Source organism: Sphingobium sp. RC1 (assembly GCF_059738765.1).
Window position 1 is genome coordinate 471299 of sequence record NZ_AP027306.1, and the last position, 55793, is coordinate 527091.

General features: G+C 62.3%; 56 protein-coding genes and 1 tRNA gene (2 of these 57 running past the window's edge). 30 read left to right on the plus strand and 27 right to left on the minus strand.

Going from position 1 to position 55793, the window contains the following annotated elements:
• The 4 genes from AC6JBC_RS02340 to AC6JBC_RS02355 form a co-directional block, all read left to right on the plus strand.
• A protein-coding gene (locus tag AC6JBC_RS02340) for an ATP phosphoribosyltransferase regulatory subunit (protein ID WP_498025198.1) crosses the window boundary here: on the plus strand, positions 1–644 show its 3' portion. The gene continues 484 nt to the left of window position 1, outside the view; 644 of the gene's 1128 nt are visible here — the last part of the coding sequence; its start codon lies off the left edge, out of view; it ends in the stop codon at positions 642–644.
• Between the two features lie 131 nt (positions 645–775).
• A complete protein-coding gene (locus AC6JBC_RS02345) occupies positions 776–2065 on the plus strand; it encodes an adenylosuccinate synthase (protein WP_498025199.1) in 1290 nt (429 codons plus the stop codon).
• A gap of 3 nt (positions 2066–2068) precedes the next feature.
• A complete protein-coding gene (locus AC6JBC_RS02350) occupies positions 2069–2251 on the plus strand; it encodes a hypothetical protein (RefSeq protein WP_062113188.1) in 183 nt (60 codons plus the stop codon).
• Between the two features lie 125 nt (positions 2252–2376).
• Positions 2377–2946, plus strand: a complete 570-nt coding sequence (locus AC6JBC_RS02355) for an NADPH-dependent FMN reductase (protein WP_498025200.1) — start codon at positions 2377–2379, stop codon at positions 2944–2946.
• Here the strand turns inward: AC6JBC_RS02355 and AC6JBC_RS02360 are convergent.
• From AC6JBC_RS02360 to pdxH, 3 genes are all read right to left on the minus strand, one after another.
• Entirely contained in the window at positions 2909–4225 is a 1317-nt protein-coding gene (locus AC6JBC_RS02360) for a dicarboxylate/amino acid:cation symporter (protein ID WP_498025202.1), read from the minus strand. The two genes, AC6JBC_RS02355 and AC6JBC_RS02360, sit on opposite strands and share 38 nt — an antisense overlap.
• A gap of 80 nt (positions 4226–4305) precedes the next feature.
• A complete protein-coding gene (locus AC6JBC_RS02365; RefSeq protein ID WP_498025203.1) occupies positions 4306–5637 on the minus strand; it encodes a dicarboxylate/amino acid:cation symporter in 1332 nt (443 codons plus the stop codon).
• A 208-nt stretch (positions 5638–5845) separates the two neighbouring features.
• On the minus strand, positions 5846–6421 hold the full coding sequence (gene pdxH, locus AC6JBC_RS02370; protein WP_498025204.1) for a pyridoxamine 5'-phosphate oxidase: 576 nt from the start codon (positions 6419–6421) through the stop codon (positions 5846–5848).
• Between the two features lie 118 nt (positions 6422–6539).
• Between pdxH and AC6JBC_RS02375 the strand changes: the two genes are divergently transcribed.
• The 5 genes from AC6JBC_RS02375 (at position 6540) to AC6JBC_RS02395 (ending at position 11641) form a co-directional block, all read left to right on the plus strand.
• Positions 6540–7469: a DnaJ C-terminal domain-containing protein gene (locus AC6JBC_RS02375; RefSeq protein WP_498025206.1), complete on the plus strand. Its 930-nt coding sequence runs from the start codon at positions 6540–6542 to the stop codon at positions 7467–7469.
• 14 nt (positions 7470–7483) lie between these two features.
• Complete coding sequence (locus AC6JBC_RS02380; RefSeq protein WP_498025207.1) at positions 7484–8455, plus strand: YihY/virulence factor BrkB family protein; 972 nt, start codon at positions 7484–7486, stop codon at positions 8453–8455.
• Entirely contained in the window at positions 8452–9261 is an 810-nt protein-coding gene (gene fabI, locus AC6JBC_RS02385; protein ID WP_464787545.1) for an enoyl-ACP reductase FabI, read from the plus strand. Before AC6JBC_RS02380 ends, fabI begins: the two co-directional genes overlap by 4 nt.
• A 19-nt stretch (positions 9262–9280) precedes the next feature.
• Positions 9281–10354, plus strand: coding sequence for a chorismate synthase (gene aroC / locus AC6JBC_RS02390; protein ID WP_498025209.1), 1074 nt, complete (start codon positions 9281–9283; stop codon positions 10352–10354).
• Between the two features lie 498 nt (positions 10355–10852).
• Positions 10853–11641, plus strand: a complete 789-nt coding sequence (locus AC6JBC_RS02395; protein ID WP_498025210.1) for a PhzF family phenazine biosynthesis protein — start codon at positions 10853–10855, stop codon at positions 11639–11641.
• A 146-nt stretch (positions 11642–11787) separates the two neighbouring features.
• Here AC6JBC_RS02395 and AC6JBC_RS02400 read toward each other — a convergent pair whose 3' ends face one another.
• Positions 11788–12522, minus strand: coding sequence for a hypothetical protein (locus AC6JBC_RS02400; protein ID WP_498025211.1), 735 nt, complete (start codon positions 12520–12522; stop codon positions 11788–11790).
• Between the two features lie 509 nt (positions 12523–13031).
• Here AC6JBC_RS02400 and AC6JBC_RS02405 point away from each other — a divergent pair.
• The 3 genes from AC6JBC_RS02405 to AC6JBC_RS02415 all read left to right on the plus strand — a co-directional run bounded on the left by AC6JBC_RS02405 (position 13032) and on the right by AC6JBC_RS02415 (position 18536).
• On the plus strand, positions 13032–17867 hold the full coding sequence (locus AC6JBC_RS02405) for a beta strand repeat-containing protein (protein ID WP_498025213.1): 4836 nt from the start codon (positions 13032–13034) through the stop codon (positions 17865–17867).
• Positions 17868–17972: 105 nt separating this feature from the next.
• Positions 17973–18266 carry a hypothetical protein gene (locus tag AC6JBC_RS02410; protein ID WP_498025214.1) on the plus strand — a complete coding sequence of 98 codons (294 nt, stop codon included), beginning with the start codon at positions 17973–17975 and terminating at the stop codon, positions 18264–18266.
• Positions 18267–18272: 6 nt separating this feature from the next.
• On the plus strand, positions 18273–18536 hold the full coding sequence (locus AC6JBC_RS02415) for a DUF5818 domain-containing protein (protein ID WP_498025215.1): 264 nt from the start codon (positions 18273–18275) through the stop codon (positions 18534–18536).
• A 268-nt stretch (positions 18537–18804) separates the two neighbouring features.
• Here AC6JBC_RS02415 and AC6JBC_RS02420 read toward each other — a convergent pair whose 3' ends face one another.
• The gene (locus AC6JBC_RS02420; protein WP_498025216.1) at positions 18805–19932 is read right to left on the minus strand and encodes a serine hydrolase domain-containing protein; all 1128 of its coding nucleotides are present in this window, start codon (positions 19930–19932) and stop codon (positions 18805–18807) included.
• A 38-nt stretch (positions 19933–19970) separates the two neighbouring features.
• Here AC6JBC_RS02420 and AC6JBC_RS02425 point away from each other — a divergent pair, with 38 nt between their 5' ends.
• From AC6JBC_RS02425 to AC6JBC_RS02440, 4 genes are all read left to right on the plus strand, one after another.
• The gene (locus tag AC6JBC_RS02425) at positions 19971–20291 is read left to right on the plus strand and encodes a hypothetical protein (RefSeq protein ID WP_498025218.1); all 321 of its coding nucleotides are present in this window, start codon (positions 19971–19973) and stop codon (positions 20289–20291) included.
• Between the two features lie 138 nt (positions 20292–20429).
• The gene (recQ, locus tag AC6JBC_RS02430; RefSeq protein WP_498025219.1) at positions 20430–22202 is read left to right on the plus strand and encodes a DNA helicase RecQ; all 1773 of its coding nucleotides are present in this window, start codon (positions 20430–20432) and stop codon (positions 22200–22202) included.
• A gap of 117 nt (positions 22203–22319) precedes the next feature.
• Positions 22320–22748, plus strand: a complete 429-nt coding sequence (locus tag AC6JBC_RS02435; RefSeq protein ID WP_464787535.1) for a protein tyrosine phosphatase family protein — start codon at positions 22320–22322, stop codon at positions 22746–22748.
• Between the two features lie 62 nt (positions 22749–22810).
• The gene (locus tag AC6JBC_RS02440; protein WP_498025979.1) at positions 22811–23944 is read left to right on the plus strand and encodes a BaiN/RdsA family NAD(P)/FAD-dependent oxidoreductase; all 1134 of its coding nucleotides are present in this window, start codon (positions 22811–22813) and stop codon (positions 23942–23944) included.
• A gap of 14 nt (positions 23945–23958) precedes the next feature.
• Here the strand turns inward: AC6JBC_RS02440 and AC6JBC_RS02445 are convergent, their stop codons facing one another.
• The 4 genes from AC6JBC_RS02445 to AC6JBC_RS02460 form a co-directional block, all read right to left on the minus strand.
• On the minus strand, positions 23959–25395 hold the full coding sequence (locus tag AC6JBC_RS02445) for a porin (RefSeq protein WP_498025980.1): 1437 nt from the start codon (positions 25393–25395) through the stop codon (positions 23959–23961).
• Between the two features lie 246 nt (positions 25396–25641).
• On the minus strand, positions 25642–26097 hold the full coding sequence (locus AC6JBC_RS02450) for a hypothetical protein (RefSeq protein WP_498025221.1): 456 nt from the start codon (positions 26095–26097) through the stop codon (positions 25642–25644).
• Positions 26098–26242: 145 nt separating this feature from the next.
• Positions 26243–27226, minus strand: a complete 984-nt coding sequence (dmeF, locus tag AC6JBC_RS02455; RefSeq protein WP_498025223.1) for a CDF family Co(II)/Ni(II) efflux transporter DmeF — start codon at positions 27224–27226, stop codon at positions 26243–26245.
• On the minus strand, positions 27223–27495 hold the full coding sequence (locus AC6JBC_RS02460) for a metal/formaldehyde-sensitive transcriptional repressor (RefSeq protein ID WP_196224718.1): 273 nt from the start codon (positions 27493–27495) through the stop codon (positions 27223–27225). Before AC6JBC_RS02460 ends, dmeF begins: the two co-directional genes overlap by 4 nt.
• 90 nt (positions 27496–27585) lie before the next feature.
• Here AC6JBC_RS02460 and crtY point away from each other — a divergent pair, with 90 nt between their 5' ends.
• The 4 genes from crtY (at position 27586) to AC6JBC_RS02480 (ending at position 31791) form a co-directional block, all read left to right on the plus strand.
• Positions 27586–28737: a lycopene beta-cyclase CrtY gene (crtY, locus tag AC6JBC_RS02465; protein WP_498025225.1), complete on the plus strand. Its 1152-nt coding sequence runs from the start codon at positions 27586–27588 to the stop codon at positions 28735–28737.
• Entirely contained in the window at positions 28737–30218 is a 1482-nt protein-coding gene (locus AC6JBC_RS02470; RefSeq protein ID WP_498025226.1) for a phytoene desaturase, read from the plus strand. Before crtY ends, AC6JBC_RS02470 begins: the two co-directional genes overlap by 1 nt.
• On the plus strand, positions 30215–30796 hold the full coding sequence (locus AC6JBC_RS02475; RefSeq protein ID WP_498025228.1) for an LOG family protein: 582 nt from the start codon (positions 30215–30217) through the stop codon (positions 30794–30796). The genes AC6JBC_RS02470 and AC6JBC_RS02475 overlap by 4 nt, the downstream gene beginning before the upstream one ends.
• 122 nt (positions 30797–30918) lie before the next feature.
• Complete coding sequence (locus AC6JBC_RS02480; protein ID WP_498025981.1) at positions 30919–31791, plus strand: phytoene/squalene synthase family protein; 873 nt, start codon at positions 30919–30921, stop codon at positions 31789–31791.
• 106 nt (positions 31792–31897) lie between these two features.
• Here AC6JBC_RS02480 and AC6JBC_RS02485 read toward each other — a convergent pair whose 3' ends face one another.
• From AC6JBC_RS02485 to AC6JBC_RS02545, 13 genes are all read right to left on the minus strand, one after another.
• Positions 31898–33322 (minus strand): ammonium transporter, encoded by a 1425-nt coding sequence (locus AC6JBC_RS02485; RefSeq protein WP_498025229.1) that lies wholly within the window; start codon positions 33320–33322, stop codon positions 31898–31900.
• A gap of 13 nt (positions 33323–33335) precedes the next feature.
• Positions 33336–33674 (minus strand): P-II family nitrogen regulator, encoded by a 339-nt coding sequence (locus tag AC6JBC_RS02490; protein WP_196224712.1) that lies wholly within the window; start codon positions 33672–33674, stop codon positions 33336–33338.
• Between the two features lie 157 nt (positions 33675–33831).
• On the minus strand, positions 33832–34407 hold the full coding sequence (locus AC6JBC_RS02495) for a DUF924 family protein (protein ID WP_498025230.1): 576 nt from the start codon (positions 34405–34407) through the stop codon (positions 33832–33834).
• A gap of 54 nt (positions 34408–34461) precedes the next feature.
• Positions 34462–35904: a metalloprotease TldD gene (gene tldD / locus AC6JBC_RS02500; RefSeq protein ID WP_498025231.1), complete on the minus strand. Its 1443-nt coding sequence runs from the start codon at positions 35902–35904 to the stop codon at positions 34462–34464.
• Between the two features lie 57 nt (positions 35905–35961).
• Positions 35962–36189: a zinc-finger domain-containing protein gene (locus AC6JBC_RS02505; protein ID WP_498025233.1), complete on the minus strand. Its 228-nt coding sequence runs from the start codon at positions 36187–36189 to the stop codon at positions 35962–35964.
• Positions 36190–36260: 71 nt separating this feature from the next.
• A tRNA-Val gene (locus AC6JBC_RS02510) sits at positions 36261–36336 on the minus strand.
• A gap of 82 nt (positions 36337–36418) precedes the next feature.
• Entirely contained in the window at positions 36419–37366 is a 948-nt protein-coding gene (locus tag AC6JBC_RS02515; protein WP_498025234.1) for a MarR family transcriptional regulator, read from the minus strand.
• A 300-nt stretch (positions 37367–37666) separates the two neighbouring features.
• Entirely contained in the window at positions 37667–38518 is an 852-nt protein-coding gene (locus AC6JBC_RS02520) for a D-amino-acid transaminase (protein ID WP_498025235.1), read from the minus strand.
• 69 nt (positions 38519–38587) lie between these two features.
• A complete protein-coding gene (locus AC6JBC_RS02525; RefSeq protein ID WP_498025236.1) occupies positions 38588–39988 on the minus strand; it encodes a UdgX family uracil-DNA binding protein in 1401 nt (466 codons plus the stop codon).
• Between the two features lie 6 nt (positions 39989–39994).
• Positions 39995–40459, minus strand: coding sequence for a hemerythrin domain-containing protein (locus AC6JBC_RS02530; protein ID WP_498025238.1), 465 nt, complete (start codon positions 40457–40459; stop codon positions 39995–39997).
• Between the two features lie 60 nt (positions 40460–40519).
• Positions 40520–40876 (minus strand): hypothetical protein, encoded by a 357-nt coding sequence (locus AC6JBC_RS02535; RefSeq protein WP_443020046.1) that lies wholly within the window; start codon positions 40874–40876, stop codon positions 40520–40522.
• 77 nt (positions 40877–40953) lie between these two features.
• Positions 40954–42204, minus strand: coding sequence for a putative DNA modification/repair radical SAM protein (locus AC6JBC_RS02540; RefSeq protein ID WP_498025239.1), 1251 nt, complete (start codon positions 42202–42204; stop codon positions 40954–40956).
• A 68-nt stretch (positions 42205–42272) separates the two neighbouring features.
• Entirely contained in the window at positions 42273–43031 is a 759-nt protein-coding gene (locus AC6JBC_RS02545) for a class II aldolase/adducin family protein (RefSeq protein ID WP_498025240.1), read from the minus strand.
• A 222-nt stretch (positions 43032–43253) separates the two neighbouring features.
• On the opposite strand from AC6JBC_RS02545, the gene rpsU reads away from it, so the two are divergent.
• Together rpsU and AC6JBC_RS02555 are read left to right on the plus strand one after the other, a co-directional pair.
• Positions 43254–43460, plus strand: coding sequence for a 30S ribosomal protein S21 (gene rpsU / locus AC6JBC_RS02550; protein WP_004208618.1), 207 nt, complete (start codon positions 43254–43256; stop codon positions 43458–43460).
• Between the two features lie 75 nt (positions 43461–43535).
• On the plus strand, positions 43536–44096 hold the full coding sequence (locus tag AC6JBC_RS02555) for an FKBP-type peptidyl-prolyl cis-trans isomerase (RefSeq protein WP_498025243.1): 561 nt from the start codon (positions 43536–43538) through the stop codon (positions 44094–44096).
• Between the two features lie 51 nt (positions 44097–44147).
• On the opposite strand, the gene AC6JBC_RS02560 is transcribed toward AC6JBC_RS02555, so the two are convergent.
• From AC6JBC_RS02560 to pyrE, 5 genes are read right to left on the minus strand one after another with little or no spacing between them, the layout of a single operon-like run.
• Entirely contained in the window at positions 44148–45227 is a 1080-nt protein-coding gene (locus AC6JBC_RS02560) for an AI-2E family transporter (RefSeq protein WP_464787517.1), read from the minus strand.
• Positions 45228–45249: 22 nt separating this feature from the next.
• Positions 45250–46146 (minus strand): signal peptidase I, encoded by an 897-nt coding sequence (lepB, locus tag AC6JBC_RS02565; protein ID WP_498025244.1) that lies wholly within the window; start codon positions 46144–46146, stop codon positions 45250–45252.
• 32 nt (positions 46147–46178) lie between these two features.
• Positions 46179–46580: a holo-ACP synthase gene (gene acpS / locus AC6JBC_RS02570; RefSeq protein ID WP_498025246.1), complete on the minus strand. Its 402-nt coding sequence runs from the start codon at positions 46578–46580 to the stop codon at positions 46179–46181.
• Positions 46577–47314 carry a pyridoxine 5'-phosphate synthase gene (locus AC6JBC_RS02575; RefSeq protein WP_498025247.1) on the minus strand — a complete coding sequence of 246 codons (738 nt, stop codon included), beginning with the start codon at positions 47312–47314 and terminating at the stop codon, positions 46577–46579. The genes acpS and AC6JBC_RS02575 overlap by 4 nt, the downstream gene beginning before the upstream one ends.
• A 5-nt stretch (positions 47315–47319) precedes the next feature.
• On the minus strand, positions 47320–47901 hold the full coding sequence (gene pyrE / locus AC6JBC_RS02580; protein WP_449474318.1) for an orotate phosphoribosyltransferase: 582 nt from the start codon (positions 47899–47901) through the stop codon (positions 47320–47322).
• A gap of 282 nt (positions 47902–48183) precedes the next feature.
• Here pyrE and coxB point away from each other — a divergent pair, with 282 nt between their 5' ends.
• The 8 genes from coxB to thrC all read left to right on the plus strand — a co-directional run.
• Positions 48184–49200, plus strand: a complete 1017-nt coding sequence (coxB, locus tag AC6JBC_RS02585) for a cytochrome c oxidase subunit II (protein ID WP_498025249.1) — start codon at positions 48184–48186, stop codon at positions 49198–49200.
• Between the two features lie 17 nt (positions 49201–49217).
• Entirely contained in the window at positions 49218–50885 is a 1668-nt protein-coding gene (gene ctaD, locus AC6JBC_RS02590; RefSeq protein ID WP_196224696.1) for a cytochrome c oxidase subunit I, read from the plus strand.
• 113 nt (positions 50886–50998) lie between these two features.
• A complete protein-coding gene (locus AC6JBC_RS02595; RefSeq protein WP_498025982.1) occupies positions 50999–51919 on the plus strand; it encodes a heme o synthase in 921 nt (306 codons plus the stop codon).
• Positions 51916–52047, plus strand: a complete 132-nt coding sequence (locus AC6JBC_RS02600) for a cytochrome c oxidase system small membrane protein (RefSeq protein WP_268934763.1) — start codon at positions 51916–51918, stop codon at positions 52045–52047. The genes AC6JBC_RS02595 and AC6JBC_RS02600 overlap by 4 nt, the downstream gene beginning before the upstream one ends.
• Positions 52047–52622 carry a cytochrome c oxidase assembly protein gene (locus AC6JBC_RS02605; protein WP_498025250.1) on the plus strand — a complete coding sequence of 192 codons (576 nt, stop codon included), beginning with the start codon at positions 52047–52049 and terminating at the stop codon, positions 52620–52622. The genes AC6JBC_RS02600 and AC6JBC_RS02605 overlap by 1 nt, the downstream gene beginning before the upstream one ends.
• Before the next feature lie 43 nt (positions 52623–52665).
• Positions 52666–53496 (plus strand): cytochrome c oxidase subunit 3, encoded by an 831-nt coding sequence (locus AC6JBC_RS02610; protein WP_449474314.1) that lies wholly within the window; start codon positions 52666–52668, stop codon positions 53494–53496.
• Positions 53497–53724: 228 nt separating this feature from the next.
• Positions 53725–54366 (plus strand): SURF1 family protein, encoded by a 642-nt coding sequence (locus AC6JBC_RS02615; RefSeq protein WP_498025251.1) that lies wholly within the window; start codon positions 53725–53727, stop codon positions 54364–54366.
• Positions 54367–54410: 44 nt separating this feature from the next.
• Positions 54411–55793, plus strand: the 5' portion of a protein-coding gene (gene thrC / locus AC6JBC_RS02620) for a threonine synthase (RefSeq protein WP_464787508.1). It continues 18 nt past the right edge of the window; 1383 of the gene's 1401 nt are visible here — the first part of the coding sequence; it begins with the start codon at positions 54411–54413; the stop codon falls past the right edge of the window.

The window sequence follows — 55793 nt, forward strand, 5'->3', positions numbered from 1 at the left end:
ATTTCACGCTGCCCGACCTGATCGACAGCCTCGCCGCTGGACCGCTCCCGCTCGCTCCCGAAGACATCGAAGCCGTTCGCGCCGAACTCGACGCCAAGGATGCTGGCGCGCTCGCCGCGATCAGCCCGGCCGCCGCCGCCTATCTGCCCCTGATGGAGGCGACCGGCCCCTTCCATCCCGCGATGGAGAAGCTCGAAGCGCTAAATGCCCAGCTCGGCGGCGCAATCGACAGCCGAATCGCGGGCCTGCGCGCCGTCGCCAAGCCGATCGGCTGGGACATCACGCTGACCCTCGATCCCACCGAACGCCACGGCTTTGAATATCAGAACTGGTTCGGCTTCTCGATCTTCGCGGAAGGCTTCATCGGAGAGATTGGCCGGGGCGGCAGCTATGCCATCACTCGGGCAGACGGGTCGGAAGAACCGGCGATCGGCTTCTCGCTCTATCCCGATCCACTCATCGACGCGGGCTTCGGCGCGGAAATGCCTCAGCGGCTCTTCCTGCCCTTGCACCATGACGAAAGTCGCGCCGCGCAACTTCGGGGTGAGGGCTGGCAAACGGTCGCCGCTCTCACGGGTCAGGAAAATGGTGAAGCGTTGCGCTGCACCCATTGGCTGGATGGCGACGCGACACGAGCTTACTGACTTGACGCGTAGGGGGCCGCGCGGCTAACGCGCCTCCCGCAGGGCGTATGCGCCCAACTTGATCCCACCGGCATGCCGAGTCCCGTCGAAGGGCATGGCCGGTCACCGCGGCGGGCGGAAGGACTTTATCTGTGGCAAATGTGACCGTGATCGGCGCTCAGTGGGGCGACGAAGGCAAGGGCAAGATCGTCGACTGGCTGTCGGAGCGCGCCGACGTCGTCGCCCGCTTTCAGGGCGGCCACAATGCAGGCCACACGCTGGTCGTGGGCGAGAAGGTCTATAAGCTCTCGCTGCTCCCCTCGGGCATCGTGCGCGGCACGCTGTCAGTCATCGGCAATGGCGTCGTCCTCGACCCCTGGCATTTCCGCGATGAAGTCGCCAAGCTGAAGGGGCAGGGCGTGGAGATCACGCCCGAAAACCTCCAGATCGCCGAAACCTGCCCGCTGATTCTGCCCTTCCACCGCGACCTCGATGGCCTGCGGGAAGACGCGTCGGGCGCAGGCAAGATCGGCACCACTCGCCGTGGCATTGGCCCCGCCTATGAAGACAAGGTCGGCCGCCGCGCCATCCGCGTCTGCGACCTTGCCCATCTCGACGATCTCGGCCCGCAGCTCGACCGCCTGACCGCCCATCACGACGCCCTGCGCGCAGGCTTCAACGAAGTGCCGATCGACCGCGAAGCCCTGATGGCGGAACTGCGCGACATCGCCAGCTTCATTCTGCCTTTCGTCAAGCCCGTCTGGCTGACGCTCAACAAGGCAAAAGCGGCGGGCCAGCGCATCCTGTTCGAAGGCGCGCAGGGCACCCTGCTCGACATCGACCACGGCACCTATCCCTTCGTCACCTCGTCCAACACGGTCGCGGGCACGGCGGCGAGCGGCACTGGCCTTGGCCCCAACGGCGCGGGCTTCGTGCTGGGCATTGTCAAGGCTTACACCACCCGCGTCGGCTCCGGCCCCTTCCCGACCGAACTGGAGGACGAAACCGGCCAGCGCCTCGGCGAACGCGGCCATGAATTCGGCACCGTCACCGGCCGCAAGCGCCGCTGTGGCTGGTTCGACGCCGTGTTGGTGCGTCAGTCGGTCGCAGTATCGGGCGTCACCGGCATCGCGCTGACCAAGCTCGACGTGCTGGACGGCTTCGATACGCTCAAGATCTGCGTCGGCTACAAGATCGGCGACCAGACCTACGACTATCTCCCCGCCCATGCGCAGGATCAGGCGAAGGCGGAGCCGATCTACGAGGATATCGAAGGCTGGCAGGACACCACGGCCGGCGCCCGCAGCTGGGCCGACCTCCCGGCGCAGGCGATCAAATATATCCGCCGGATCGAGGAACTGATCGGCTGCCCGGTCACGCTCGTCTCCACCAGCCCCGAGCGCGAGGACACCATCCTCGTGCGCGATCCCTTCGCGGACTAAGTAATGGCAGGCGATCGCTTCGAACGGCACAAGCAGCCATGGACGGCGGACGAGCTGCAAAAGCTTCATTCGCTGGCGAAGAAGGGCATGGCGCTCAAGGCGATCGCCAAGGCCCTGACCCGCAGCGAGGAATCAGTGAAAGCCCGCGCCAAGCAGGACGGGCTTTCGATAGCGAAGTTGCGGTAAAGCCTGATTCCTAACCCGTCATGCCAGCTTCCGCTGGCATGACGAATGAAGGGGTGAGCCGATATGCTGGACGCGCGCTCATGCCGATGCGACAAACCTCCCCTTAACAGCAAGGGAGCGCCGCGATGCCACTCAACCTCCTCATCCTCTACGGCTCCTACCGGCGTGGCCGCGTGGGCATCCGCCTCGCCGACTATCTCATCAACGGCTTCCAGCAACTCGGTCACAAACCCGAACTCATAGACGCGATGCAGGTCGGCCTTCCCATGCTCGACCAGCGCTACAGTGACTACCCGCCGGGCCAGGCCCCCGCAGCCATGGCCGCGCTGGCCGATCGCCTCACCGCTGCCGATGCCTTCGTCTTCGTGACCGGCGAATATAATCGGGGGGTTCAACCCGGCCTTAAGAATCTCGTCGACCATTATCTCAAGGAATTCGACCGCCGTCCTGCCGCGATCGCCAGCTATTCGGCGGGCCGCTATGCCGGGGTCAACAGCCACGCCGTCTGGACGGTGACGCTGTCCGCCATGGGCATGGCCGTCATCCCGGAACGTTTGAGCGTCGGTCAGATCGCCCAGACGCTTGATGAGCAAGGCCAGCCACAGGGGGACGGCGGCGCGGCGCTGGAACGCGGTTTTGCGAGTTTCGCGAGCAGCCTCATCTGGTGGGCGGGAGCGGCGAAGGGGGCGCGCTGACTTGCTCGGGAGGCTCGCTTGACGCGATAACCGTCGCCGCCACCAGATCGCCCGTGACGTTCAACGTCGTGCGGCACATGTCGAGGAAGCGATCGACGCCCAGCACCAGCCCGATCCCCTCGGGCGGTACGCCGACCATGCCCAGGATCAACGCGACCACCGGAAGCGAACCGGCCGGAACGCCCGCCGTCCCGACGCCACCAAGGATACACATCAGCATCACCATCAGTTGCTGCGTCCAATCCAGTTCGATGCCGAAAAACTGCGCCAGAAACAGCACAGTGATGCCTTCGAACATCGCGGTGCCGTTCTGGTTCGCGGTCGCCCCGATCGTCAGCACGAAACGGGCGATGCGTCCCGGCAGATGCAATCGTTCCTCCGCCACCCGAATGGCCGTGGGTAATGTCGCGTTGGACGATGCTGTTGCAAACGCCATCACCATCGCTTCCTGTGCGCCCGCGAAAAATGTGATCGGAGAACGCCGCGCGATGAACGCCAGCAGCAGCGAATAGACGACGACCATCTGCACCAACAGCGCCAGCACCACCACCGCCACATAGGCTGACAAGCGTTCCAGTAATTCCCATCCGAACTGCGCAGCCAGGTTGAACATGAAACAGGCGATGGCGATCGGCGCGAGCCGAATGACCAGCCCCATCAGCCGCATCGTGACCTGGAACAGCCCCTCCATCGCCGACAGCAGCAGCCGGGTCTGCTCCGTCTGCACCAGCATCAGGCCGATGCCTAAAAACAGGGCAAAGACCATGACGGCCAATATGTCGTTATTGGTCATCGCCTTGATGATGTTGTCCGGCACCATCGCGATCAGGGCGTCCATGCCCTGCGGCGCGTCACCGCCCCGCGCCAATATCGCCCGCGCTCCCGCTCCCGCTTGGTCCAGCATCGCCTGCGCCTGCGCCGGATCGACTCCGTCTCCGGGGCGCAGCAGGTTGACGGCGACCAAGCTGATCGCGACAGCGATGCTCGACACGAGCAGCGTATAGACAAGCGTCTTCAGCCCCACTCGCCGGAGCGCGCGCATCTCCCCAATTTCCGCGATGCCCACGATCAGCGCCGACACCAGCAGGGGAATCACCAGCATGAACAATAGTCGCAGGAAAACCTGCCCGATGGGGCCGGTGAGATAGGTCGTGACCTGATCGACCCAAGTTGCATCCCGGGCGCCCGCATGAACTATCAGGCCCAGGATCAAGCCAACGAGGAAGCCCGCCAGCATCTGCCATTGCAGCGACAAGGCCGTCTTGCCGAGCCGGGTCATGATGTGCTTGCTGGAGTGCGCATCTCCCTCAAACCGTTAAGCGTGCGTAATGTTGCAGCGCGAGCGGACTATGGCAGCGGTCAGCGTCCGCGATCCTCCTCCACCATGTCGGACGCCAGCTCCAGCCCCGCGCGGCCATGCGCGGGCGTATGGGCTGGCGCCTTGGGATGCGGCACATAATCGGGCTCCTCAACCTCAAGCATGCCTTCCCATTTCGTAATGACCGACGTGGCGATGGCGTTGCCCAGTACGTTGGTGGCGGTGCGGCCCATGTCCATGAAATGGTCTACGGCCAGGATGAAGGCGATGCCTTCCACAGGCAGGTCGAACTGTCCCAGCGTCGCCGCCACGACGACGAGCGAGGCGCGCGGGACGGCGGCGATGCCCTTGCTCGTCACCATCAGGACAAGCAGGATAGTGATCTGCGTCGCGATCGGCAGGTCTATGCCATAGGCCTGCGCGATGAAGATCGTCGCGAAGGTCGAATACATCATCGACCCGTCGAGGTTGAACGAATAGCCCAGCGGCAGCACGAAGCTGTAGATGCGCCGGGGCACGCCGAACCGGTCCAGCTGCTCCAGCATCTTGGGATAAGCCGCCTCTGATGATGCGGTGGAAAAGGCGATCAGCAACGGCTCGCGCACATATTTGATCAGCTTGACCATGCGCCGCCCCAGGAAGATCGCACCCGCACCACAGAGCAGCAGCCACAGCGCGAAGAGCGACAGATAGAATTCGCCGACCAACTCGCCAAAGGTCTTGAGCACGCCCAGCCCCTCGGTCGTGATCGCCGACGCCAGCGCCCCAAACACGGCAAGGGGGGCGACTCGCATCACATAGCCCGTCACTTGCAGCATCAATTCGACCATCGCCTCGATCACGATGACGATTGGCTTGCCCTTTTCGCCGATGGCGGTCAGCGCGACGCCTACGAACAGCGAAAAGACGACGATCTGGAGGATCGAATTTTCCGCCATCGCACCCACCATGGACGTGGGGAAGACATGCAGGACGAAATCCCTGAAATTGAGCGCTTCGGTGCTCACCCCGGATTGCGCGCCTGACCGGACGAGGTTCAATCCTTCACCCGGCGCAAAGAAATTGACGAAGAAGAGGCCAAGCGTCAGCGAAATCAGGCTGGCGATGATGAACCAGGCCAGCGCCCGCCCGCCGATCCGTCCCAACGCCGCGCTGTCCCCCATATGCGCGATCCCCGCGACCAGCGTCGAAAACACCAGCGGCGCGATGATCATCTTGATGAGGTGGAGGAAGATGTCGGCCAGCAGGTGGAAATATCCTGCCACATCCTTGGCAAGGGCCTTGTCGGCTCCAACCCACAAATTGGCCGCAAAGCCCGTGAGAACGCCCAGGATCATGCCAGCAAGGATGAAGGCCGTCAGTCGATTCCGCATGCAACCCCTCTTAGCCGTTCACCCGCACATCTAACAGGCGTCCGAGCGGCCGCCTATCCTCTTGAAAGAACAACTACAGGCTTTCCTCGCCCTGAAAAAACCTGCTCTATCCTCCGTTCGCCCTGAGCCTGTCGAAGGGCTTTTCTTCTCTTCAAGTGAAGGGCTTCGACAAGCTCAGCCCGAACGGGGAGTGGAGTTGAGTAGAGGCTCAAGGATAAAGCAGCCCCTCGCGCCACCCGTCACCCGCGCGCTCGAACAGCCGCCGTTCGTGCAGCCGATGCTCGCGGTCCTGCCAGAATTCGATCCGCTGCGGCACCACGCGAAATCCTGACCAGTGCGGCGGGCGGGGCACCGGCCCACCCTCGAACCGCGCGACTGCATCATCATAGCGGGCCATGAAAACATCCCGAGACGGCAGCGGCCGCGACTGGTCCGAAGCCCATGCGCCCAGCTGGCTGTCGCGGCTGCGCGTCGCGAAATAGGCGTCGGCGGTCGCCTCATCGACCGCCTCGACCGGCCCCTCGACGCGAATCTGGCGCCGCAGCGATTTCCAGTGAAACAACAGCGCCGCATGCGGATTGGCGAGCAAATCCTCGGCCTTGCGCCCTTCGAAGTTCGTATAGAAGACAAAGCCTTCCGGCCCATGCCCTTTCAGCAGCACCATCCGCACCGACGGCCGCCCGCGCGCATCGGCGGTTGCCAGCGCCATCGCGTTGCTGTCGTTGATTTCGGCCTCGCGTGCTTCGCCATACCATTGGTCGAACAGGGTGAAGGGATCGGTCATGCTGCTGATCTACGGCTGGTTTCCGTTCATGTCGATGGCCGCGCCGCTTGAACGATCGTGACTATTTCGCCACATAAGGTGCAAATCAGCTTTCACGAACAAGGATAGACACTCGGCAATGGCGGATCCCTACTCCACTCTGGGCGTCGCGCGCGGCGCGAGCGAGGCAGAGATCAAGTCGGCCTACCGCAAGCTCGCCAAGGAGCTTCACCCGGATCGGAACCAGGATAATCCCAAGGCGGCGGAGCGTTTCTCGGCGGTTTCCAGCGCCTATGAGATGCTGTCGGACAAGGACAAGCGCGCGCGTTTCGACCGGGGAGAGATTGACGGCGATGGTAATCCCACCGCTCCCTTCGGATTTGGCGGCGCTGGCGGCGGCGGTTTTCGTGGCCGTCCGGGTGGAGGCGGCGGCTTCGAGTTCAACGAGGGCGCGGACTTCGGCGATATCTTTGAAGGATTGTTCAGCGGCGGCGGCGCCCGGCGCGGTGGCGGCGGATTTGGCGGCTTCGGCCGCGGCGGCGCGCCGCAGAAGGGGGCCAATGTTACCTACCGCCTCGCCGTCGCCTTTGTCGATGCGGCCACGCTCGCGCCGCAGCGCATCACCTTGCAGGATGGCAAGACCATCGACCTCAAACTGCCTGCCGGGGTCGAAACCGGCACGCAGATGCGGCTGTCGGGCAAGGGGCAGGCGGGCCAGGCCGGGGCAGGCGATGCGATCGTCACGATCGAGGTAAAGCCGCACCCATTCTTCACCCGCGACGGCGATAATGTACTGCTCGACCTCCCCATCACCCTCGACGAAGCGGTGAAGGGTGGCAAGGTCAAGGTGCCCACCGTCGATGGTCCGGTGATGCTCGGAGTCCCTGCCGGGACCACATCGGGCAAGACGCTGCGCCTGCGTGGCAAGGGCTTTACGCACAAGGCGGGCGAGCGGGGCGATCAACTGGTCCGGCTGCTGATCGACATTCCCGGCGACGATCCGGCGATCAAATCGTTCGTCGAAGGCTGGCAGGATGGCCGCGCCGTTCGCGCCCATCTGGGCGTCTAGGACGTTAGGAGGGCATGCCGCAGCCTTCACCCTATTCACCCGAATCCCGCCGCAAACGGATCGCGGATGATGCTCGTGCGCATCTCAACCGCGGCATAGCCAAGGTCCGCCCCGGCAGCCACGCCTTCGAAATCATGAAGCGGGTGGCCGTCGGCACCTATAGCGATGGGTTCATCCATGCGGGAAACCTTGCCTATCTCTCGCTGATGACGCTCTTCCCCTTCTTCATCGTCGCGGCGGCGGTGGCCAGTATCTTCGGCCGGTCTCAGGATGGTCTGGCGGCCGTGGGCGCTTTCCTCGAAACCGTGCCGCCCGGTGTGGCCAGCGTGGTGAAGCAGCCCATCATCGATGTGCTGAACGCCCGCACCGGGCCGCTGCTCTGGCTGGGTGGCCTTGTCGGCCTATGGACGGTGGGCAGCCTCATCGAAACCATCCGCGACATTCTCCGCCGCGCCTATGGCACCAAAAGCACGCGGCCTTTCTGGCATTATCGCCTGACCGCCATCGGCATCACGCTGGTCAGCGTATTCGCCGTGATGTTCGCCTTTTCCCTTCAGGTCGTCATAACCGGCATCGACCAGTTCCTGCACCAGCTGCTGCCCTTCGCCGACCAGGCGATGCAGATCGTCACCCTGACGCGCGCCCTGCCGATGCTGATCCTGTGCGTCGCCCTTTATTATCTCTATCTGTCGCTGACACCCAGCGCCTACAAGGACAAACGCTTCCCCAAATGGCCCGGCGCGGTCGCCACGGCGCTGTGGTGGTATGGCGTCACCATGCTGCTGCCGCCCACCCTCTCGCTGCTTGGCGGCTATGATCGCACCTATGGCAGCCTGGCTGGTGTGATGATCACGCTCATTTTTTTCTTCCTCGTCGGGCTCGGCGTGGTAATTGGCGCGGAACTCAATGCGGCGCTTGCCGAATTTCCCGAAGAGGAAATCGAGCGCGGCATGGAAGATAGTAAAGGGAACGGGACGATAGAATGACGGGCTTGATGGCGGGAAAACGGGGTCTCATCATGGGCCTGGCGAATGACAAGTCGCTCGCATGGGGCATTTCCAAGGCACTGCGCGCACAAGGGGCGGAACTCGCCTTTTCCTATCAGGGTGAGGCATTGGCCAAGCGCGTGCGTCCGCTTGCCGAGGAACTGGGATCGGACTTCCTGCTCGATTGCGACGTGTCGGACATGGACAAGCTCGACGCGGCCTTCGACGAAGTGAAGGCGCGCTGGGGCAAGCTCGATTTCGTAGTCCACGCGATCGGCTTTTCCGACAAGAATGAGTTGCGCGGCAAATATGTCGATACCAGCCTCGAAAACTTCCTGATGACGATGAACATCTCGGCCTACAGCTTCGTCGCCGTCGCCAAACGCGCCCGCGCGTTGATGGCCGAGGGTGGCAGCATGCTGACGCTGTCCTACTATGGCGCCGAGAAGGTCATCCCCCATTACAACGTCATGGGCGTTGCGAAGGCGGCGCTGGAAACCAGCGTCAAATATCTGGCGATGGACCTTGGCCCCGAAAATATCCGCGTCAACGCAATCTCGGCAGGCCCGATCAAGACGCTCGCCGCCAGCGGCATCGGCGACTTCCGCTACATCATGAAGTGGAATGAACTGAACAGCCCGCTTCGCCGCAACGTGACGATCGAGGATGTGGGCGGCGCGGCCCTCTACCTCCTGTCCGATCTGGCCTCCGGCGTTACCGGCGAAGTCCACCATGTCGATGCGGGCTACAATGTCATCGGCATGAAGGCCGAAGACGCGCCGGATATCGCGCTCGACAAGGGCTGATCCGGGCTAGGGACAGGATATGAGCTTCAACACCTTCGGCCGCGTATTTCGCTTCACCACCTGGGGCGAAAGCCATGGTCCAGCCATCGGCGCGATCGTCGATGGCTGCCCTCCCGGCCTGCCGATCAGCGAAGCCGACATCCAGCCCTTCCTGGACAAGCGCAAACCCGGCACGTCGAAATTCACGACCCAGCGCCGGGAGCCGGATGAGGTGCGCATCCTCTCCGGCGTGTTCGAAGGCAAGACCACCGGCACCCCCATCAGCCTGATGATCGAGAATACCGATCAGCGGTCGAAAGATTATTCGGACGTCGCCAAGGCCTATCGGCCGGGTCATGCAGATTATGCCTATGATGCCAAATATGGCTTTCGCGACTATCGCGGCGGCGGCCGTTCGTCGGCGCGTGAAACCGCCAGCCGTGTGGCTGCGGGAGCGGTTGCCCGCCTCGTCCTGCCGGAGGTTGATATCTTCGCTTATGTCAGTGAGATAGGCGGCGACGCGATCGACTATGCGCGCTTCGATGCCGCGGAAATCGACAATAACCCCTTCTTCTGCCCTGACCCTGAAGCCGCCAAGCGGTGGGAGCAACTGGTCGACGGCGCGCGCAAGGACGGCTCGTCCCTTGGCGCCGTGGTCGAATGCGTAGCGTCCGGCGTGCCCGCAGGCTGGGGCGCGCCGCTCTATGCCAAGCTCGACAGCGAACTCGCCGCCGCGATGATGAGCATCAACGCGGTCAAGGGCGTGGAAATCGGCGACGGTTTCGCCGCCGCTCGCCTGCGTGGCGAAGACAATGCCGATCCCATGCGGCCGGGCGAAGAGGGGCCAGCCTTTCTTGCCAATCATGCGGGCGGCATCGCCGGGGGTATCTCGACGGGCCAGCCGGTGAAGCTACGCGTCGCTTTCAAGCCGACCAGCTCGATCCTCATCCCCGTGGAAACAATTACGCGCGATGGCGAAGCTTCCGACATCATCACAAAGGGTCGTCATGACCCCTGTGTCGGGATTCGCGGCGTTCCGGTCGTCGAAGCGATGATGGCGCTGGTGCTGGCGGACCAGAAACTCCTGCATCGCGCGCAATGCGGCGGCGCATAACCGGCTGACACGAGCCGATTATCCGTTGAAAATGACGTTTGCGCGAGACGACTCAGTAAATCTGCGTTAACATCGTCAGCATCAATCGCCCGCGGGAGGGCGAGCGGCAGTGCGTAAGCCTGGGGAGCGTCATTCCTCACCGGCCTTCGGGCCAAAATTGGATTGACGGTCAAAGCGTCCCCTCAAGCCGCGAACACGGGCCAGCCATTCCATATGGCTGGCCCATTTCGTATCCGCCCCCGACATGCCAGCGCAAGCTGGCATCTCAGGCCCCTGCATCGAACGCCAGATCACTCTCCCCCTCGCGCACATCCAGAGCGTGCTGTGTTTAATCGGACGCAGGTCGCGCGCTCGTTTTTGTTATCGCATCGTTTTAAGCGCAAAACCGGTTCCCACTTTTGCGCACGAATGCTCCAGACCAATGTCTCCATGCTGGCCCTATCGCCCTGCGTCACCGCGCGTCATCATCGGCCTCACAAGCCAGCGGAAACCCAATTCATGACCAGCCTTCCCTTCACCCAGGTTGACGCATTCGCCGACGCGCCCTTCACCGGAAATCCGGCTGCCGTGATGCCGCTCGGCCGCTGGCTGGACGATGCGACCCTCCAGGCGATCGCGGCTGAAAACAACCTGTCGGAAACGGCCTTCACCGTTCCGACGCCCGATGATCCCGACGCCGATTATGCGCTGCGCTGGTTCACGCCCACGGTTGAGGTGAAGCTTTGCGGCCATGCCACGCTGGCCAGCGGCCATGTGCTGATGGGCGGCCGCACCGCGCTGCGCTTCCGCACCCGTGACGCGGGCGTGCTGACGGTTATGCGTGACCGGGATGGCTATGCCCTTTCGCTCCCCGCATGGCACATGGAACCGCGCGCGCTGCCCGATCTTGCGGCCGGGCTCGGCCGGGAGCCGCTTGAGGCCCATTGGCGCGACGGCGGATACAGCCTGTTCCTCTTCCCTGATGCTGCCGCCGTCCGCGCACTCCAGCCTGACTTTGCCGCATTGCGAGCGCTCGGTGACATCATGCTGATTGCCACCGCGCCCGGTGAGGACAGCGACATCGTCAGCCGCGTCTTCGTGCCCGGCGGCGGCGTGGACGAAGACCCGGTAACTGGCTCGGCCCATTGCCTGCTCACACCCTTCTGGGCGTCCCGGCTCGATAAGGTAAAGCTCAGCGCCGTCCAGGCATCTGCTCGTGGAGGCCGCCTTGGCTGCCGTCTGGAGAGCGATCGGGTCATCCTGACCGGCGCCTGCCGCACGGTGATAGAGGGCCAGTTCCTGCTCTAGGCGAGCGATATCCAGCTTTGCAGCGGCAGGGCCGCGCCAGAGCATCGTGCGCAAAAGCGGGAACCGATTTTGCGCTTAAAACGATGCGATAACAAAAAACTAGAGCGCGCGACCTGCGTCCGATTAAACGCAGCGCGCTATAGACCTCAAGCCTCGTCGCCGAGCATCCCGATGATCGGGAAGATATGCCGGACCTTGCTGCGGTGAATGGAGGCGGTCACCCGGTCCTTATACTGGGTCAGGCCGATCAGGTTGCGATCCCGCGCGCTCAATCTGCCTATCGTCCAAAGCGACCGTTCCTCTTCGTCGCGCAGTTGCACGATTACGTCGGTATCGATGGACGCAGGCTTGATCCTGTCCAATATCACCCGCTCGCCCGCCCGGAACCTCGGCTCCATCGCTTCGCTGGGGATGTAGATCGCGAAATAGCGGGCGGCGTCGGCACGGCCGAATGGCGCGGGGATAAAGGCGGCCGGCTGGGTGAAGTCGCCCTCCCACATCTCCAGGTCGTTGGCCAGCGATATGCTGTCCTCGTCTGGGAACAGTAGCGACGCGGCATAAACCGGGATGGTCCTTTCACTCGGCATCGCAAAGGGCAGGGGTCGATCTTTCACCAGATGAGTGGGCGCCGGTGAAGGGGTGGCAGTGATCCCTCTTGCCTCGCACATCGCGAATGGCTCGGGGAATGCTTCCTTGAGCTTGGATATGCTGCGCGCCGAAAGGGAATAGCCGACCGAAGGTGTCGGATAAATGCGCGTCAGCGTCGATGGGGCCAGCCCCGATCGGCGCGCCACTTCCGTCGCCGAAAGGCCGGTTTCCTCAATCAGGCAGCTGATCAGCCCTCGCGCTTTCTGCTGATCCCACTCATAATCAAAAGGCATGTTCTTCTGCGCCTGTTCTTGGCACACCCGTGCAACCACCTGGAGAAACGACGATCGCAAATCTTGCGTCGCATTTTGTTCGTTGTTGTTTCTAGAAGCGTTCACACCGCTGCCGCAAACCTGCCAAGTGCGTATTGAACAATCATACAATTTGCGCACTCGAAAATCCAGAGTTTTCATGAAACCGCCGGGAAATCGGCTGCAAATCTATCAAGCATTTCGTAAATTTGCGCACATGTGTGCGTCGCCGCAAAAAGCGATTGCGAACGAATGCGATTGCGCATAGGAGATTTGCGCAAGTTGCGCACACGCACGTGAAGTGCGTCTGGCAATGTGCAGGGGGTGAAGGGGATTTCACCGCGCATATCAGATGCGGTAGGTCGGGTGGTGTCGTCCCGGCCCGGATGTCCCCTTGTGCCGTCTGGCTTTGCGGCTTTGCACGATGACTAGGGGAATAAAGAATGAGAAATAACTCGAAACTGCATCGGATGCTGCTCTTGTCAGCCTCGATGCCGGCGATGGCGCTCCTCGCCAACGCCAGTGGAGCCTCAGCCGCTCCCGCAACTGTGAACGTGCCCACCGGCGCGGGTACAAGCGCCGCGGTGAACGCCAGCATCGATGCCGCGATCACCACTCCTGCAAATCCTGACCTCACGGTAACGATCGCCTCGGGTGCGGACATCAGCGGCGGCAGCGTCGGCTATGATTTCGTCGCGGGCGGCTATGCGGCTGGCGAGGGCGATGGCGCTGTTTCACTGACCAACGATGGCCGGGTCACCGGCATCGCCTTTGGCGGCGTCGGCAGCACTGCCGCCGCGAACAGCTTCACGGCCACCAACAATGGCGAAGTCACGGGCGGCATCAGCGCAACGGACTTCGGCGGCGCGGCTTCGATCACCAATAATGGTTCGGTGGGCGGCAGCGTGTTCGGCTCGGCCTATGGCGACGTCGCACTCGTCAACGGTCCCGCGGGCGAAGTCGGCGGCAGCCTGATCGGCTCAGCCCTTGATACCGCGAACGTCTCCGTCACCAACGCCGGTTCCGTCGATGGCGACCTTGTCGGCACGGCAACGACCGGCTCCGTCACCCTGGCCAATAGCGGCTCGGTCGACGGCAACGCCTTGGCCTCGACCACCGATGGCGCCATCTCGATCACCAATGCCGCCGCTGGACGCATCAGCGGCGACGTCGATGCCGATTCGGACACCGGCGCGATCACCATCGCAAACAATGGCCAGGTCCTCGGCCAGACCACCGCATCGAGCGGCAGCACGGTCTCGACCAGCACCGGTCCCACGGTCACCGTATCGGGAACGACCACGACCACGCAGTCGAGCAGCTCGAGCGAAACCGTCGGCGGCGATGTGACCGGCACTTATGCGGGCATCAACGGCTCGCTGAACTTCGGCACCGGCAATGACGGCAGCGTCAGCCAGTTCTCCGCCGCCAACAGCACGGCCACTGTCAGCGGCAGCGTCTACGGTAATGTGTCGTCCACCGCGCAGGGCTTCTCGCAGGCCGATGCAAGCACGGACGTTGCAACCGACTCTCGCGATGGCGCGGGCACCGGCACGGTCGTCGCCACCAGCGTCGATACGATCGATGTCGCTACCACCGGCGGCACGAGCACCGTTAACGTCAGCGGAACGGTTGCCCCCGGCGATTCCGGGCTCAATGGCGACGTGAATTCCTTCGGCAACACGGGCAGCGCGGTCAACGTCAACGGCGGTCAGATTTCGGGCAACGTCAATTCGACGAGCCAGGGTTTCGCCATCAATGTGACGACGAACTCGGAAAGCACCGACACCTATGACGCTGGCGTCCTGCAGGGAACCGTCTCGTCCAACAACCAGCAGTTCACCCAGAGCCAGACCGGCGGCGCGGCTTCCGTCGCACTTCAGGGCGCTGCGAATGTAGGTGGCAACGTCAACGTCGCAGGCACCGCTTCCGCATCGGCCGACATCGGCGCGGATGCAACAGTGGGCGGCAACGTGTCTGTCAGCACCGTGCAGACCGGGCCTTTCGCCTTCACACCCGCTGACGTGACATTCACCAGCTCCGCAACGCGCACGGTAGACGCCGCTGGAGATGGCACGGCTGTCGTGACCTCGTCCTCGACTCAAGCCGTTCCGGCTGTTGCTGGCAACGCCACGCTCAACAATGCCGGACGCATCGATGGTGACGGCAGCGTCACCTCGGCTTTCGGCAACGCGAGCGCCAACATCACCGGCTCGGTCGGCGGATCGGTCTTCGCCTCGTCGGGCACTGACCTGTCCAACAGCGAGAGCGTTGATAATTACAGCGTCACTGGCGGCATCGACACGCTGACGACCAGCACCGACAGCAGCAGCTTCACCCGCGCAGGCGGCCAGGCTTCGGTCGTCGTGGATGCCCCCTCGCAGCAGGGCGTTCCCAGCGTGGCGGGCAATGTCTTCGCTTCAGGCGTCGGCGGTGCATCGATCACCATCGGCGAAGGCAGCGTCATCGGTGATGCCAACAACGGCACCGGCGGCAACCTGTTCGCCAGCAGCTCGGGCTTCGACAGCAGCGAAGAAACCGTCACCACCTATGCGGCTGATGGCTTCACTCCCGTCAGCGTCGTGACGACGTTCACCGGTCAGCCGGTCGGCGCCGCGGCTTCGGTCACGAACAACGGCACTGTCCTTGGCGATGTCGATGTCGAAGGCCTTACCTCTGCCTCGCTCGTCAACAACGGCTCGCTCGGCACGCCGGGCGCGGGCAATCTGTTCAGCGTTTCCGCGCTGGACGGTGGCGGTACCGCGACAATCACCGACACCAACCCGACCGACGCTGGCACCCGCACGATCGCGGCAAACGTCACGGCGGCGCCGGTTGGCGGCAATGCCAGCTTCACCAACAACGGCATCGCCTTTGGCGACGTCGAGCTGGAAGGCGTCACCGGTGCTGTCACGAACAACGGCGTCCTGACGGGCAACACGACGCTCGGCGGATCGGTGTTCAGCGGCACGGCCACTGTCGATGCGACGGTCAACACGACCGCCGTCACCGTCACGGCTGCTCCTGCGGCGCAGACCTACACGGTCGATCAGAACGGCATCTCGCGCGGTTTCACCGTGACGGGTGCGGTATCGACGCAGGGCGAAGTCGCCTCCGAACTGGCTTCGCTGGTTTCCGGATCGGGCGTCCCGCTGAACGCATCGCAGGTTGATCCTGCCGCGTTTAACCTGACCGTCGGTGGCGAATCTGCCGTCAAGACAGCCGACATCAAGGCGGCGATCAACCTCAACAACGGGTCGATCACGCTCGGTGACATCGATGCACAGCGCGACGACAGCGGTGACTATCTGACCGACACGACCGTCAACCTGAACGGCGGCGGTTTCCTGGGCGCCAGCGAACTCAAGATCGCAGGATCGACCGCAACGTCGAACTTCACGCCGGTCGCGACCCTGCCGGAAGAGGCTGAAGGGCTATTCAGCCCGACGGCCGTCCGTGTGCTGGGCGTCAACACCGTCAACAAGACGGGCGCTGGCACCTTCGTGGTGACGGGCGCCGAATATGTCCCGGCGGACGGCTCCACGCCCGCAGCCTGGACGATGGATGTTGGCAACCTCAACGTACAGGCTGGCGAGCTCCAGCTGGGCACGGCTTCGGACGATGCGGTCTTCGGGATCAAGGGCAACATCAACAATGATGCGACCCTCGTCCTTGGCCGTCGCGCACCAACCTTCATCCGGACGGTCGGCAACAGCATCGTCACGCCGGGTCCCGAAGCCATCAAGGGCATCGAAGTCTATCAGCAGGGCAACTACACCCAGACTGCCAACGGCACGACGGTTGTGGGCGTCAACCCCTCGCTGGTCCGCTTCGGCAGCCTGAACGTCAACGACGGCGGTTCTGCTCCGGAAATCCTGGGTCCGATCACCGGCGGCGTCAGCATTCCCTACTTCACCACCCCGACCAATGCCGGTGTCTTCTCGACCCCGTCATCTGTGACGGTGGACGGGAACCTGAACCTGGCGGGCAAGGTCGCAGTGACCGTGTCGAAGGACAGCCTCTATTCCACGGGCGACGGCTACACGCTGTTCACCTACACCGGAACGGGCGACGTCACGGCAACTGCAACCCCTTCGCTGAGCTCGCAGTTCGTCACCTTCGGCCTGAAGCATGACACGACCGCCAAGACCGTGTCGATCCAGGCAACCCGCAACAGCTATGCAGTTGGCGCGACCAACCGCAATGCGGCTGCGGCTGCCGTTGGCCTCGACAGCGCTCTGGCTGACGTCATCGCCCGGGTGAAGACGGACGCTGCTGGTGGCAACGGTTTTGCTTCGGTTACGGAGATCGCCAACGCTCAGGACATCGCGAACATCGCGGCTGGCCTCGACTGGCGCCTGAACAGCGCACAGGCGGCGCAGGTCTTCAACGAGCTTTCCTCGGCGGAGATCTACGGTTCGCTTGCTGCGGTGGATCAGAACGCGGTGTTCAACACCACGGTCAACCGTCTGGCGGCACGTCGCGGTTATGGAGAAGCTCTGGGCACCCAGCTCTGGTTCAACCCCTCGGCTAACTTCGCCAAGACGGGCGGCACCCGCTCGGGCGCGTCGAAGATCAAGACCAACAGCTATGGCGGCGCCTTCGGTATCGACGTTGCTTATCAGGAAGACGGCGCCTTCGGCATCGGCTTCGGCTATGGTCAGCATGACGTGACCGCTCAGGGTTCGCCGGAAGAAGCGCAGGTCCGCACCTACACCATCGGTGCCTATGCGACGCAGGGCTTCGGTCCCTTCTACGGCAGCTTCCAGTTCGCCTACGGCTTCTCGAAGTTTGAAGTCGAACGCGACCTGACCCTGCTTGCCCGCACCATTGAAGGCGACTTCAAGGGTTCGCAGTGGGATGCCAGCCTGGAATTGGGCTATGACTTCGCGGCCGGTAACGGTCTCGTCGTGACGCCCTTCGGCAAGCTGGCGCTTCGGCGCTGGTCGATGAACGGCTTCACCGAAAAGGGTGGCGCAGGCATCGATCTCAACGTCGATGACGCGTCGAAGACGGTCTTCTCGCCGGTCATCGGTGTGAAGGCAGGCGCTCTGCTGGGTGATGTCGATGGCGTGGCTTACCGTCCCTATGCCAAGGTGCAGTACAGCTTCCAGGGCAACATCGGCAGCGATCGCACCGTCCAATATGTGGGCGGCGGCAATGCCTTCAACCTGAAGGGCGTCGACCCCGATGGTCATGGCCTGATCGAACTTGGCATCGACACTTCGGTGAACAAGCGCGTCAACCTGTTCCTGTCCGGCGGCTACGGCTTCGGTGGGCACAACAGCCTGGCTCAGGTCCGCGGCGGCATCAGCTTCGGTTTCTGATCCAACCTTCCTCATGCACTGGGCGCGTCGATTTCGGCGCGCCCTTTTTTTTGCTCCAGTCACCGTGCTGGCAGAACATGACATTCCAGGATTGGAACGACGGGCATGAATATGAAATGGGAACAATATGTCGCTGACATGCTGATCGAGCGGCTAAGGCAACATCATGTCGAGCTTCTGACGGGCGAACAGGAAACGATATGCTTTTTCGTCGATCCAACGTCCCCGTCAACTCGTCGCTGGACGGTCAGTGAATATGACAAGGGCGTGGTCGATGGCGCCATTCGCGAACTGCAACACCTCATCCACTCGTCCCCGCTGCTCAAACGTGCCATATTCGATCGCCTGTCGGCGTCAGGCGGCGCCGAAGGGGCGCACCGCCGACGGGTTCGAGGGTAAGCCGCGATGCCCAAAGGTACATGGCATGTGGAAACCGGAATATTGCTCGCCCGCCAATGGGGTTACGCGTTGGAAACCGACGGCGGCGGCATGTGGCAACTCGACGTGCCCGGATCGGCGCGGCGCTATCTCGGCATGCGCGTGACGGTCGAGGGCAGGCGGTCAGGCTTCGACATGCTCGACGTGCATCGCATTTGGCCGGTCGATCGGCCCACAAAAGGCCCGTTGCGCCGCTGGCCAACGCTCTTTCGACGCCTTGGCCTTAGCTAACGCTTCGACCTCCGACGCGCGCGATCAAGAGAATTGGTCACCATGAGGGCAGGGCATGGAGTCCTCGATCTAAACTACTCACCCCGTCCGGGCTGTCCGAAAGAGTCACTTGCCTCATTCGGATGTCGAAGCCCTTTTTTTTATGAAGCCGCTGGCTTCGCCGACCTTCGGCTGGACAGGCTCGGGGCGAACGGTGGAGCGAGGCAGTGCAAGGCATGAAGCTCCCGCAAGGTGACCGGGACATACTAACATCCGGTCGACCGCAGCTTCAGGCAGGAAACAACCGCATCAACCGCGCCAACCCCCGCTTAACCGCCATTCGCTGCCCCTTTTCCGGCGACGCCCCGATCCGAACGATCGTCAGCGCCTGACCCGGCGACACCAATATATATTGCCCACCATGTCCTACACAGCCGAACAGGCTGCGCGGCGCATCCCCCGGCATCAGCACGCTTTCCTCGCTTTCGCGGTTCAGCCAAAGATGCGCGCCATAGGCCGCATTGCGCCCTGAAGGTGCGCGCATGAAATCGACCCATTTTTCCGGCACGATCTGATGTCCGTTCGGCCCGCGCCCATGGTTGCGCAGCAGTTCCCCAAAGCGCGCGTAATCGCGCGCCGTCATATGCAGGAAACTTCCGCCGATCATCGTGCCAGCGGCGTCATACTCGACCGTCAGGCTCTTGATCCCCGCCGGAATCTTCAGCCGTCCATCGATGAATGTCTGCATCGCCTGCCGCCGTACATCGGGATCGGGATTGCTGGTCAGCATCCGCGCCATCAGGTCGCCCAGGATCAACGTATTGCCGGTCGAATAGGAAAAGCGCGAACCCGGCACATGCGCGAGCGGTTTAGCCTCGGCAAAGGCGCTCATATCCTGCGCGCCGTCGGTGAACAGCATCCGCACCGTGTCCGCTTCGGCCAGCGGCTCGTCATCCTCGACATGGTCCAGCCCTGACGTCATGGCGAGCAATTGCCGTAGCGTAATCTTTCCGCGCGGATCGCCCGGCTGACCCCATGCCGCGACCGGCACCGGCGAATCCAGCGCCAACCGCCCGTCAGCGACCATCAATCCGACCAGCACCGCCGTCACGCTCTTGCCCATCGACCAGCCAAGCAGCTTGGTTTCCGGCCCGAAGCCGGGCGCATAGCGTTCCGCGACGATCTCGCCGCGATGCATGACGATCAGCGCCCGTGTCTCACCGACATCTTCGTCGCCGTCGAACAGCGGATCGATCGCGGCGCGCAAATCCCCTTCATTCACGTCGGCATCCGCCGACACGCGATAATCTGTCGCCGGATCGGCGGCGCGCACGGCGAGGCCCCCTGCCAGCGCCAGCAGCGACAAAATGGCAGCGCCTGCGCCAACAGCCTTTACGCTTTTCCGATCGAGCTTCATAAGCCGCGCCCTTAGCACGGCTCATCGGAAAGGGGAGCATGTCCGCACGCCCGAAATGGATTTATGCGCTCGCCGCCATCGTCGCGCTGCTCGTCCTGCTGCTGGCATGGAATTGGAGCGCCCTGCGCGCCCGCGCCGCCGTGGGCGCCGGTTTCGGCGCGCGCGTCACCTGTTCCTGCCGGTATGTGGAAGGGCGGGCAATGGACAGCTGTAAGGGCGACAAAGAACCCGGCATGACCTTCGTCACCCTCTCCGACGATCCCGAATCGCGCAGCGTCGAAGCCAGCGTTCCGCTCCTGGCTTCCAGGTCCGCCCGTTATCGCAAGAGCTGGGGCTGCCTCCTCGACCCAATCGACTAATCCGCCCCCGCGTACAGCGCCTCAAAAAGCTCTGCGCCTCTGCGCGCATAAATTTCGCGCTCTTTCTTCTCCGCGTCTCCGCGCCTCCGCGTGAACCCAAAATATTGCCTCCCCAGCCGAACCCGCTACAGCCGCCAGATGCGTTCGGACATCCCCAGTCTCCTTCACGACATTTTCGGCTTTCCCGGCTTCCGCGGCGTGCAGGAACAAGTCGTCGGACGCGTCATGGCTGGCCAGCCAACGCTCGCCATCATGCCAACGGGCGCGGGCAAGTCGCTTTGCTACCAACTCCCCGCCGTCGCGCTCGACGGCTGCTGCGTCGTTATCTCGCCCCTGATCGCCCTGATGCACGACCAGTTGCGCGCGGCGCAGGCGGTCGGCATCCGCGCCGCCAGCCTGACCAGCGTCGATGCCGACTGGCGCGAAACCCAGGACCGCCTGCGGGGCGGCGACCTCGACCTGCTCTACGTCGCCCCCGAACGCGCCAGCGGCGAAGGCTTCCGCAGCCTGTTACGCTCGGCCAAGATCGCGCTGTTCGCCATAGACGAAGCGCATTGCGTGTCCGAATGGGGCCATGACTTCCGCCCCGACTACCGCCTGCTGCGGCCGCTGCTGGACGAATTTCCTGCCGTTCCCCGCCTCGCGCTCACCGCCACCGCCGATCACCACACCCGCGACGACATCCTCGTCCAACTCGGCATCCCGCGCGAAGGCCTGATCATCGCCGGGTTCGACCGTCCCAATATCCGCTACGCCGTCCACCCGCGCGACGGCCTGCCGCGCCAGCTTTCCGACCTGATCGCCGCCAGCGAAGGCCCCGGCATCGTCTACGCCCCCACGCGCGCGGCCACCGAAAAGCTTGCCGACACCCTGACCCGCACAGGCCGCCCGACCCGTGTCTATCACGCCGGGCTAGACCCCGCCGTCCGCTCTGCCAACCAGGCCGCCTTCATCGCCAGCGAGGACATGGTGATGGTCGCCACCATCGCGTTCGGCATGGGCATCGACAAGCCCGACGTCCGCTTCGTCGCCCACGCAGCGCTGCCCAAGTCGATCGAAGGCTATTATCAGGAATCCGGCCGCGCAGGCCGCGACGGCGAACCTGCCGAGGCGCACCTCTTCTGGGGCGCCGACGACTTCGCCCGCGCCCGCCAGCGCATCACCGAACTGGACCCCAGCCGCCAGCAAGGCGAGCGCACCCGTATCACCGCCCTCGGGGGCCTCGTCGAGACAGGCACCTGCCGCCGTGCCATATTGCTCCGCCATTTCGGCGAGCACCCGCCTGCCAGCTGCGGAAATTGCGACAATTGCCTCAATCCCCCACCCAGCATCGACGCGACCGAAACCGCGCGCAAATATCTCTCCGCCGTCTATCGCACCGGTCAGAGCTTCGGCACCGGCCATATCGAGCAAGTCCTGACCGGCGCCGTCACCGACCGCATCCGGGAGCGCGGCCATGACAAGATTTCCGTCTACGGCATCGTGTCAGGAGAGGAGACAGCGCTCCTCCGCCCAGTCTCCCGCGCCTTGCTCGTAAAAGATGCTTTGCAAACTAATGAACATGGCGGCCTCGAACTAGGCCCCAGCGCCCGCCCCATCCTGCGCGGCGAGGAGGAGGTCAGCCTCGTCCTCCCCCCACGCCGCGAACGCCGCCGCCGCAGCGCCCGCAATGGCAATCCGGAAAACCCCATCGGCGATCCGCTGTTCGACGCCCTGCGAGCCTGCCGCCGCGAACTGGCGCAGGAACAGGGTGTGCCCCCCTATGTGATCTTCCACGATTCCACCCTACGCGAAATGGCCGAGCAGCGCCCCGCGAGCCTCGCCCAACTCGGCCACATCAGCGGCATCGGCCAGCGCAAGCTCGACGCCTATGGCGACGCCTTCCTGGCCGCCATCCGCCCCTACCTCTAACTTCCTCCCCCCTTCGAAGGAGAGGGGGGAGGGCGGATGCTCTCTCTCCCCACCCAAAACCCCCTTGAATCCCGCCCCCCACAAGCGCATGGCTCGCGGCAGAAGGAGTCCCGCCCCATGTTCCGTCAGATCACCCCTAACCTCTACGTCTCCCCCCAGATCAGCGTGGATCAGGTCGAGGAAGCCAAGGCGCTGGGCGTGACCGTCATCATCAACAACCGCCCCGATGACGAGGAACCGGGTCAGACCAACGGCGCGGAAATCGAAGCCGCCGCAAAGGCCGCAGGCCTCGCCTATGCCGCTGTCCCCGTCGCCCATGGCGGCTTCGCCCCCTGGCAGTTGGACGGGATGGCCGAGGCACTGGGCCAAGCAGGCGAAGGCAAGGTCCTCGCCTATTGCCGCTCCGGCACCCGCAGCACGCTCCTTTGGGCGCTGACCCGCGCCCGCGCTGGCGATCACCCCGCCGCCTTGAGCGAAAAGGCGGAAGCGGCAGGCTATGACCTCACCCCCATCCGCCAGATCATGGACGCGCTCTCCGCAGGCTGATCTTGTCCACCACAGCCGATCAATTTGACGCCATCGTCCTCGGCGCTGGCGGAGCGGGCCTCATGTGCGCGGCGGCGGCGGGGCAGCGCGGCAAGCGCGTCCTCGTCCTCGATCACGCCGATCAGCCGGGGAAAAAAATCCTGATCTCGGGCGGCGGCCGCTGCAATTTCACCAACATCCACACCGCGCCGGACCGCTATCTCTCGGCCAACCCCCATTTCGCCAAGTCTGCGCTGGGCCGCTACACCCCGTCAGACTTCATCGCCATGGTCGACCGCCATGGCATCGCCTGGCATGAAAAGACGCTGGGCCAGCTCTTCTGCGACCAGTCCGCGCGCCAGATCGTGGCAATGCTGCTTGCCGAATGTGAAGCAGGGGGCGTCACCATCCGCCTAGGCCACTCGCTCGGCCCCATCACCCATGCCGATGGCCGGTTCAGCGTAACCCATGGCGGCAAGACCGCGCAGGCCCCCGCGCTGGTGATTGCAACCGGCGGCCCATCCATCCCCAAATTGGGCGCGACTGGCTTTGCCTATGACCTGGCCCGCCAGTTCGGGCTCAAGGTGGTGGAGCCGCGCCCCGCGCTCGTCCCGCTCACCCTCGGCGGCGAAGACATGCTGTTCCGCGAGCTCTCAGGGGTCTCGACTCCAGTGATCGCTCGCCACGGCAAGACGGCCTTCCGCGAAGCCGCGCTCCTCACCCATCGTGGCCTTTCCGGCCCGGCGATCCTGCAAATCTCCTCCTATTGGCGTCATGGCAGCGAAGTCACGATCGACTTCCTGCCCGACATGCCCGCCAACTGGCTGACGGAGGCCAAGCGCGGCAAGCCACGCGCCTCGCTCGTCACCCTGCTGCGCACCCATCTGCCAGCCCGCCTCGCCGACGCCCTTGCCGATCGCCTCGCGCTGCCGGGCGACCTTGGCAACATAGCCGACCGCAAGCTGGAAGAAGCGCAGCGCTGTCTTGCCGCCTGGTCCTTCACCCCCAACGGCACCGAAGGCTTTGCCAAGGCGGAAGTCACCGTCGGTGGCATCTCGACCGCCGAACTCTCCTCCCGCACGATGGAGGCGCGCCGCATGCCCGGCCTTTATGCCATCGGCGAAGCGGTCGATGTCACCGGCTGGCTAGGCGGCTATAATTTTCAATGGGCATGGGCCAGCGGCTCGGCGGCAGGACAGGCGATCGGCGAAGCCTGACCGCCCGCACCTCATCAATAATTCCACTGCACCTGCGTACGGATCAAATCACCCGTCGCCCGGCCCGTGCGGCGCTCATCCGCCTCGGCTCGCTTCATGCGGGCATAGGCAAAGGTAAATTCCAACGCCTTCCACGGCTGCCATTCCAGCCCCAGCTCCAGCTCGTCGGTTTCCAGCCGAGGCGCGTTGGTCCCGGCCTTCCATCCGCCACGATAATGCTGCCACCGTCCGTAAGGCATCAACACGCCGACCGTATCGGTGGGAACGCGATACATCATCTGGACATAGCCGCCGTTCAGCTTCTTCGTCTCGATCGACTGGCTTGCGCGGTCGAACTCAGGCCCCTTGCCCCAATTCCATTCGGCCTGAATGCCGAAGGGCTGGGGATAGAGCATCGCATGGATGCCGACGCGATCATCGTCATAGGCCTGCGAGCTGATCACAGTCGTCGATCCGCTGCGCACTTCGGGCTGCACATCGTTCATCATCGCCGATCCGCCGATTTCGAAGACTTGATCCTCAAACATGCCGCCCAGCCCATCAAGCTCGAACGGCCAGGTGGCAAAGGCGACCTTCATCAGCCCGCGATTCTGTTCCGTCCTGTTGGTGCCCTGACCATTGAAGACACCCAGGCCAAAGGCGCCATAATTGCCGAACAGCTTCTGGCCGTCATGCCCCAGCCGGTCCCAGATTTTCTGCACCGAAGGCGGCGTATAATAGCCGACGATCCCCAGATCGCGCTCGCTCGGCACCGCGCTGTTGATCGCGTCGCTCCGGTCCAGCGTCAGGCGGTTGGAGGAGGACTGCATATTCTCCCAGCCATAGGGCACCTTGGACTGGCCAAATCGCATGCGGAAGCTCTTGGCCTTATCCAGAAAAACATCGGCATAGGCATCGCGCAATTGAACAAAGCCCTCGCGCCGCTCGCTGCCCGCCTGATTATTCACCGCCGTAGCGAAATCGGACTGAAGATACAGCGAGACGCGATCAGAAATATCTCCCTGAACAACCAGCCGCGCCCGGCGCAGCGAGAAGCTCCCCTTATCCGAGATCGAACTGTCATGCACCGATCGCAGGCGGGACTCGCCCGCCGGTGCCATGTCATCCCCCGACAGGAACGCGTTGTAACGCATCTGGGTATAGCCGCGCAGCGATAGCCGCTCATACCAGGCCTTCGACTTCTGCCCGGATGCGGCCGCCTGCGTGACGACCGGCTGGGTTGGAGCCGCAGCCAGAACAGGGGCGGGGGCCGTCGCCGAGCCTGTGGCCGGAGCAGGCGCGGCCGATGCATTCGCGCTGGCGACCTCGGCACTTCCCTTGTTGGCGGCAAGCGCATTTGTCAGCGCCTGAACCTGCGCCTTCAACTCGTCGATTTGGCGCTGCAACGCTTCATTGCTCTGCGCCTGCGCCACTTCCGGCATCAACGCCAGCAGGCTCACGGCAAGAGCCATGCTTTTCATCTTGGAACGTGTCACGAAAATTTCCCCTGTCTCGATCGACAGGCGGATTATGATTTTTCAGTGACAGTTCAGTGACAAATATCTTTCGCTTACATGACAGCGAGCCACTGACGCATTTTTTTAGCCGCCATCCCATCGAACGCTGGGATCTCGTGCCCCAAGCCGAACAACCGTGCAAGCCCGCCAAGTCAGACAAAAAAGCGGCGCATCACTCCCGCGACACGCCGCCCGCTCATCTTACCGGCAATCCCCGCGTTCAACCTCGCGGCCCGCCAACGCGCCCGCGCCAGCACCCAGGATCAGGCCAGTCGTGCTCGGCCGGTTCCACCGTCCGCCACGGCCGATCTCCCGGCCCAGCAATCCGCCCAACACGCCGCCGACCACCGCGCCCGTCGTCCCGGACGAACAGCCATCATCATAGGCCCGCGCCCGATAGCGGCGGGGCGCCTCACGATAATGGTCTTCGCGATATTCCCGATATTCCACCGGCCGACGATCATAGTCGCGATAGCGGTAGCCGCGATCATAATCCCGATCGTCCCGCTCATAGGTTTCGCTGCGATAATAGCTGCCGTCGTCGCCTTCATAGCGTTCGCTATAGCGATAGCTGCTTTGCGCGAAGGCGGGCGAGGCTGCGACGCCTGCAATGGCCGCACTGGCAACGGAAAGGGAAATGATGAACTTGGTCAACATGACAGGCCTCCACTGATCCTTATCGGATCGATATGGTTGGCCGCTGATGAGTGCTTCCTGAACATGCCCGTCACTTATCGTTCAGCAACAGGCCACTGGTCGCAAAGGCGTTTCCGTTCAGCCGGAATGGAAGCAAAGTATGCGTTCAACCGCACTCGACCGTGACATGCTCCATGCGCGGCAGCGCGCGCACCCGCTGCCGCACAGCGCCAACATCGCCGCCCGGCGCCAGGCTGATGATCGCAGCATGGGCATGCGGCCCGATCCGCCAGACATGCAGGTCATGGATGATCGCGCCCTCTGCCTCCACCAGCGCCTTGATCCGCTTCATCAACGCCGGTTCGGCGGTGTCGAGCAGGATGGCTGATGTGTCCTTCATCAACCCCCAGGCCCAGCGCGCGATAACCACTGCGCCCAATATGCCCACCGCCGGGTCGAGCCACCACCAGCCCATATAGCGCCCGGCGAGCAGCGCCGCGATCGCCAGCACGGACGTCAGCGCGTCGGTCAGCACATGCACATAGGCGGCGCGCAGATTATTGTCGGCATGACCCTTTTTATGGTCATGTCCATGATCGTGACCTTGGTGATCATGGCTATGGTCATGCCCCAGCAGCAGCGCGCTGATCAGGTTGATGGCGAGGCCAATGACCGCGACCAATGTCGCCTCGCCAAACTTCACCGATACCGGCTCAAAGAAGCGCAGCACCGATTCGACCAGGATGAACAGCGCCGTCACGCCCAGCAGCAGGGCGGATGCAAAGCCCGAAAGGTCGCCGACCTTCCCCGTGCCAAAGGTAAAGCGCGGGTTGCGGGCATGGCGCCGCGCATAACCATAGGCCGCCGCCGCCACGGCCAGCGCGCCCGCGTGGGTGGCCATGTGGAATCCGTCGGCCAGCAGGGCCATCGACCCGGTGATCCAGCCAAAGGCGATCTCGACCACCATCGTGACGGCGGTCAGCCAGACGACCCACATCGTCCGCCGGGCATTCTGGTCATGGCCTGCGCTCAGGTAAATATGGTCGAAATAATGGCTTTCTTCCTCATCCCCATTGGTGGGGAAGGGGGGCAGCGCCCCGCTTTGGGCCTTTGCTGCGTCATGATCGTGGCTGTGGCCGTGCATCGTCATTTCCCATACCGCCGGATCAGCTCCAGCATTTCTTCCGCCGCCGCCTGCCGCTCTTCATCAGTCAGGCCGGGGCGGGCGACATGGTCGCGCATATGCTGCTCGATCAGCTCTTCCATCAGGCTGCCTACTGCGCCGCGCACCGACGCGACCAGCTGCAACGTCTCCGAACAGCCCGCGTCCCCGCCCAGCTGCCGCTCGATCGCGCCGACCTGCCCCGCGATGCGCCGCACCCGCGCCAGCAACTTGTCCCTGTTTTCGATGACATGCATAGGATACCCCCCTATCCTATATGGACGTTTTCGTCAAACGCCGTCTTTTCGCTAATTGCTTCATGAATTCGCCCTCCCTAACAGGACAGCATGGCCAAGACGTTCGACTGCGACCTAGCGATTCTGGGCGGCGGCCTTTCCGGCACTCTGACCGCATTAGCCTTCGCCCGCCTCCGCCCCGACATTGATCTGCTCCTGATCGAACGCGGCCAATCGCTGGGCGGCAACCATCTCTGGTCCTTCTTCGACGGCGATGTCCGCCCCCCCGATCGCTGGCTGGTCGATCCGCTCATCACCCATCGCTGGCCCCAAGGCCACGAGGTCCGCTTCCCCGCCTACCAGCGCCGCCTGCCCACCGCCTATAACAGCATCGCCTCCGCTCAGCTTGACGCCCACGCCAAACAATTGCTCGGCGATCGCGTCCTGCTCAATGCCGACGTCGCCCACATCACGCCGACCAGCGTCACCCTTGGCGACAGCCGCCCTATCCAGGCCCGCGCCGTCCTCGATACGCGCGGCGGCGGTATCATGTCGGCGCTGGAGTGCGGCTGGCAAAAGTTCGTCGGCCAGGTCCTCCGCCTTAATCACCCCCACGGCCTGGAGCGCCCGGTGATCATGGACGCGACCGTCGCCCAGATCGACGGCTACCGCTTCGTCTATCTGCTCCCTTTCGATGACCGCACGATCTTCGTCGAGGATACCTATTATAGTGACGACTCCGCGCTTGATGTCCCAGCGCTCACCAGCCGGATTGCCGCCTACGCGAAAGAGCAAGGCTGGCAGGTCGAAAAGGTCCTCCATCAGGAAAGCGGCGTCCTTCCCGTGGTCCATGGCGGCGACTTCGATCGCTTCTGGCCAGCGGAGGATGACATTGCCCGTGCAGGCGTTCGCGCCGCACTGTTCCACCCGATGACCGGCTATTCGCTCCCCGACGCCGTAGCCACCGCCCTCTGGCTCGCCGATCAGCCGCTCGAAGATCTGGCCACCGCGACCCGCGCCCGCGCTGCGGCGCATTGGCGTGCTGGCGGCTATTACCGGCTGCTCGGCAAGATGCTCTTCCGCGCTGCCCGGCCGAACCAGCGATGGCGCGTGTTCGAGCGTTTCTATCGGCTCAATCCCCATCTGGTCGGTCGCTTCTATGCGGGCCGATCGACCTGGGCCGATCGCATCCGCATCTTGTGTGGACGCCCGCCGGTGCCCATAAGGAGCGCCATGCGCGCATTGTTGACCCCCTCCGCCTGATGAACCGCAAATCGATAGTTATCGGGGCAGGCTTTGGCGGCCTTGCTCTTGCGATCCGTCTGCAATCGGCGGGCATCGACACCACGCTGGTGGAAGCGCGGGATCGCCCGGGCGGGCGCGCCTATATGTGGGAGAAGGACGGCTTCGTCTTCGACGCAGGCCCCACCGTCATCACCGATCCCGATTGCCTTGCAGAGCTCTGGCGCCTGTCCGGCCATGACATGGCGGAAGATGTCAGCCTGGTGCCGGTTACCCCCTTTTACCGGCTGAACTGGCGCGACGGCACGAACTTCGATTATTCCAACGACGAAAATGCCCTGCGAGCGCAGATCGCCAAGCTGAACCCGCAGGATGTCGCCGGGTATCAGCGCTTTCTCGACTATTCTGACGGCGTCTATGAAGAGGGCTATCGTAAGCTCGGTTCCGTCGCTTTCCTCAACTTCGCCTCCATGGTCCGCGCCGCCCCCGCATTGGCGAAGCATCAGGCATGGCGATCGGTTTATTCGATCGTCTCTTCCTATGTGAAGGATGAGAGGCTGCGCCAGGCGCTCTCCTTTCATACCCTTCTGGTCGGCGGCAATCCGATGAAGACCAGCGCGATCTATGCGCTGATCCACAAGCTGGAAAAGGATGGCGGCGTCTGGTTCGCCAAGGGGGGCACCAACCGATTGGTGCAGGGCATGGCCACGCATTTTGAGCGGCTTGGCGGCACCCTGCGTCTTGCCGACCCGGTCGTGCGCATCGAGACCCATGGCGACCGCGCGGTCGCTGTCTCAACCGCGTCGGGATGGCGGGGGGAGGCCGATGCGGTCGCCACGAACGGCGACCTCATGCACAGCTATCGGGACCTTCTCGGCCATCACCCAAGGGGACAGAAACAGGCGGAGAGCCTCGCTAGAAAGCGCTGGTCCCCCAGCCTTTTCGTGCTGCATTTCGGTATCAAGGGCAGCTGGCCGGGCATCCCCCACCATATGATCCTGTTCGGTCCCCGCTATGAAGGGTTGCTGACCGACATCTATGATCACGGCGTGCTGCCACAAGATTTCTCGCTCTATCTTCACCACCCGACCGTCACCGATCCGTCGATGGCGCCGGACGGACATTCGACTTTCTACGCTCTTGCACCCGTACCCCACATGGGCAAGCTGCCGATCGACTGGAAACAGTTCGGCCCCGTCTATGCGGAGCGCATCCTTGACGAGATCGAGCATCGCCTTATCCCCGACATCCGGTCTCGCATTGTCACGCAGTTCCACTATGCGCCGCCCGATTTCCGGAGCGACCTGTCCGCGCATCTGGGCAGCGCCTTCAGCCTTGAACCGCTGTTGACGCAAAGCGCCTGGTTCCGCGCCCATAACCGCGATGACGTGATCCCGAATCTCTATCTCACTGGCGCTGGTACTCATCCGGGGGCGGGCATCCCTGGCGTCGTCGGTAGCGCCAAGGCGACCGCCGCGCTGATGCTCGAAGACCTGCTGTGAAGCGGCTGGCCGTCTATTGCGGATCGGCTTTGCCTGCTGATCCGGTCTATGTGGAATCCGCTCGCCAACTTGGCCGCACGCTTGCTGGGCGGGGCATTGGAGTCGTCTATGGCGGCGGACGGCTGGGTTTAATGGGCGCGGTGGCCGATGCCGCGCTCGAGGCCGGAGGCGAGGTGATCGGCGTCATTCCGGAAGCCCTGGTACGGGCGGAGGTAGCACATCAGGGCTGCACTGAGCTTCATGTCGTCCAAACCATGCATCAGCGCAAGGCATGCTTCACCGACCTGTCTGACGGCTTCATCACGCTGCCCGGCGGCGTTGGCACCATGGATGAGTTATGGGAGGCGATCAGCTGGGCGCAACTTGGTTATCACGCCAAGCCCGTTGGCTTGCTGAATGCATCTGGCTTCTATGACCAGCTCATCGCCTTCAACCGGCATATGATCGACACCGGCTTCATCCGGCCGCAACATGCCGACATCCTGGTCCATGCCGACTCGATCGAGGCGCTGCTTGATAAAATGGCAGCCTATGAGGCGCACGAGCCGATCCTTTCGATGAAGGCCGACAGGCTGTAATTCGTGCCACCCTTGCGGCGGCCATCGGCGCGGGGCATGGCCGCAATGTGAACATTCTCGATCGCACCGCACTCGTCGACCATGCCCGCGAAAGTATCGCCCGGGGCTCCAAATCCTTCGCCTTGGCATCGAAGCTGTTCGACCGGCAAACCCGTGAGCGTGCTTGGCTCCTCTATGCATGGTGCCGCAAGTGCGACGACATCGCCGACGGGCAGGATCATGGTGGCGTAATGAGAGGCGTGGCCGATGGGCAGGCGCGTCTTGCCAATATGAGGGCACTGACCGATGCCGCCTTGCGTGGTGAGCCCACGGCCGATCCCGCCTTCGACGGCTTTGGCGTGGTGATGCGCGAATGCGCCATCCCGGCCCGCTATGCGCATGACCTGATCGAAGGTTTCGCGCTTGATGCTGAAGATTGGCGGCCTCAGAGCGAAGGGGACATGCTGCGCTATTGTTATCATGTTGCTGGCGCGGTGGGCTGCATGATGGCGGTGCTGATGGGGGTTGACGCGGCGGATGAGGCTACGCTTGACCGTGCGTGCGATCTCGGCTTGGCGTTCCAGCTCGCCAACATTGCTCGCGACATCGGTGAGGATCAGGCGGCGGGACGCTGTTACCTGCCCCAGCAATGGCTGGGGGAGATGCAGATTCCTTCGGGCAGGCATATGGAGCCGGGCTTCCGTCCGCAGCTAACGATATTGGCGCGCCGTCTCGCCGGGCTGGCTGCGTCCTATGAGGCTAGCGCGCGGCATGGCACCGGCGCCTTGCCGCCGCGCTCCGCCTGGGCGGTTCTGGCCGCCGCGGGCATTTATGGCGATATCGCTCGGGAAGTGGATCGGCGGGGCGGTCATGCCTGGGACGATCGCGTGGTGACGCCGAAGAGTGAAAAGCTGATCTGGGTGTTCCTGGCGGGGTTGCAGATCGTGGCCCGATCCCGCCGCTGGCCTTTATCGGTGCCCCGACCGGCACATCTCTGGACCCGACCAAAGACCTGACATCAAAAAAAAGGACCGATACTTTCGTACCGGTCCCGAGGCGTGTTCGCAGGAGGAACATCGTGTGGCGGGCGGGCCGTTCTTTCCGGCCCGCCCTGCCGAAGTCTCAATAGTTGTAGGCGCGCTCGCCGTGGCTCGCGAGGTCCAGGCCTTCCATCTCCGCATCGCGGTTCGGACGCAGACCCATGGTCTTGTCGATGATGAAGTAGAGGATCGCGCTGCCGATGCCCGAGAAGAGCAGGGTGAACACGACCGCCTTGATCTGGATCCAGACCTGGCCCGGGATGCTGTAGGCTTCCGGATGGAAGGCCGCCGGGAAGACGGTGTAGTCGAACACGCCCTGACCGCCGAGCGAAGGAGCCGCGACGATGCCGGTCGCGATCGCGCCGACGATGCCGCCGATGCAGTGCACACCGAACACGTCCAGGCTGTCGTCATAGCCGACCTTGCCCTTCACGAACGCCACGAAGATGTAGCAGATCGGAGAGACGGCGAAGCCGAGCACGATGGAGGTCATGGGAGCCGCGAAGCCCGCAGCCGGGGTGATGGCGACGAGGCCAGCGACAGCGCCCGTGACTGCGCCGAGCAGCGAAGCCTTGCCGTGGTGGACCTGTTCGACCAGCGACCAGCTGACCGCTGCCGCACAGGTGGCGACCATGGTGTTGATGAAGGCGACGCCGGTGACGGCATTGGCTTCCAGGTTGGAACCGGCGTTGAAGCCGAACCAGCCGACCCACAGCAGGCTCGCGCCGATCATGGTCATGGTCAGCGAGTGCGGCGGCATGGGTTCCTTGGGGAAGCCGACGCGCTTGCCGATCATGATGGCGCCGACGAGGCCCGCGATACCCGCGTTGATGTGGACGACAGTGCCGCCCGCGAAGTCGAGCGCGCCCCAGCCCCAGAGCATGCCATAGTCGGTCGGAGCGTCAGCCAGGAAGTCCGGGCCAGCCCAATACCAGACCATGTGCGCCATCGGGAAGTAGATGAAGGTCAGCCACAGCACGACGAACACGATCAGCGAGGAGAATTTCACGCGCTCCGCGAACGCACCGACGATCAGCGCCGGGGTGATCATGGCGAAGGTCATCTGGAAGACGACGAACACGAATTCGGGCAGGTAGACGTTGTTGCTGAACGTCGCGGCCGAGGTTGTGCCATCGACGCCCATCAGGAACGCCTTGGAAAGACCGCCGAAGAAATGATTGTCGCCACCCGACGTGAAGGCAATCGAATAGCCCCAGCAGGTCCAGACCAGGCCCGCCACGGAAACGATCGTGAACACCTGCATCAGGATGCTCAGCATGTTCTTGGTGCGGACCAGGCCGCCATAGAACAGGGCAAGGCCCGGAATCGACATCATCAGCACCAGCGCGGCCGAGATCAGCATCCAGGCGACGTCGCCCTTGTTGACCATGCTGGCCATTGCAGCAGCGTCTGGCGCCTTTATCGGCGCGGCGAGCGCCGGTGCGGCTGCGAGGAGGGTCAGCGCAGCCGCCCCCATCACGCCGCAGAATTTCTTGGAAAAGGTCATTATTCCCCCCTTCTTACAGCGCGGTTTCGCCGGTCTCGCCGGTGCGGATGCGCACGGCCTGACCGACATCGAGAACGAAGATCTTGCCATCGCCGATCGCGCCGGAATTGGCAGCCGCCTGGACCGCTTCGACTACGCGCGGTGCAAGATCGTCATCGCAGACGACCTCGATCTTGATTTTCGGAACCATGTTCGTGGAATATTCGGCGCCCCGGTAGATTTCGGTTTGCCCCTTTTGGCGGCCGAAGCCCTTCACCTCGGACACCGTCATGCCGGCGATGCCTAGCGAGGAGAGTGCCTCGCGGACATCGTCAAGCTTGAACGGCTTGATGATAGCCATGACAAGTTTCATGTCGCCCCCTGTTAATGGTGTGCGGCGACATTCCAGCAAGAGGCGTGCCAATTGATCAGCGCCGTTCAAAAGCGGGCTTTTTAGATTGGCCTTATGTGCTGCCCGCCAAAAAAATGGGCAGTCTGCCTAGGCTGCCCAAAAATTGGGCAGCTTTTCCTTACCAGTTAGCCGTCATTCGGACGGCGTCTTTTTCCTCCGGCAAAGTCGGCCGCCCGACCGCAGCGTTTCGATGCGGGAACCGGCCGAAACGGGCGATCACGTCATGATGCTGACGGGCATATTCCAAGGACCGCGCATCGCCTGCTGCCTCGAACAGGCTCAGCGACAGCTTCTGATCTTCGATATCCTCGCTATGCTGGAACGGCATGTAGAAAAACCTGCGGCCCGCGCCGCCAATCTGGATGTCATAGCCATGGGCAATTGCGCCGCGCGCGACGATTCGAGCGAGTTCGTCAGTTTTAAAAGCCTCGGCGGTGCCGCGAAACATATTACGCGGCAATTGATCGAATAGCAGGACTGCCGCCAATGCATCGTCAGCCCGATCAAGGAATGTTTCGGCAACTAAAGCCCGTTTTTCTTCCCACAGCTGACAAAAGCGTGCCGCGCACTGTTGGTCCAGCCTTGGGTCATGCTTCCACCAGCCCTCTTCCCCAACCTGATTGAACCAGAAGTCCAGCAGGGCAGCCGCCCAATCGGCGGTCACGGCGTCATGGCTGTCCGTAAGCATGTTCATACAAGGAAAAAGAAGCAGTGGGCCGCAGGTTCCGCAGCCCACGGCGCCAGGATATCAGGTCGCCGTGCCGCCGACCGTCAGCCCTTCGATCAGCAGGGTCGGCTGCCCGACGCCCGCTGGAACGCTCTGTCCGCCCTTACCGCACATGCCGACGCCCTCATCCAGAGCCCAGTCATTGCCGATCCCGATCACCTTGGTGAGTGCCGTCGGTCCATCGCCTATCAGCGTCGCACCCTTGATTGGGTCGCCCAGCTTTCCATTCTCGACCTTGTAGGCCTCCGTACAGGAAAAGACGAATTTGCCTGAGACGATGTCGACCTGGCCTCCGCCAAAGCTCTTGGCGAAGATGCCGGAACCCATGCGGGACAGCAATTCCTCCGGGTCATCATGACCGCCTTTGATAAACGTGTTGGTCATGCGGGGCATCGGCGCATGGGCATAGCTTTCGCGACGCCCGTTGCCCGTGGGCTCCACGCCCATAAGCCGGGCGTTGAGGCGATCCTGCATATAGCCTTTAAGGATGCCATCCTCGATAAGGACATTCTCCTTGGTGGGCGTGCCTTCGTCATCAATCGAGAGCGATCCACGGCGGCTGAGGATCGATCCGTCATCCACCACCGTGACGCCAGATGCCGCGACACGCTCACCGATCCGTCCTGAAAAAGCGCTGGTGCCCTTGCGGTTGAAATCACCCTCAAGGCCATGGCCGATCGCCTCATGCACCAGTACGCCGGGCCAGCCAGGACCGAGCAGAACCGTCATTTCGCCCGCAGGCGCAGCGACGGATCGCATGTTCACTCTCGCCTGAGCCAGTGCCTCGTCGATGGCCCGGTTCCATATCGCGGCATCCATCACCTGATCGTAAAGATAGCGCCCACCAATACCGAAACTGCCGGTTTCACGGCGGCCGTTTTCTTCAAGGATCAGCGAGACGTTCAGACGCACCAGCGGCCGGACGTCGGTAGCGGTAAAGCCATCGGCCCGGACGATTTCCACGACCGACCAGCTCCCGGCCAGACTGACCGAAACCTGCGCTACGCGAGGATCACGAGCTCGCGCCGCCGCATCGATGGCAGCGCATAGCGTCACCTTCTCGGCGAACGGTACGATGTCCAGAGGATTGGCGTCTGTATAGAGATAGCGGTTGGTCCGCTGCGGCGGCGGAGCGGGCTGGCCCTTGGCCGGGTCCAACAAGGTCAGCGTTTCGGCCGCCCGGCGGATCGCTGCTTCGCTGATTTCATTGGCATGGGCAAAGCCCGTCATCTCGCCCGACACGCCGCGCAGGCCAAAGCCTGCATCGGTCGAATAGTCGGCGGTCTTTAGCCTTCCATCATCGAACCCGAAACTCTCGCTGGCCCGATATTGCAGATAAAGTTCGCCATCATCACAATTGGCGAGCGCCTGCGCCGTCAGCCGCTGCGCGCCATCGGGATCAAGCAAGCCGGGCCGATAGAGAAGGCCGCGCGCATCGGTGAACTGGGAAGCGATGTCAGTCATGCCGCCCGATATAGGAGCGACACAGCCCAAGCCCAATCAAATTCGAAGGGCGCCTCTTTAGATGCTCGCGCCGGACGAGATGTCAGGCAGGCCCGCAACTTCCGGTGTATCCGCAGGACCGCCAATCAGGACGAAGCGCCTGTCGCAATAACCACAATCGACATAGCCATGCTCGTCAATCTCCAGGAACACGCGCGGGTGACCCAGAGCGGCGGGAATGTCGCCTGACCCGTCGCATGAGACGCGGGCTTTGGTGACTCGAAGAATTTCAGGCGGCTGTGTCATGATGGCGTCGATTAGCAGCGGCTCCATCGCACCGCAATATCCGGCGCGGCTTTCTGGCAACGATGGAGGGATGGTGGGCGATGACGGGCTCGAACCGCCGACATTCTCGGTGTAAACGAGACGCTCTACCAACTGAGCTAATCGCCCGATACCGCATCCATGCCGGTGCAGCCGGAGCGCGCCTATCTAGGCCAATCAGCGCGCGGGTCAAGCGTTGATGATCGACGAGTCACGCACAAAGAAAACGGCGGCTGGCCATGAACCAGCGAGTCAGGGCTTGGGCCGTCTCTTCCGCAAGGGCGATGAACACACGGCGGCCATCATGCGGATCGGCCTGCCGATGCACGATGCCCTTGTCTGTCAGCGTCCGAATCCAGCGCAACGCTGTTGTAGGCGGCACTGCCGACGCGATGCACAGGCTGGAAACGGACACGCGCTCCTGCTCTAGACGCGCGGCCAGCAGATCGAGCAGCATGTCCCATGCGGGATCGGCAAACAGTTCGCCGGGCAGGAAATCCTCGCGCAGCCGCCGCGCGCGCAGCATGTCCCGCACCTGCGCGGCACCCAGTGCCGCTTCGTCAGCGGCGGTTGGCTGATTACCTATCGTCTCCACAGTCGGCATACCGATATAATCGCTTGCCCGATCCGAAATGCGGGGACCCAATGCGAAGGAAGGGGTCGCGTGGCGCGGTCGCGATGTCAGCGCCTCCAGCGTCCGCGCAAGGCGGCTGACCTCTTCGCTCAGCTGTTGCAGGCGGACGCCCTCGCTTTCCTGATTGACCTCATGAACCGTGCGCTGCGGCGTCGTTCCCCCCGCAGTCAGCAAGGCGGCGGCGAGGTCGGTGTGATCTGGCGTGCAGAGCAGTTGCGTTCGGTCGCTCCGCATGCAGGCGAAGGCAAGGTCGACCGTGTCGAGACCGGCAACCAGGATGACGGACATGTCATTCTGAACCGCCAGCGTCTCCACCTGCACCAGCAATCGCTCGAGCAATGCGGACGGGTTTGTGCAGAAGAGCAGGATGACGTCGCACCCCACCTGCATGTCGAGGCGCAGCATCGCCTGATCCAGCGGCACGATATCGAGGAGCCGGAACTGGGCGGCCTCTGCAAGTCCTGCGATATCGTCGAGAAAGACGTCGTCAGCCAGAATGAGGAGGCCCGCCCGAGGGTCTCTCATCCCATAGATTTCCTCGCTGCTGGATCCAAATTCAGTCCGGGGGCGATCCATTTCCACCTGTTACTCCTGTCCCTGCTTTGTTCCGAACCTATCGCAATATCGCGGCGACGCGCCTGCTCTTTCCTCCGGATCGGACATGCCAGCTTCCCTTTATTGAGCAATAATCCCGCTGCCCGCCTGATTTCATGAGCCTCGGCCCTCGTCGCCGCCAAAATGGTTCGGCTTTTCGCCGAAATGGCGGGAGGCGATGGAGGAGAGGCGACACATCCAAAATGGATGTTGTTATCCTCACTTGTTGCTTCAGACCGCCGTCCGGCGTGCGAAATCGATGTAGAGCTGGCGTAGCCGGGTGGCGACCGGGCCGGGAGTGCCATCGCTGATCTTGGTCCCGTCGATACGCACGACCGCCTGGCAGAGTGTCGATGCACTGGTGATGAAGGCTTCGCGGGCTTCCTTCGCTTCCGCCACGGAAAAGGGGCGATGGACAACATTCAGGCCGCTTTCTTCGGCCAGAGCGGTCAGCGCGGCGCCGGTGCATCCGGCAAGCACAGCTTGTGAATAAGGGCGGGTGATGATGCCTTCGTCCATAACCAGAAAGGCGGTGGAAGAGGCGCCTTCGGTGATGAAGCCGTCCTCCACCATCCAGGCTTCCTGTGCCCCCGCCTCAGCCGCGATCTGTTTTGCCATCGCTTGAGCCAGTAGGCTGACACTCTTGATGTCGCGCCGCGCCCATCGCAGGTCGGGTGTCGTGACAACCGCAATGCCGTTCTGCAAAGCGGGAGAAGCGAGAAAGCGCTTGGCCTGCGTGAACATGACAAGCGTTGGCCGCAAAGCCGACGATGGAAGGAAGTCGCGCCCTGCATCAGCGCCCCGCGTCAGTTGCAGATAGATCAAGCCCTCATCAAGGTCATTGCGCGCCGCCAGTTCCTTCTGCACCGCTTCAATCTCGGCAAGGGAGAGGGGAAGGCTAAGCCCTATCGCAGCCGCCGAACGTTCAAGCCGCACCAAGTGCGAAGCGCTGTCGATCAGCCTCCCGTCCATGACGGCCGTCACCTCATAAACAGCCTCGGCGAACAGAAACCCGCGATCCAGCACCGAAACGCGCGCTTCGGCGAGCGGGAAGAACTGGCCATTGAGATAGGCGATGGACATGAAGCTCTAAAATCCTCCGGCATGAACATCCGAGATGTTGCCGGGGCAGGATCGTCGGTCAAGCAATGATCAGCGGCTCGGCGTCTTTACCCGCTCTCCTATCTCTCGCAACTCTTCGACAAAGCGGGCTCGCTCGGTCGCCTTTCGCGCTTCATCGGGAACGCGCAGCAGGAAACTGGGGTGCACGGTCACCCAAGCCTCGGTGCCATTCTCAAGCGGAATCGGCGCGCCTCGCGTGCGGCTGATCGTCACGGCCTTGCCCAATATGGCACGCGCGGCAGTTGCGCCCAGAGCGACGACGACGCGCGGGCGAATGAGGTCCAATTCCTGATCCAGCCACCAGCGGCAGGCAGCAATCTCGGGCGTGTCAGGTGTCTGGTGGATGCGCCTCTTGCCCCGCCGCTCATGCTTGAAATGCTTGACGGCGTTCGTGACATAGACACTCGCGCGGTCGATCCGGGCCTCCTCTAACGCTTGGTCGAGCAACTGGCCCGCCGGGCCTACGAAGGGGCGCCCGGCAATGTCTTCCTGATCGCCCGGCTGTTCCCCCACGAAAACGAGGGGGGCATCAATGGGGCCTTCGCCGAACACAGTCTGGGTGGCGTCGCGATAAAGGGGGCAGCGAGTGCAGCCTATCGCCTCCTTGCGCAATCTGGTCCATGCAGCAGTCGCGTTGCTGGCGCGGGCAGGGATTTTGGGAGGAGTGGCGATCATGGCCGCTTCCCGTGCCTGTGCCCCGGCAACAAGGTCGGGGATGAGCGCCGCCTCCGGCAGGTTGCGCCAGTATTTCTTGGGCATCTCGGACAGCATGGCCCGCTGCTTGAGCCGGGCGGGGTTGAATGTCGCAGCATAATAGCTTTTCCAGATTTCCTCGACCGGGTCGCCGCCCGGCGTATCTGCCTTTGAAGCGCCGGGGCTTTCTTCCAACCTTTCGCCATCCCAATGGATGCTGAGTTCGGGCGTCAGGATCGACCATCGCATCGATGCGAAACGCCGCACGAAAAATCCGGCATTCGCGCGGACGATATGATGATCAGGCTCGAACCAGGCGACGAAACGGGCTCCGTCATTATCCTGCATTTCGCGGAATCGGACAAAGGCGCGCATCTTATGCATGTCGCGCCGAACCGCTTTTGCCAGCATCTCGACACGGCGGACCAGGGGATCGGCTTTATCGTCCAGGCGTGCGGGGATTTGCCGCACTTTGATCAAAAGGGCGTAGAGCAAGGCAAAGCGCTCTCCATCCCGATGCAGTATTGCGCTTTCGGCCAATTCCAGAAAGGGGCGCGGCACTGAAAACGCTCCACCGCCATTTTCCGAAGGCGGCGGATCGAAGGCCAGCAGCGACCCGCCTTCTCCTTCGACCTGCCAATCAATATCCTGAGCAGGTACACCCGCGAGAGCGAAGCGACGGGCGGCATCGCGCCACCCGTCGAAATCATCCGGCCTGCTCAGCAGCACCTGATACATGAGAGATCAATCCGACGATTCCGCTCGCTCCAGTTCGGCGGGCTTGCGCCGGGCAAAGGTGGCGGCGAGCTTCAGTTCCTCCTCATCCGTCAACTCCGTTGCCGCGTCGAGAAACATCTCCTCTTCCTCCTCCTCGATATGGTGGAGATAACGCTTCTTCAGGTTGGCGAAGGTTTCCCGCCATTCAGGGCCGTTGAATGGCTGCTCCTGCAGCTCCTCCAGATAATCGTCGATTTCCTTATGCTCGGCTACGCTATGCTGTGCATCTTCGCGCAGATCGGGATGGGAGAGCATCGTTGCATATAGGGTTTCTTCCTCCGCCGCCGCATGTGCGGTGACTTCCACGCGGAACTGCTCGAACAGCTTCTTCAGCCGATCATTATCGTCCTCCGCGTCAGCCATTTTCTCAAACAGCTGGCGATGGGCGTCGTGATCTTGCTTTAGTTTGTCGAAAATCGTGGCATTGGCCATGATGTGCTCCTCTTGATTTAGAGGGCACAACGAAAGGCGAGGAGCTTTGGGTCCGCTGGTTCAGCCGAACAGGAAATGGAAGATGATGGCAACCGGTATCCACAGCAGGCTGCTGGCGATGCTCGTCAGCCACACCTGCGCGACATCCCTGCGAAAGCGGAGGTCCAGGCCCGACATCGACAGGCCGCTTTCATCCAGTAATTCCCACCGGCGTTCCATGTCCCTTGCCACCATTGCAAAGCCGCCGATTGCGATGATCAGCGCGAGGTGAAGCACCAGCGAGCCACCCATCCTGGCGACGATGCCAATTTGAAGAAGGCAGAAAACAACAAGCGCAATGGCCAGATGGCTGCTCATGCGCTTGGCATATCGCCCGCCATGAGATCGTGCCGAATCCTTGTTGAATGCAGTTGCCACCAGCGCTTTCCCCTCGACTTTTATTAAATCTCAAGAAATCACGAAGCGGGGCACTTATCAACAGGGAAAACCTACCGTCAGTCGAAAAGCTCCAGTTGCGAAGGGGGAGGGGTGAGCTGCCGTTGAAGGTCGGCCTTGTCCGTCAGGTGGACCGGGCGCCAATCGCTGGCGACCAAAAAGGGCCGCAGCTTGGTAATCGAATTTGTCACTCGCGCGACATCGTCCAGCCGAAGGTGGCGGACCCTGCGGCTCGCCAATATGCGATCGACGGCCTTCACCCCTAGGCCTGGTACTCGCAGCAACATCTCCCGCGGGGCGCGGTTCACATCTACCGGGAATATGGCCCGGTGCCGCAAGGCCCAGGCCAGCTTGGGATCAATGTCGAGGGGCAAATGCCCCGTTGCGGGGTCGGTCGCTTGCTCAAGATCAGCCACTGAAAAGCCATAAAAGCGCATCATCCAGTCCGACTGATACAGGCGGTGTTCGCGCAGCAGTGGAGGGCGCTTTAACGGAAGGACGCTACTGGGCGAGGGAATGGGCGAAAAGGCGCTGTAATAGACCCGTCGCAGAGCATGGCGGTCATATAGAGACCGCGCCCGCCGGATGATTGCACGGTCATCAGCACCATCGGCGCCTATGATCATCTGCGTAGATTGTCCCGCAGGGGCGAATCGCGGCGCGTGGCGGTAGCGCTTTTGGGCATCGCGCGTGTCTTCGATAGCTGTGCGCAGTCCGCTCATCGCGCCTTCGATCCGTGCTCCATCCTTTTCGGGCGCCAGTCGCCGAAGCCCCTGCTCGGTCGGCATCTCGACATTGATCGACAGTCGGTCAGCGAAAAGACCCGCCTGATGCGTCAGTTCCGGATCGGCATCAGGAATTGTCTTGAGGTGAATATAGCCGCGAAAGTCATGCTCTTCCCGCAGAGCTCGCGCAACGCCCACCAGCTGCTCCATCGTATAGTCAGGCGATCGTATGATGCCGGAGGACAGGAAAAGTCCCTCAATATAATTGCGCCGGTAAAAACTAAGGGTCAGTTCGACCACTTCGCCAACCGTGAAGCGCGCCCGGCGAACGTCGCTCGACCGGCGATTGATGCAATAATGGCAATCAAAGATGCAGCTGTTTGTCAGCAAAATCTTGAGCAGCGATATGCATCGCCCGTCGGGTGCGTAGGCATGGCAGATGCCCATGCCTTCGGTCGAACCCAAGCCGCCCTTCTGCCCTGATAAGCTATCGCGCTTCTTCGTCCCCGATGATGCGCATGAAGCATCATATTTCGCCGCGTCGGCAAGGATTTTCAGCTTCTGCGGAATGGAAAGAGCGGTCATGGGTTCATGATATGTTCTTTTTCACCGCTTGTCCTTGATCCAGATTGCGAAGCGCGTTCAGTGGGACATCAGTTTTTCCATCCTGGATCGATCCGATCGATCAACCGAACCATTGCCTCAAAATCAGGAACGCCCGGCCCGACCGGCAACTGCACGCCGCTGATATCGCGTTGATGTACGGCAATCACTTCGTCCGGAATGTCGATCGGGGTGCCAGCTGAACCCGTCGCTACCTGTATCTCGCAGGCGCGTTGAAGCATCCAGTGCATGAGGAAGGCTTTGGGGAGGGTGTCGGCCATGACCAGGGTGCCGTGGTTGCGCAACATCATCAACCGCCGGTCACCAAGATTGGCGACCAGCCTCTCGCCTTCTTCAGGGCGCAGGGTGATGCCTTCAAAATCGTGATAGGCGATTCGCCCGGCAAAGGCGGCGGAATAGAAATTGGTCGGACGCAGCCCCTCCTTTGTCGCGCTGACCGCCATGCCGGCGGTCGTGTGCGTATGAATGACGCAGTGGGCGTCGGGTAGGTGGCGGTGGAAGACGCTGTGCTGGGTAAAACCGGCACGGTTGACCGGGTAAAGACTGCCGTCCAATATATGTCCGTCAATGTCGATCTTGACGAGGTTGGACGCCGTCACCTCGGAATAAAGCAAGCCGAACGGGTTGATCAGGAACGCGCTGTCGCCGCCGGGCACGCGCAGGGTGATATGATTGTAGATAAGTTCTGACCATCCCATGTGGTCAAATATGCGGTAGCATGCAGCAAGTTGCTGGCGCGCTTTCCATTCTTCGATGGGCATGTCATCAGCGGAAACGGCGGTTGCCATGGCGGTCCTCCTTTACCCTGTCGCCGTAACTATCCTCCCCGGCGGCGCTGCTGTCGAGCGAAACGGCTTTGGGGTTGAATTTGGCCGACTCTGCTGGTAGGGCGCGCCCCACACGGCGCAGGCTGCCCTGCGACGACTCATCGCTATTACTTTCGGTAGGCCCGTCGGGAAGGGTTTGTTTCCTGACGAACCGCCCGTTTTCGACTGGAGTTTGACTGGATTATGCAAATCATCGTTCGCGACAACAATGTCGACCAGGCCCTGCGCGCGCTCAAGAAGAAGCTGCAGCGTGAGGGCGTGTATCGCGAGATGAAGCTGCGCCGTCATTACGAAAAGCCCTCGGAGAAGCGCGCCCGTGAAAAGGCCGCCGCGGTTCGCCGCGCGCGCAAGCTGGAGCGCAAGCGCGCTGAGCGTGACGGCGTTCGTTAAGACGCCCGTTTCCTAAGGGGCGGCGGTTTCGCCGCCTCTTTCTGCTGATCATCCGCATCTGCGAGGCTTAGGTCCATGTCCACGACCGCTGTTCCCCTTCGTCCCATCGCCAAGGGGTCGCTGACGCGACTCTGGATCGGTGTTGCCGCCGTGGCGATCGCCGCGGGTGGCTTGGCTTGGGCCGGGCAGCGCGGGGTCGAGCCTTCGCCTGCCAGCTACCTCGCCCGGAATGCGGGTGAGGATGGCGTGGTCACGACCGAATCGGGCCTCCAGTACAAGGTTCTGGAAGAGGGCACTGGCCCCAGCCCCACCGCGGCGGACGTGGCGCTGGTGGGATATAAGGGCACTTTGCTCGACGGCACTGTCTTCGACGAAAATGCCCAGACCGCGATGCCGGTCGATGGCGTTGTGCCGGGCTTTTCCGAAGGTCTGCAGAAGATGAAGAAGGGCGGCAAGTACCGTCTGTGGATTCCGCCGCAGCTTGGCTATGGCGAGCAGGCGGCTGGACCTATCCCGGCCAATTCCGTGCTGGTCTTCGATGTTCAACTGCACGATTTCAAATCGAAGGCAGACATCATGCGGATGCAGCAGATGATGCAGCAGGGCGCGGCTCCTTCGCCGCTTCCCGGCCGCTGATCGCATCGCCGAATGTAGAGAATAGAAGGGTCCGGTTTTCGGACCCTTTTTCTATTCGGTGACGACGATCCCCTTTGGTTCTGGGCCATCGTTTATCGCCTTGGATCGTTCCTCCAGATATACTTTGATCATCGCCACGATCGGGTCGGCCAGGAACAGGCCCATTATTCCGAACAGTGCGCCGAACAATATCTGCGCAGCCAGGACCAGCGCGGGGGCAAGGTCGGTTGCCCGCTTCGCCACCATGGGAACGATCAGGTAACCATCGACGATCTGCACTACGAGATATACGAAAAAGGTATAGATTCCGGAATCTACCCCCGCCGAAAATCCGACGAGCACGATCAATACGCCCGATATGATCGACCCGATGTTCGGCAGAAAAGCAAACAGCCCGGTCAGGATACCCAGCAGGCCAGCCATTGGGACACCCCCTGCGAGCAGCAGCAGCCAAGTCCCAACGCCCTCGACCGCCATGCCGATCAGTCGGCCGAACATCAAACGCCGCAGTGTCCAACCCATCCTGTCGACGACATTGTAGAAGCTTAAACGGCTGCTCATGGGCAGCATCCATGCGACGCCCCGCTCGTAGAGACGCGGCTCCACCGCAATGAAAATCGCCAGCACCAGCATCATTACGCCGCTGGTCACGGCGCCCATGAGGGTGCCGACCGCCGCAGTGACCCGACCGATTGAATTGAAAGCCTGCGTCGCCAGGCTCTTGAAATCATTGGGTGTCGTCGTCACGCCCATTTGCTGCATCCAGCCACCGATGCGGGTGACCTGAGTCTCCACGATCGTGCGCATGGCCTGCGCCTGCGCGGCCAAACTCGCGCCTGTCAGGTAAAATGTATAAGCCAGGAACAGCAGGGCGGAGAGGAGCACGATCGTAAGGCGCCAGCCTCGGCCGATCGGCAACACTCGGCCGAGTAGCCGCGTGCCGCCGTCCATCATACTGGTCAGGACCAGCGCTCCAAGGATGAGCATGATCGGTTGCGCGACCAAGGCCAGCAGTGCGACGGCGACCGCCATAGCGATCCACACGCCCGCGCGTTTTATCTCATGCTGAACGAGCGGGCTTCGCAGTTCACTTGGACCCGGTTGCTCAATGTGGACATGTTTCCCGCTCAATCAGCAGCCCCTTGCAGATGTATTATTTCGGGGGTGGAACGCTCTCTGGGCGTAAGCTGTTCCCCGCCCGGCCACTACGCAACGCGTGAATCCAGGTCACGGGATTCCAACTGGAATTGCCGTCGAGCGAAAAAGTAATGAACTCCGCCCGTCCGCCAATCGCTTCCCAAGGGACAGGCCCGCCAAGGCCGTTCTCCTCAAGCGGCGCGCGGCTGTCGGCGCTATTGTCCCTGTTGTCACCCATCAGGAAGACATGGTCGCGTGGAACGCGCACCGGACCATACCAATCCAGCGCGCTCGGCCCCATGTCGATCGTAACATAGCTTTTGCCATTGGGCAGGATCTCCTGCCGGACAGGCAACTGACAATATTCCCGCCCGTCTGCCCCCGTGATGCGGGCGCCGGGGAACTGGGTGGGGGAACAGGGAGCGTTGCCATCGACCGGGATCAGGACCGGCTTGATCGCCTTCTGGGGAACAGCGGTGCCGTTCAGGATTACCTGTCCGCCCCGGACCTCGATGATGTCGCCCGGCAGGCCGATCACCCGCTTGATATAGTCTTCTCGCCGGTTATGCGGCGACACGATGACGATGTCGCCACGCTCAGGCAGGCGGCCGAAAATGCGGCCCTTCAGAAAGGGCAGGGGGTGGAAACTCGGCGAAACATAGGACCAGCCATAAGGGAATTTGCTGACCACCAGCCGGTCGCCCTTAAGCAACACCGGCATCATGGATTCGCTCGGGATGTAGAAGGGTTTGGCGACGAAGCTGTGAAAGGCCAGGACCGCCAGAATCAGAAGCGCGATGCTCTTCACCTCATGCCACCAGTCGATCGCACTCTTGTCCGTTCGGGCTGGCGATGCCGCCGCCGGTTCTTCTGTGGAAAGCGGGTCGTTCTCGCTCATGTCGGCTGCCGTCATGGATGGCTTCTCGGATGCTGGTGGTGCCGTGGTCACTGGGGCAGGGCCTCAATGATGACGAATGCCTGCGCCCATGGATGATCATCGGTTAGCGTGACGTGAATGACCGCCTTGTGTCCATCGGGCAGCATAGTTTGAAGCTGTGCGAGCGCGCCGCCGGTCAGCTCCAGCGTCGGTGCGCCGCCTGGGCGATTGACGACGCCGATGTCCTTCATGAACACGCCACGATTAAAGCCCGTCCCCACTGCTTTGGAAAAGGCTTCCTTGGCGGCGAAGCGCTTGGCGAGCGTCCCGGCCTTGGTAAACGGGCGGCGGTTTGCCTTGGCGCGCTCGACTTCGGTAAAAACGCGCTGCTCGAACCGATCGCCAAAGCGATCGAGCGAATTTTGGATCCGCTCGATGTTGCATAGGTCGGAGCCGAGGCCGATGATCAACGCGCCAGGTCCATCTGCCGCCGCATTTCGCGGATGCTGCTTTCCAGCCCGCTAAAAATGGCCTCGCCAATCAGGAAGTGGCCGATGTTGAGTTCGGCCACCTGCGGAATTGCTGCCACCGGGCCTACATTGTCGAAAGTGAGGCCATGACCAGCATGTGGTTCGATGCCGTTTTTGGCCGCCAGCGCCGCAGCATCAGAGATGCGCCGCAACTCTTCAGCGCGCGCTGTGCCGGAAATATGCGCATAGCGCCCGGTGTGAAACTCCACCACTGGCGCGCCTAGGCGCATCGCTGCCTCGATTTGCGCCGGATCGGGCTCGATGAAAAGGCTGACGCGAATCCCCGCATCCCCCAGCGCGCCGACGATCGGTTGCAGCGTCTCGATCTGCCCGGCGGCATCCAGACCACCCTCGGTTGTCCGCTCCTCGCGTTTTTCAGGCACGATGCATGCCGCATGCGGCCGATGCTTCAACGCAATGTTCAGCATCTCCCGCGTTGCGGCCATTTCAAGGTTCAGCGGAACCGTAAGAGCCGCCATCAGCGTGGCGATGTCCTCGTCCCGGATGTGCCGCCGATCCTCGCGCAGGTGCGCGGTGATTCCATCGGCCCCCGCCTTCACGGCCAGCAATGCCGCCTTGACGGGATCAGGATGTTCTCCCCCCCGCGCATTCCGGATGGTGGCAACATGGTCGATGTTGACACCCAGGCGCAGGTGGGCGGGAGTTTGCTGCATGATGCCTATTGTTTCCGGCTTCCAGGTTTGATGGCGGGGATGGCCGCTAGTTCCGGCGGGACATCGTCTGCTTCATATACCGGGAAATTGATGCTGACGAGCGGGTAGAAGGGAACGCCCAGATCCACTTCGCCTGCGGATCGATCGACCAGCGCTACTTCGGCGACAACGATGCCGCCTTCGGCCTCCACCGCTTCGATCGCCTGGCGCGATGACAGCCCGGTCGTGACGACGTCTTCGACCATCAGCACTTTTTGGCCGGGTGTTATGGCAAAGCCGCGCCGCAGCTCGAATTTTCCCTCGGGCCGTTCCAGGAATACAGCATCCTTGTCGAGCGCGCGCCCGACTTCATGGCCGATGATAAGGCCGCCCATGGCGGGCGAGACGACAAGGTCAATGTCCTGCCGCAGTTCGCGGGGCAGCTTCTGCACGACTGCGCGCGCGAGGCCGCCTGCGCGTTCGGCGTTCATCAATACCCGCGCGCATTGCAGGTAATTGGCGCTTCGGCGGCCCGAGGAAAGAATGAAATGCCCCTCCAGCAGCGCTCCTGCGGCCCTGAATTCTGCCAGTACTTCCTCGTCGGTCATCCGATTCTTCGATCCATCAGTACATGCCCAGGCCTATTTAGGAGCCATCCGGCACATCAACTTTCAACATGGGTAACGCCCATGAACGCGCCCCTGCGCGCGAGGTGCGAGATAGGCGGACGACCGGAGCGTTGCAACAGCGAAGAAAATCTGCTCCTGCCCGCTTGAGGCAGGAAAAAAGCATGCCTATAAGCCGCGGCAGACCGACCGGGCGGAGGGGGATGCGCATGCGCGCGCCTTCGTTGCAGCGGCGCCAAGGGGTTACGGGGTAAGAAGACGCTTATGAAAATGGTGAAATCGCTCGTTCTCGCCGGGTTGCTGGCCTTTGCGCCAGCTGCGGTGTTGAACAGTCAGGCGCTGGCGCAGGACAATGCCGCCGTCGCAGCCGCCGCTGCGGGCAATGCCGCCGCACCGGCCGACTCGGGCGCCAATGCGGCCGCTCCGGCTGCCGAGGCTGCGCCTGCGGCCAAGGTTGCCGCGCCGACCCGTATGAAGCCGACCGAAGGCATCGGCATGCCGCGCCCCGGCGAAATCACCCTGCAGGAACAGTTCACCCCCACGGGTCATACCGCTCGCTGGTTGCACGATGTGCTGCTTCTGCCGCTCATCACGATCATTTCGGTCTTCGTGGCCCTCCTGATGCTTTATGTGATGATCCGCTTTCGCCGCAGCGCCAACCCGGTGCCGTCGAAGACGTCGCACAATACGCTGATCGAAGTGATCTGGACCGTGGTTCCCGTGGTGATCCTCCTTGTGATCGCAGTGCCCTCGATCGGCCTGCTGGCGGACCAGTATAAGCCCGCGCCCAAGGATGCGCTGACCGTGAAGGTCACCGGCTATCAGTGGTATTGGGGTTATGAATATCCCGACAACGGCATTCCTGAATATGTCTCGAACATGCTTCCCAGGGAAAAGGCCGAGGCGAATGGCGAGCCTTATCTGCTCGCGCCTGACAACCGCATGGTTCTTCCTGCTGGCCGTCCGATCAAACTGATCATCACCGGTGCTGACGTGATCCACGCCTTTGCGGTCCCGTCGCTCTGGGTGAAGATGGACGCTGTTCCTGGCCGTCTCAATGAGAAGACCTTCACCATTGAGAAGCCGGGCGTCTATTACGGGCAGTGTTCCGAACTGTGCGGCGCGCGTCACGGGTTCATGCCGATTGCGATCGAGGCGCTGCCTCCTGCCCAGTTTGACCAGTGGGTTCTCTCGCAGGGCGGCAAGCTCCAGGGCGCTGACGCCGCAGCTACAGCTGCCGCTCCCGCAGCGCCTGCCGCCGCTCCCGCCGAAAAGCTTTGATGTAAGGGCATAACGCCATGACCACGATTACTGCAGATCATCACGGCGATCATGCGCATGATCATCATGACGCCGATCACAAGCCAGCCTTCTTCCAGCGCTGGTTCATGTCGACGAACCACAAGGACATCGGCACTCTCTATCTGATCTTCGCGATCCTTGCCGGCGTGATCGGCGGCGCGATTTCGGGTCTGATGCGTGCCGAGCTCGCGCAGCCCGGCATTCAGTATCTGCACACCTGGGCGCAGATGACGGATGGTCCTTCGGCCACGATGGACCAGGCCTATCACCTCTGGAACGTGCTGATCACCGCGCACGGTCTGATCATGGTCTTTTTCATGGTCATGCCCGCCATCATCGGTGGCTTTGGTAACTGGTTCGTGCCGATCATGATCGGGGCGCCGGACATGGCCTTCCCGCGCATGAACAATATCAGCTTCTGGCTGCTGATCCCCGCTTTTTCTCTGCTGCTCGGTTCGACATTCGTTCCTGGCGGTACGGGTAATGGCGCGGGCACGGGCTGGACGGTCTATGCTCCGCTCTCGACCAGCGGTTCGGCGGGGCCAGCTGTGGATATGGCTATCCTGTCGCTCCATATCGCGGGCGCCAGTTCCATTCTGGGCGCTGTCAACTTCATCACCACCATTTTGAATATGCGCGCGCCGGGCATGACACTGCACAAGATGCCGTTGTTCGTCTGGTCGGTGCTGGTCACCGCCTTCCTCCTGCTGCTTGCGCTGCCGGTTCTTGCGGCCGCTATCACCATGCTGCTGACCGATCGTAACTTTGGCACCACTTTCTATGATGCCGCCGGGGGTGGCGATCCGGAACTTTATCAGCATCTTTTCTGGTTCTTCGGGCACCCCGAAGTGTACATCATGATCCTGCCTGGTTTTGGTATCGTCAGCCAGATCATCTCTACCTTCAGCCGTAAGCCAGTATTCGGCTATCTCGGCATGGCATATGCCATGGTCGCAATTGGCGTCGTCGGGTTCGTCGTCTGGGCGCACCATATGTTCACCACTGGCATGTCGGTGAACGTGAAGATGTACTTCACGGCTGCGACGATGGTCATTGCCGTTCCCACCGGCATCAAGATCTTCTCGTGGATCGCGACGATTTGGGGCGGTTCCATCAGCTACAAGACACCGATGGTCTGGGCGCTGGGCTTCATCTTCCTGTTCACCGTGGGCGGCGTTACCGGCGTGGTCCTGGCAAATGGCGGCGTCGATGACGTGCTGCACGACACCTATTATGTTGTTGCCCACTTCCACTATGTGTTGTCGCTGGGCGCTGTTTTCGGTCTCTTCGCGGGCTTCTACTATTGGTTCCCGAAGATGTCGGGCCGCATGTACAGCGAATTCCTCGGTCACCTGCACTTCTGGGTGTTCTTCGTGGGCGTGAACCTGCTGTTCTTCCCGATGCACTTCCTGGGCCTCTCGGGCATGCCCCGCCGCTACCCCGATTATCCGGAAGCCTTTGCCTACTGGAACAGCGTGGCCAGCCATGGCTATGAGATCATGGCCGTGGGCGTGTTGATCTTCTTCGTGAACGTCTTCTGGTCGCTTGCTTTTGGCAAGAAAGCGGAAGGCAATCCGTGGGGCGAAGGCGCGACGACGCTGGAATGGACGCTGCCCAGCCCACCGCCGTTCCACCAGTTCGAAACATTGCCGGTCATCGACTGACGATCGGCGAAAAGAATGCATCCAGCAGGATGCCGGGCGGCGACGAATATCGCGGACCCGCAGTTAGCAGCCCCGGCGCCCGTGATGGTGCCGGGCTGCCGCATGAGGAGCATATGGCAAGTTCGCCGTTCATGACTGGGAGCGCCGCTTCCACAATTCCCGCGCACTGGCGCGACTTTGTCGCGTTGACCAAGCCGCGCGTGATGACATTGGTCGTCTTCACCGGTCTTTGCGGGCTGCTCGCGGCACCCGGTCAAATCCATCCCGTACTCGCCTTCACCGCCATCCTGTGCATAGCGCTGGGCGCTGGCGCAGCCGCGGCACTCAATCAATGGTATGAGGCCGACATTGACGCAAAGATGAAGCGGACCGCCAACCGTCCACTGCCCGCTGGGCGGATGGACCGACAGTCGGCTCTTCATTTCGGCGTCGGGCTCTCCTTCTTCTCGGTCCTGCTGATGGGCGTGGCGACGAACTGGCTCGCCTCTGCCATCCTGGCGGTGTCGATTCTTTTCTATGTTTTCATTTACACTATTTGGCTCAAGCCCCGGACAACACAGAACATCGTCATTGGCGGTGCTGCGGGGGCTTTTCCTCCCGTTATCGGCTGGGCTGCAGTGACAGGTGACGTCGGCGCTCTCCCGGTGGCCCTTTTCCTGCTCACCTTCTTCTGGACGCCGCCGCATTTCTGGGCACTCGCGCTGTTCGTGAAGACCGACTATGCAACAGCAAACATCCCGATGCTGCCCGTCGTATCAGGTGAAGTTGCTACGCGTCGTCAGATATGGTTCTACACCGCGATCATGGCTGCCGCAGCGATGGCTCCTGTTCTGCTTCGCCTTACGGGTCTGATTTACGGCGTAACTGCCTTGTTCGGTACGGGCCTGTTCGTGATCTTCGCCTTCCAGGTTTACCGGCGCCGTGAAATGGATCCCAGCCGCATGGGTCCTGAACGTCGACTGTTCAAATATTCGATCTTCTATCTTTTCCTTCTGTTCGGAGCGGTTGTCATCGATCGTTGGTTGCTGGCATGACGCCCGAGGAGGAAAAGCAGGTGCGCAGTCGGCAGAAGTCGCGCGCCATTGTCACAGGGCTGCTGCTCGGGGCGCTCGTCATTCTCTTTTACGCGATCACGATCGTGAAGATTGGTGCTGGACAATAATGGCCAGCCTGCCGCCGTCGCCTTTTGATCGGGATCGCCGGAACCGCCGCACCCTCATCACTATGACGGGGGTAGGATTGGCTATGCTTGGGCTCGGTTTCGCATCGGTCCCGCTCTACCGAATATTCTGCCAGCAGACGGGATTTGGCGGCACGACGCAGCGCGCTGCTGCTGATGTCAAGTTGCAGCCAGCGGTCGGCCATACAATGTCGATCCGGTTCGATTCCAATGTTCAACCTGGCATGCCCTGGCAATTCTATCCCGAACACCGGACGGATACGGTGACCGTTGGCGCGCGCGACATGGCGATCTTCATTGCGAAGAATATGTCGGACAAGCCTGTTACGGGCACGGCCAGTTTCAACGTGACGCCGATCCAGGCTGGCGCCTACTTCACCAAGATCCAGTGTTTCTGCTTCACCCAGCAGACATTGCAGCCGGGCGAGCAGGTTCGCATGCCGGTGATTTATTATGTTGATCCCAAAATACTGAATGATCCCGACAATAGGGACACGCAGCAAATTACGCTAAGCTACACCTTCTATCCTGTTGAGCAGGACAAGAAGCCGAGCTAAGGCAATCCACGATAACGCGAACGCGAACAGGGAAGAGTACGTCATGGCAGGCGCCAAGCAGCACGATTATCATATTCTACCGCCCAGCATCTGGCCGCTATTCGGGTCCATGTCGGCGCTGGTAATGGCGCTCGGCGCGATCATGTGGATGCACCCTGATGCCATGCCTGCCGGTGGTGGCTGGGTATTCCTGATCGGCGTCGCGGGCGTGCTGTTCACCATGTATAGCTGGTGGGCGAATGTGATTGCAGAAGCACATGCCGGTGATCATACGCCGGTGGTTCAGCTTCACCTGCGCTACGGCATGATCCTGTTCATCGCTTCGGAAGTCATGTTCTTCGTTGGCTGGTTCTGGGCGTTCTTCGACTTCTCGCTTTTCCCGAGTCAGCTTGCGCCGATCGAAGGGTTGTTCCCTTCCAAGGGTATCGAGGTGATGAACGCGTTTGAGCTGCCGCTGCTCAACACGCTGATCCTGCTCTGTTCAGGCACGACCGTCACCTGGGCGCACCACGCGCTCATTCATGGAGATCGTGAGAGTCTGAAAACCGGCCTGTGGTTGACGGTGATCCTCGGCCTGCTCTTCTCTTCGATCCAGGCCTATGAATATATGCACGCGCCGTTCCCGTTCGGCGGCAGCCCCTACAGCTCGGCCTTCTACATGGCGACGGGCTTCCACGGCTTCCACGTTCTAATCGGTACGATCTTCCTGATCGTCAATCTGGTGCGGGTCTATAAGGGGCACTTCACTCCCCGTCAGCATTTCGGCTTTGAGGCCGCTGCCTGGTACTGGCACTTTGTCGACGTCGTCTGGCTGTTCCTGTTCGTCGCCATCTATGTATGGGGCGGCTGGGGCGCTCCGATGCACGGCGGTTAAGGACTGAGTCTTATACATCAAGCAAACGGCCGGTGATAACCGGCCGTTTTCTTTTAGACGGAAGATAAGTATGCCTACCGTGATGCTTCTTTCCACATCTGCGCTTCTCCAGCCGTCCTGCTTCTCTCCGCCCGGCGTCCGGCTGCCGAATATGAGCGCCGCGCCTGCCTTCCGGCAACTCGGCCCGTCCGCCTTGACCGGGGCGACCATATCGTCGGCGGTCAATCTATGACCGCGCGGCGCGTCCCTCTTTTCTCCAGCATTATCGTGGCAGGCGCCGTGCTGGTCATGATCGCCCTTGGCATCTGGCAATTGCAACGTCGCGGCGAGAAGGAGGCGATGCTGGCCCTCGCGTCGGCCAATCCAGCCAAGCCGACTGTCAGCTTCCCGCAAATGCCACCTGTTCCGCCTGTGCTGCTGTTCCGCCGCTCTTCCATTCATTGCCTGAATGTCGTTGGCTGGCAGACGGAGGCCGGAAGGGCCGCCGATGGGGCGGTCGGCTACCGCTATATCGCGCAATGCGCCACGGGGGCGGAAGGTCCTGGTGCGCTCGTTGCCTTGGGCGTCGCCAAGCAGCCGGACCTGGAGCCAAATTGGAAAGGCGGCCAGGTCACCGGCTGGATATCCGAAGAGCCTGATCACCGGACGTTGTTGTCGCGGTTCACGGCCAATGTCCTTCCGCTGCGGCCGATGCTGATCGCGGAGCGCGCGCCGGAAGGGTTGAAACCGGTCGCCCCGCCGAACGTCAACGACGTTCCGAACAATCACCTCGCTTATGCCATCCAGTGGTTCTTTTTCGCTGCGGTGGCCGTGGTTATCTACGTTCTTGCGCTTCGCAAGCGGATGCCTCCACCAGCTGATCCGTCGTAAAGGCTTGCTCCAACGCTCCAGCCTCGTTACCGCGCTTCCCCATCATGCAATATGTGAGCACCAGGGGAAGCGCGCCTGCGCTGGGTTTCGAGGATGTGACGCTGGCCGGGCTGGCGTCCGACGGCGGCCTCTATGTTCCGGAAAGCTGGCCGCGCTTTTCGGAGGCAGACATACGCGCGCTCGCCGGGCTTTCCTATGTGGAAACCGCCGTCCGCGTCATGGCGCCCTATGTCGCGGGTTCGCTCAGCGAAGATGAACTGCGCGAGCTGTGCACTGCCGCCTATGGCCGGTTCAGCCACAACGCGGTGACGCCGCTGGTTCAACTGGACCACCAGCATTGGCTGCTCGAACTTTTCCATGGCCCGACCCTGGCGTTCAAGGATGTCGCGCTGCAATTGCTGGGGCAGCTGTTTGAGCGGTTCCTGTCACGCCGGGACGATCATCTGACGATCGTCGGTGCGACTTCGGGCGATACGGGTTCGGCGGCGATCGACGCCGTTGCAGGGCGCGAGAAGATCGACATCTTCATGCTGCACCCCGAAGGCCGCGTGTCCGACGTACAACGGCGCCAGATGACCACGGTGCGCGCGCCCAACGTCCATAATATCGCGATCGAGGGCAGCTTCGACGACGCGCAAGCCCTCGTGAAGGCGATGTTCAACGACCCTGCCTTCTCGACGAAGTTCAATCTGTCGGCGGTGAACAGCATCAACTGGGCGCGGCTGATGGCGCAGGTGGTCTATTATTTCTACGCCGCTGTAAGGCTGGGAGCGCCCGAGCGGCAGGTCGCTTTTTCGGTCCCCACCGGCAATTTCGGCGACGTGTTCGCTGGTTATGTCGCGGCGCAGATGGGGCTTCCCGTTGCGAAGCTGATGGTCGCGACCAACGTCAACGACATTCTGCACCGCGCGCTGGCGGATGGTGACTATAGCCAGGGCCAGGTCGTTCAGACTTCTACCCCCAGCATGGATATCCAGATCAGTTCGAATTTCGAACGACTGCTGTTCGATGCAGGTGGCCGTGGCGGCCCCGCGCTGGCCGAGCAGATGAAGGGATTTGAGACAAGCCGGGCGATGCGCCTGACCAACGCGCAGCGGGCTGGCGCGGCTAAGCTGTTCGCTTCGGCGCGCGTCGATGGCGACGCAATGAACATGGCGATTCGTTGGGCCTTTGACGGGGCGGGGCAAGTCATTGACCCCCATACCGCTGTGGGCCTTGCCGCCGCGCGAGAGATGGAGGTCGAGGCAGGCGTACCGATCGTCACGCTGGCGACGGCGCATCCCGCCAAGTTCCGCGAGGCCGTGGAGCGCGCCACCGGGCTTCGTCCGCCTCTGCCTGCCCGCATGGGTGACCTGTTCGCCCGTGAGGAAGCCTATGCCAAGCTGCCCGCGACCTTTGAGGCGATCACCGCCTATGTCGCGGAGCGC

Excerpts from the sequence above, each read along its gene's own strand:
- AC6JBC_RS02350 (WP_062113188.1), top strand. The coding sequence starts at position 2,069 with ATGGCAGGCGATCGCTTCGAACGGCACAAGCAGCCATGGACGGCGGAC.
- AC6JBC_RS02445 (WP_498025980.1), bottom strand. The coding sequence starts at position 25,395 with ATGGCTCTTGCCGTGAGCCTGCTGGCGTTGATGCCGGAAGTGGCGCAG.
- AC6JBC_RS02615 (WP_498025251.1), top strand. The coding sequence starts at position 53,725 with ATGACCGCGCGGCGCGTCCCTCTTTTCTCCAGCATTATCGTGGCAGGC.
- AC6JBC_RS02540 (WP_498025239.1), bottom strand. The coding sequence starts at position 42,204 with ATGACCGCTCTTTCCATTCCGCAGAAGCTGAAAATCCTTGCCGACGCG.
- AC6JBC_RS02415 (WP_498025215.1), top strand. The coding sequence starts at position 18,273 with ATGCCCAAAGGTACATGGCATGTGGAAACCGGAATATTGCTCGCCCGC.
- AC6JBC_RS02380 (WP_498025207.1), top strand. The coding sequence starts at position 7,484 with ATGCCGCAGCCTTCACCCTATTCACCCGAATCCCGCCGCAAACGGATC.
- AC6JBC_RS02365 (WP_498025203.1), bottom strand. The coding sequence starts at position 5,637 with ATGCGGAATCGACTGACGGCCTTCATCCTTGCTGGCATGATCCTGGGC.
- fabI (WP_464787545.1), top strand. The coding sequence starts at position 8,452 with ATGACGGGCTTGATGGCGGGAAAACGGGGTCTCATCATGGGCCTGGCG.
- crtY (WP_498025225.1), top strand. The coding sequence starts at position 27,586 with ATGGCCAAGACGTTCGACTGCGACCTAGCGATTCTGGGCGGCGGCCTT.
- rpsU (WP_004208618.1), top strand. The coding sequence starts at position 43,254 with ATGCAAATCATCGTTCGCGACAACAATGTCGACCAGGCCCTGCGCGCG.
- AC6JBC_RS02450 (WP_498025221.1), bottom strand. The coding sequence starts at position 26,097 with ATGTTGACCAAGTTCATCATTTCCCTTTCCGTTGCCAGTGCGGCCATT.
- AC6JBC_RS02545 (WP_498025240.1), bottom strand. The coding sequence starts at position 43,031 with ATGGCAACCGCCGTTTCCGCTGATGACATGCCCATCGAAGAATGGAAA.
- recQ (WP_498025219.1), top strand. The coding sequence starts at position 20,430 with ATGCGTTCGGACATCCCCAGTCTCCTTCACGACATTTTCGGCTTTCCC.
- AC6JBC_RS02410 (WP_498025214.1), top strand. The coding sequence starts at position 17,973 with ATGAATATGAAATGGGAACAATATGTCGCTGACATGCTGATCGAGCGG.
- pdxH (WP_498025204.1), bottom strand. The coding sequence starts at position 6,421 with ATGACCGATCCCTTCACCCTGTTCGACCAATGGTATGGCGAAGCACGC.
- AC6JBC_RS02360 (WP_498025202.1), bottom strand. The coding sequence starts at position 4,225 with ATGACCCGGCTCGGCAAGACGGCCTTGTCGCTGCAATGGCAGATGCTG.
- AC6JBC_RS02405 (WP_498025213.1), top strand. The coding sequence starts at position 13,032 with ATGCCGGCGATGGCGCTCCTCGCCAACGCCAGTGGAGCCTCAGCCGCT.
- AC6JBC_RS02400 (WP_498025211.1), bottom strand. The coding sequence starts at position 12,522 with ATGCCTTTTGATTATGAGTGGGATCAGCAGAAAGCGCGAGGGCTGATC.
- AC6JBC_RS02490 (WP_196224712.1), bottom strand. The coding sequence starts at position 33,674 with ATGAAACTTGTCATGGCTATCATCAAGCCGTTCAAGCTTGACGATGTC.
- lepB (WP_498025244.1), bottom strand. The coding sequence starts at position 46,146 with ATGACGGCAGCCGACATGAGCGAGAACGACCCGCTTTCCACAGAAGAA.
- AC6JBC_RS02530 (WP_498025238.1), bottom strand. The coding sequence starts at position 40,459 with ATGGCCAATGCCACGATTTTCGACAAACTAAAGCAAGATCACGACGCC.
- AC6JBC_RS02505 (WP_498025233.1), bottom strand. The coding sequence starts at position 36,189 with ATGACACAGCCGCCTGAAATTCTTCGAGTCACCAAAGCCCGCGTCTCA.
- AC6JBC_RS02470 (WP_498025226.1), top strand. The coding sequence starts at position 28,737 with ATGAACCGCAAATCGATAGTTATCGGGGCAGGCTTTGGCGGCCTTGCT.
- AC6JBC_RS02600 (WP_268934763.1), top strand. The coding sequence starts at position 51,916 with ATGACGCCCGAGGAGGAAAAGCAGGTGCGCAGTCGGCAGAAGTCGCGC.
- AC6JBC_RS02395 (WP_498025210.1), top strand. The coding sequence starts at position 10,853 with ATGACCAGCCTTCCCTTCACCCAGGTTGACGCATTCGCCGACGCGCCC.
- AC6JBC_RS02525 (WP_498025236.1), bottom strand. The coding sequence starts at position 39,988 with ATGTATCAGGTGCTGCTGAGCAGGCCGGATGATTTCGACGGGTGGCGC.
- tldD (WP_498025231.1), bottom strand. The coding sequence starts at position 35,904 with ATGACTGACATCGCTTCCCAGTTCACCGATGCGCGCGGCCTTCTCTAT.
- AC6JBC_RS02520 (WP_498025235.1), bottom strand. The coding sequence starts at position 38,518 with ATGTCCATCGCCTATCTCAATGGCCAGTTCTTCCCGCTCGCCGAAGCG.
- AC6JBC_RS02375 (WP_498025206.1), top strand. The coding sequence starts at position 6,540 with ATGGCGGATCCCTACTCCACTCTGGGCGTCGCGCGCGGCGCGAGCGAG.
- AC6JBC_RS02605 (WP_498025250.1), top strand. The coding sequence starts at position 52,047 with ATGGCCAGCCTGCCGCCGTCGCCTTTTGATCGGGATCGCCGGAACCGC.
- AC6JBC_RS02425 (WP_498025218.1), top strand. The coding sequence starts at position 19,971 with ATGTCCGCACGCCCGAAATGGATTTATGCGCTCGCCGCCATCGTCGCG.
- AC6JBC_RS02610 (WP_449474314.1), top strand. The coding sequence starts at position 52,666 with ATGGCAGGCGCCAAGCAGCACGATTATCATATTCTACCGCCCAGCATC.
- ctaD (WP_196224696.1), top strand. The coding sequence starts at position 49,218 with ATGACCACGATTACTGCAGATCATCACGGCGATCATGCGCATGATCAT.
- AC6JBC_RS02595 (WP_498025982.1), top strand. The coding sequence starts at position 50,999 with ATGGCAAGTTCGCCGTTCATGACTGGGAGCGCCGCTTCCACAATTCCC.
- AC6JBC_RS02420 (WP_498025216.1), bottom strand. The coding sequence starts at position 19,932 with ATGAAGCTCGATCGGAAAAGCGTAAAGGCTGTTGGCGCAGGCGCTGCC.
- aroC (WP_498025209.1), top strand. The coding sequence starts at position 9,281 with ATGAGCTTCAACACCTTCGGCCGCGTATTTCGCTTCACCACCTGGGGC.
- AC6JBC_RS02515 (WP_498025234.1), bottom strand. The coding sequence starts at position 37,366 with ATGAGAGACCCTCGGGCGGGCCTCCTCATTCTGGCTGACGACGTCTTT.
- coxB (WP_498025249.1), top strand. The coding sequence starts at position 48,184 with ATGAAAATGGTGAAATCGCTCGTTCTCGCCGGGTTGCTGGCCTTTGCG.
- dmeF (WP_498025223.1), bottom strand. The coding sequence starts at position 27,226 with ATGACGATGCACGGCCACAGCCACGATCATGACGCAGCAAAGGCCCAA.
- pyrE (WP_449474318.1), bottom strand. The coding sequence starts at position 47,901 with ATGACCGACGAGGAAGTACTGGCAGAATTCAGGGCCGCAGGAGCGCTG.
- AC6JBC_RS02575 (WP_498025247.1), bottom strand. The coding sequence starts at position 47,314 with ATGCAGCAAACTCCCGCCCACCTGCGCCTGGGTGTCAACATCGACCAT.
- AC6JBC_RS02495 (WP_498025230.1), bottom strand. The coding sequence starts at position 34,407 with ATGAACATGCTTACGGACAGCCATGACGCCGTGACCGCCGATTGGGCG.
- AC6JBC_RS02460 (WP_196224718.1), bottom strand. The coding sequence starts at position 27,495 with ATGCATGTCATCGAAAACAGGGACAAGTTGCTGGCGCGGGTGCGGCGC.
- AC6JBC_RS02355 (WP_498025200.1), top strand. The coding sequence starts at position 2,377 with ATGCCACTCAACCTCCTCATCCTCTACGGCTCCTACCGGCGTGGCCGC.
- AC6JBC_RS02440 (WP_498025979.1), top strand. The coding sequence starts at position 22,811 with ATGTGCGCGGCGGCGGCGGGGCAGCGCGGCAAGCGCGTCCTCGTCCTC.
- AC6JBC_RS02485 (WP_498025229.1), bottom strand. The coding sequence starts at position 33,322 with ATGACCTTTTCCAAGAAATTCTGCGGCGTGATGGGGGCGGCTGCGCTG.
- AC6JBC_RS02435 (WP_464787535.1), top strand. The coding sequence starts at position 22,320 with ATGTTCCGTCAGATCACCCCTAACCTCTACGTCTCCCCCCAGATCAGC.
- AC6JBC_RS02555 (WP_498025243.1), top strand. The coding sequence starts at position 43,536 with ATGTCCACGACCGCTGTTCCCCTTCGTCCCATCGCCAAGGGGTCGCTG.